The sequence below is a fragment of the Kitasatospora albolonga genome (assembly GCA_002082585.1).
GTDB lineage: Bacteria > Actinomycetota > Actinomycetes > Streptomycetales > Streptomycetaceae > Streptomyces > Streptomyces stephensoniae.
Window position 1 is genome coordinate 6,081,318 of record CP020563.1, and the last position, 56,131, is coordinate 6,137,448.

Genomic DNA, 56,131 nt, shown 5'->3' on the forward strand with positions numbered 1-56,131 from the left:
AGTGGTTCCCCTCGAACCCGTACGTGTCCAGGCCCGGCCCGGAGATCCTCCGGGTGAACCTGTCCGGGGACGGGTCGGCGGCGGAGGCGGAACTCTGGATCGCGGTGGAGCGGGCGGGCGGCGGGCCGGAAGCATAGGAGGTAAGTCGCAGGTTTACGGCCAGGGGGCATATGCGACGCCCTATTGGTCCAGACCTATTGCGCGGGGGTGCGCCGCTCGCTAGCTTTCTCTCGGCGGCGCGCGCCGATCGGATCGGCTCTACCCATTCATTGACGCTCAGTCATGTGCGTTGACTGGAAACGGAGTTACCGACATGCGCAGACGTATCACCGCACTCGGCATCACCGCTGTCGCGGCGGCCGCGATGGTCCTCGGCACGGCCTCCACCGCTTCCGCGACCGGCCCCGGCTTCTGGCTCCGCAGCCACCACGCCAGCTTGGCGGAGTGCCAGGCGGTCGGCAACGCGGGCGCCGACAACGCTCTCTGGAGCCGCGTCTTCATCTGTAACCCGTTCGCGGGCAACCCCAGCGTGTACGAGCTGTGGGTGCGGTACTAGGCCGTCGCCCCGCGCGGGTGAGGCCGTAGGTGAGAACCGCCCCGTTTCCGGCCCTTGGGCCGGGGGCGGGGCGGGTTCCGTACGGCTCAGAGGGCGGTGGCGGTGCTGCCGTGCACGAAGATAAGTGACCTCAACGCCCACCAGCCGGACGATCTATCTGCGCAACCATCCCCTCGTTCGCCACGGGGTTGCCGCGCTCGCGGCCACTCCAACGGCCAGAGCGGCAGCGGCGACCGTCCAGCTGAAGAGGTCCGTAGCCGAGTTGGACGTCCAGTCCCACCAGGTCTGCGGGTACCAGATCAGGAGAAGGGCAGACGCCAGAGGAAGGGGCCAGCCGAGCTGGGGCCCCAGCAGCCTTGCCGACAACAGCGCGAGACCGAACCAGATCACGATGGAGCGGACGAAAACGGCACCAGCTCCGACACCGACAGCCAGTGCCTCGACAGAGAAGGACAAGGCGCACACGGCGAGCGTCAGGCCGAAGCAGTACGCGAGCCGGTACCGGTGCATCGCCGTTGCGCCCATCTCCTCGTGCTTCGACATCGCGCCATCGAGTGCCGCAGTGAGGAAGACGCCGGACAGCAGCGGTAGTTCGCGTCGGAACGGGATACCTGTCGTAACTCCTTCGCTGCCGATCGAGGGCACCGCGATAGGGGTACCGCCGAAGAGGGCTGACAGGGCGACGACCGCCGTCGTAGCCGCCAGGATGGCCAAAGCCCGATGGACTCTCGCATAGCGGATGAGGCCGGAATCAAGCATCAGGGTTTGCACCAGACGGGATCGAGAACATGGTCGCGCTCTTGAGCCAACCATGTTCGCTGCTCGGCCTCCGACGTTCGCGAAGCCTGAGTGGCCGCGCCCTGAGCGGCCTCCACCCCCTGCATATGAAGTCCTTCGTCGGCGGTGGACGGGTCCTGGCCCATGGAGCGGTACTCAAGCCAGAGGCGTATGTTGTCCATGGCCTGCCAGGCCCGCTTTTCCTCATAGGGGGGTCTGCAGTGCCCCAGCGACTCCTTGAACACCCCGTCGGCCATGGCGATCGCCGCAGTGCGGACATGCCCCTCGGTGATGTCGAAGCCCCGGTCACCCATGTCGCTCCGCTGCAGTCCGTACTCATGGAACGTGTCCGGTGACTTCAGCCAGGGCTGCGGCCTGTCCAGTCGTTGCGCCATACGGGCCAGATCCGGTAGGTACTTTCGGTGCTCGGGCCAGACGCATACCTGTGGGGAGCCCTTGTCGGCCCGCTCGCACAGTGGTTGCACCGCCGTTACGGGGCGGTCGACACGGAGTTCGCCGGCACTCGGCACCGCAGCCAGTGCGATCAGGGAAAGGGCGGCCGACCCGCCGGCGATGCCGCGCATGTGCCAGGACGTTCCCCACCGCGGCATCTGGCGTTCGGCGCTCCGGCGCAACGGCGGTGCCGTCACCGCCAGAACCGCGAGCGCGAGTGCGAACAGCAGCCGCACGGCGACCGGAAGCGGACGTAGGTGCTGGTCCGGAGGGCCTGCCAGGACGTTGAGCTTGAAAGGCAGTGCCAGCATGCTGATGAAACACCCCAGTGCGCACACGACGGGGGTGAACGCCGCGGAAGGCCACCACCGGCCCGCCAGATGCCCCACGGACGCGAAGACGACCAGAGTCGCGGCACCGAGCAGGAGGTAGGAGGGCCAGAGAAAACCAGGGCCCGCCTCGCTGAAGGAAACAATCGCTGCAGTCAGGCAACCGACCGCGTACGCGAGAAACCCGAGGGTGAGGGTTGCGGCCAGTCGTGCGGACTCGATCTGCCAGACCGGCCGGGCAGCGGCAAGAACGGTCTCGGGCATTCCTGAGCGGGAGGAGCGTCCGGCCTGCCAGGCAGAGACACCGGCCAGAACGGGCCCGAGGAACAGTGTGACGACCTGGGCCGCCACGCTCGCCTCGGGCCAGACACCGATCCAGTGGCGGGACCGGCCGAAAAGGACCGTCAGGTCGACGGCGATCATGATGGGGAATGCCGTCAGAAGCGGCGAGCGGCGCAGTTCGATGCCGTACGCGTTCATCGCGCATCCCCCGCGTTGGACCACTGGTCGCCGAGTACGGTCATGTAGCCACGTTCCAGGGGATTGTCACCAGGAGCCGTAGGCGAAGCCAGTTCCGCCAACTGCTGAGGTGTGCCGCGGTAGCGTATTCGGCCATCGTCCAGAACGAGAACCGTGTCGCAGGCGGCGCCGACATCTTCCACGAGGTGCGTACTGAGGACGACGGCTGTTCCCGCGCGAGCGAGAGAGCGGATGAGCTCGCGAAAGTCGAGACGCTGCGCAGGGTCGAGACCGACGGTCGGCTCGTCCAGCAGAAGCAGGGAGGGAGAGCCGACGACAGCCGCGGCGATACCGGCCCGGCGGAGCATCCCGCCGGACAGCGACTTCATACGTTCCTGGGCTCGGTCGGCCAGACCGACAGCCGCCAGAGCTTCCCGGGTGAGGGAGTCGACCTTTTTGGAAGGGACCTCGCGCAACCAGGCGCAGTAACTGACGAAGTCTTTTATCGAGAATGCCGGATAATAGCCGAAGTCCTGCGGGAGGTAGCCGATACGGCGGCGAGCCCGCCGTGCTTGCCGCTCATTACTGACCGGCCCGCCGAACAATTCCAAGTGTCCACTCCGGGGCGGCGTAATGGTGGCCAGAGTGCGAAAAAGAGTGGTCTTTCCTGCACCGTTAGGCCCCAGTAGACCGGTGACCTCGGGTTGGATGGAAAGATCGAGATCCTGGATGATGCTTCGGCCGCCATACCCTTGAGTGAGGGATGTCAATCGAGCAATAGGGGGCGTTATCATGAGTGGATTTCCCTGAAAGCGGGAGCGAGCCCCGGTGACGGCGGGCCCGCTATGTCGGCGAAGCCGGATCAATATGTAACTCTGTTTGTGCGAAGATTAGCATGGGGTTTCCGGGCTGCTGGGGCCAGTTCCTCCCCGACCTCTTCGGTGATTTGTGAGTGGACAGCAAAAGGAGACTCGATGCACCCCTTTCGTCCTGTATGAAGCGGTGCGATTCGGTCAAAATCCCTACCGGGAAGCAAGAATGTGACATTCCTTTTTCATGTCTGCGGTGTGACGTCTTGGATGGTGTCGCTGACGTGTTCACTGTGGCTGCGGTGACGGGCCGGCGCTCGCCAGATCTTCAGGCGGGCAATACCGGGCTCGATCCGGATGCGTCGTGAGGGCTGCGCTTTGTGCTGCGCTTGTGCATGTTCTCGTACCAGTCGGGGGGCGCCGACCGCGCGCCCGGCCCTGGTGGTCGGCGTCGGTGAGAATCTCCAGGGCGGGGCCCTCGGTCAGGAGCCTGAGCAGTCCCAACTGGCAGGCGTGGGCAAAGGTGCGCAGTCTGGACGTGAGTCTGGCCCGGTGCCGTACCCACCGCAACGGGCCCAGTCCGGCGGCCAGGATCAGTAAGCGGGGCCGGACGCAAGGTGGAGGTGCCGGATCGGTCGACGCTCCGTCACGTCGACGTGTCGCACGTGACATGGGACAGCGCAAGAAGGTGTGGCGCTCGGCGTTCTGGAGCCGCCCGCGTCTGCTGTGCCGGTCCCGTGTGCATGAGAACCGCCCCGTTTCCGGCCGGGAGGCCGGGGGCGGGGCGGGTTCCGTGAGGTATCAGAGGGCGGCGGTGGTGCTGCCGTGCACGAAGGCGCTCCAGGCGGCGGGCTCGACGGTGAGGATGGGGCCGTCGGTCACCTTGGAGTCGCGGATGTGGACGGCGGCGGGGTGGGCGGCGACCTCTACGCAGTTGCCGCCCTGGTCGCTGCTGTAGCTGGACTTGAACCAGTTGTAGGTGACTTCGATGCAGGCGCCACCGTCGCCGTTGCTGTGACTGGACTTGAACCAGTGGAGGGCGGTGGAACGGGAGACGGGGTGGGCTGCGCGGTTCATGTCTCTCCAAGCAGGGCTGCGATCAGTGCGTCCAGTAGCCGGGCGCTTTCCTCGGCGGTCAGCGCCTGCGATCGCAGCATCCCACATTTCTGCATGAGAGCGCTGACGTCGGCCGGATCGTCATACAGCTCCGCTCGAAGGTGCATCTCGACGTACGCGAGCTGATCGTGATCGGGGGTCTCCAGCAGGACCAGCGGACCTGCGAGCCCTGCGTGCTTCGGGGTCTTCCGCGGCATGATCTGGATGCTGACGAAGGGTAGATCCATGCAGCGTCGCAGGTGGAGAAGCTGCTTGAGCATGACCTCGGGATCGCCCAACTCGGCGTACAGGATGCTCTCCTCCAGGATGAAGTGGAGGATGGGGCGAGGTTTGCGCTCCAGGACCTTCTGCCGATCGAGTCGGGTCGCCACTCGCCTCTCGATCTCTTCCTCTTCGAGGGGTGGGTAGTGGCTGGAGAAGACCAGCCGCGCGTATGCCTCGGTCTGCAGTAGCCCCGGAATGAGCTGGGACTCGTACGAGAACAGGCTCACCGCGTCCTGCTCGTACTGCACGAAGTCCTTGACCAGAGCCTGATACCGCTCCTTCTTCGGGATCTTCGCCACCGCGACCTGCAACGCCCCCTTGGTGTCCAGTAGTTCGTCGATCTTGATGGCCAAGTCCAGCTGGAGTGCCCGTCGGCCTTGCTCGACGGAGGCGATCGTGTCCTCGCCGACCCCCAACTCTTCGGCCAGGGCGGCCTGTGTCAGTCCGGCAGCCTTGCGGAAGTGACGCAACTGCGCCCCGACCAAGTGCCACGAAGTAACTCGCCTGATGCCGCTCTGCTTTCCCGGTTGCATGAGATGGCTCTCCCCCGTTTGGTGCCGCTGTCTACCCGTCAGAACCCGTACAAAAGCTTTTGTACGGCCTTCCGCCCTGCATCAGCGTAGTGACGTTGTGTGAGCGTGGAAGCATGAACGAGACAACTCAACTCCCTTATTTCCGACAGGCTTTCTACTGCCGTGAGCGCAGGTCGGTCCCCGTCGTACGCAAGTTCGCCCGCAAGACGCTGATCGACTGGGAGTGCGAAAAGCGGGCCGACGATGTGCTGCTCTGCGTAACCGAACTGGCGACCAACGCTCTCCGGCACGGCGTGCCCCCGGGGCGCGGCTTCCAGGTGCACATCTACCTGGAGCGGCTGGAGAGCATTCTCCGCGTCGAGCTGCACGACAGCGGTGACGGTCAGGTCTGCCAGTCGCCCACGCACCCGGGTGCCGAGGACGAGGGAGGCCGGGGGCTGCTGCTGGTCGAGGCGCTGGCGGACAAGTGGGGGGTGATGGAGCGGAACCCCGGCAAGGTCGTGTGGTGCGAGTTCACCATCGGGTGACTTTGCCGGTTCGGCAAGCATGTTTGTCGTTCGGGTCGTCCTGCGCGCACTATCGCCACCAACCGGAGGTGATCCGCATGACGAGCAGGACGGACGTGAGCGACATGGACATGAAGCAGCGGCAGCGGTACGACGTGGTGGTCGTGGGCGGCGGGGCGGCCGGCCTGAGCGGGGCGCTGACCCTGGCACGGGCCCGGCGCTCGGTGCTGGTGATCGACGCGGGGGAGCCCCGTAACGCCCCCGCGTCCCAGGTGCACAACTACCTGGGCCGGGAGTCCACCCCGCCCGGGGAACTGCTGGAGATCGGCCGGGGCGAGGTGACCGGGTACGGCGGCGAGATCGTCCGGGGCCGGGTGGCCTCGGCCGAGCGGCTGCCGGGGGAGGGGCGGGGCTTCCGGGTGGTGACGGAGGACGGGACCGCCGTGGAGGCGCGCAGGCTCCTGGTGACGACGGGGCTCGTGGACGAGCTGCCGCCCGTACCGGGGCTGGCGGAGCGCTGGGGGCGTGAGGTGCTGCACTGCCCGTACTGCCACGGGCGCGAGGTGGCGGACCGCCCGATCGGGGTGCTGTCCGTCGGCCCCCTCGCCGTACATCAGGCGCTGATGTGGCGGCAGTGGAGCGACGACGTCACCCTCTTCCGCCACACGGGCCCGGAGCCGACGGACGAGGAGTACGAGCAGCTCGCCGCGCGGGGCGTGGCCGTGGTGGACGGCGAGGTCGAAGGGCTGGAGGTCGAGGACGACCGGATGACCGGTGTACGTCTGGCGGGCGGCCGGGTGGTTCCGCGCGAGGCTCTCGTGATCCAGGCCCGGTTCACCGCGCGGTCGGCCGTCCTCGAATCCCTGGGGCTGGTGCCGGTTCCGCAGGAGATGGGCGGCGAGGTGATCGGTACGTACGTGCCCACCGACCCGGTCGGCGCGACGGAGGTCCCCGGAGTCTGGGCGGCGGGCAACGTCACCCGCCTCACCGAACAGGTCATCGGCGCCGCCGCGGCGGGCCTGATGGCGGGGGCCGCGATCAATGGCGACCTGATCGCGGAGGACACCCGTAACGCGGTGGAGGCCCGGCGGCGCGGCTGAGGGCCTGGGAGGCCCGGTGCTACGAGAACACGGCCGAGAAGAGGTCCCGCGCCCACCCGAAGAACGTATGGATCAGCACCGCCAGCAGGAGGAAGATCCCGACGATCACCGCGGTGACCCAGGAGCAGCCGCCCCCGCTCTCCGCCTCGGGCTCGTCCCGCCCGCCCAGCCCCGCATCGAACAGATCCATGGTTCGTCCCACCCCATCGCGCACACGCACATACCCGTCACCGGAGCCCCCGGCTCCGTGTGCTCCGTGTGCTCCGTGGGGTGAACTCTCGCACGGGTCGGGCCCGGCGGAAGAGGCGCTGTCGTACTCAGGGCGGGGGAGGGAAGGTACTCAGGCGGCGAGGTACTCAGGCGGCGGAGTCGAACCCCGTCTCGTCCACCTCGGTCGTCGGGAGCGGCCCGCCCGCCTCGTCGACCTTGTCGGACGACAGCAGCCACGCGCCGTCGGCTCCCCGGGTGAAGGTCATGGTGCGGGGGAGCGAGGACTCCTCGCACTCCGGCGAACCGTCCTCGATCTCCTGCGGGGTGAACGCGAAGTACAGGCGGGCGTGATCCGTGAGCCGGAGCGTGGCCGTCCGGTCGGTGACGTCCACGGAGGTGACCTCGATGTCGACCCGCGCCTTTGTGTAGCCGATGTCGAGGCCCTCGTACCGCAGGCCCTTCTCCGCGAGCGCGGCGAGCTCGCTCCGGGCACGGGTCGCCATGGCCGGGGTGGTCCGGAGGCGCCCGCTCGCCGCTTCCACGGTCGGACGGGCGGCCGTCAGCATGTCGGCCCGCTGCTGGAGGTAGCCCTCGGCGATCCGGGTGAGTTCGGCGGTGTCGGCGCTGCTTGCCTTGTGGGTGCTTGCCGTCGGCAGCAGGTACATGAGGGCGAGCACGGCCGAGGCCGCCGAGATCGCGACCGCGGCCGAGACGGTGGCGATGATCCGTCTGCGTCGTGGAATGGGCATGATCCCGATCCCCTCTGATCGTGAGCCGACCGGCCTGACCTGTGTGTTCTTGCCCGGGTGTTCTCGTATGCCTGTGCGTTCTCGTAGGTCAGGACTTCCCTGGCGGGCGCGCCGTTCCCATCAGGCGATTCAAGGCGATTTTCGGATACGGGAATGGCTGATTCCTGTCCGGCGGCCCGAAAATTCCTGCCGGGGGGATCTTCGGGCCTGCCAGAATCCGGCGCATGACAGTTCGATACCCGCGCCCTCTGCGTCCTGGTGACCGGATCGGCGTCACCTCTCCGTCGAGCGGAGTCCCGAAGGAGCTTCAGGGGCGCCTCGAGGTGGCGATCCGCGAGGTGGAGTCCCGGGGGTACGAGGTGGTGGTCGGTCGTTGCATGAGCGGCGACGACGGGCATGTCAGCGCCCCGGCAGCCGACCGCGCCGCCGAGCTCATGGCGATGCTCACCGACCCCCGTATCAGGGCCGTGGTGCCGCCCTGGGGCGGGGAGACGGCGATCGACCTGCTGCCCCTGCTCGACTGGGACCGGCTGCGGGCGGCCGAGCCGACCTGGCTGGTCGGGTTCTCCGACCTGTCGACCGTCATGACACCGCTCACCCTCCTCACGGGAACGGCCACCGTGCACGGCAACAATCTGATGGACACGCCCTACCGGGTGCCCGAGGGGCTGCTGTCGTGGCTCGACATCGTCTCCGCGCCTGCGGGGCACCGGTTCACGCAGACCCCTCCCGGCCGCTACCGGGCCACGGGCTTCGACGACTACCGCACCCACCCCGACGTACGGGAGTTCACGCTCGACACGCCCGGCAGATGGACCCGGCTGGACGGGGGTGGCGACGGGAACGGGGGCGGGGACGTGGAGGCCGAGGGGCGCCTGATCGGGGGCTGTATCGAGATGCTCTGCAACCTCGCGGGGACGCCCTACCTCGACGCCTCCGCCTTTGCCCGGGCCGCGTCCCCACAAGGACTCCTCGTCTATGTCGAAGCGGGCGGCGACGACGCCTTCGCCATCTGCCGGAACCTGCACGGGATGCGGCTGGCCGGTTTCTTCGACACGGCGAACGCGATCCTCGTCGGCCGGACCTCGGCCCCCGGCACCGACTCGCTCACCCAGCACGGAGCCGTGCTCGACGCGCTGGGCTCCCTGGGCGTGCCGATCCTCGCCGATGTGGAGTGCGGGCACGTTCCGCCGTACCTGCCGATCGTCAACGGGGCGTACGGCAGGGTCGTCCACACCTCGGACCGGAGCGAGTTGACCCAGACGCTGGACTGAGGTCGGCCTACGGGCAGGGGTACGGGAGGTGTTCCCGTACCCCTGCCCGTAGCCCTACCCCTGCCCGTACGCCGGTCTCAGCTGCGCGGGTCGCGCCACATGCCCCACAGCTTCGGCCCGCCGTCGCCCGGGAGCTGGAGCTCCTCGCGCACGGTGAAGCCGAAGTGTTCGTAGACGGGGAGGTTGGACGCCTTGGAGGACTCCAGGTAGACGGGCTGTCCCGCCGCGTCGGCCTTCGCCAGGCCCGAGCGGAGCAGCCGGGCCCCGTGCCCCTGGCCCTGGGCGGCGGGGTCGGCGCCGATCAACGACAGGGACCAGTGCGGCTCCTGGGGGGTGTGGCGGGCGGCCGTCTCCACGGCGTCGCGGAAGAGACCCGCCCGGTCGCCGAGGATGTTCTGCAGCTCCTGGATGGTCTCCGCGTCGGGAACGGCCTTGTCCTGGGCCTCCGGCGCCACCCAGAACGCGGCTGCCGCCCCGGTGCGCTCGCACACGCCGTGGTGGACGTACTGCCGGGTGAAGATCGTGGTGAAGTAGCGGCCCAACGACGCCTGGCGGGAGGCGTCTTCGGGGAAGAACCAGCGCATCATCGGGTCGTCGTCGAAGGCGAGGGCCAGGATGCGGCTGATGTCCGGAGCGTCATCGACCGTGGTGGTGCGCGGTGTGTTCGACAGCGGTGTGCTGGACAGCGGTGTGTTCGGCGGCGTGTTCGATATCGGCATAAAGGCCATTCTGCACCCGATGATCTTGGGTGGTGGGGGCGGGGTCCCGGTTCCTTCCGCCCCCCTCGGGGCAGGGCGCGCCGCGCGTCAGGCGGTCTCGGAGCTCCCCGCTCCCACCGGTTCAACACCCTTGCCGCGCAGGGCGATCGCTGCCCAGACGGCCGCCGCCACCAGCACGCCCGCCACCATGGCGGCGAGCACCGGTGCCTCCGGCCGCCAGCCCAGGGAGAGCCGGGTGCCCACGACGGTGAGGACGACGGTGATCGTGCCGGGGGAGTAGACCGGCACCCGGGCCGCCGCGGTGCGCAGGACGGCCGCCGCCGCCAGACCCGTCACGGCCCAGACGCCCAGGTAGGGCCAGGGTGAACCGGGGGCGGCGGCGAGCAGCCCGTAGTCGTCGGGGCCGAGCCGGAACAAGGAACCGGCCCAGCCCAGGCCCACCCCGAGCGCGGTGACGCCCACCACCCAGAGGGTGTGCCGCCACCACGGGCCGGGGCGCACGGCCTCTTCTTCGTCGCCGGGGTCGCTTGAAGGGGAGGGTTCGAGGAAGTCCATCACGCCGGGAAAGACGCGCGGAGGCGGCCGGACGTTGCGTCGGATGATCCCTCACATGATCGGGAACCAGGGCGCGGAAGGGTCGGGCGTCAGGGGTCGGGGGTCAGGTGACCAGGTGGAAGCCCGCGCCGACCCCGCCGTTGGCGTCCAGTTCGCCGATGATGTCCAGGATGGACGAACTGTGCTGCGCGCCCCACGCGTTGCCGACCAAGGTCGAGCCGACGACCACGGGGGCCCCGGAGTCGCCGCCGTTGGTCCAGATGAGATGGGTGAACCAGATCCCGCTGGTGCCGAGCTTGATACCGCAGGTGAGGCCGGTCCGGTGGCCCTGCTTGCACATCCGGGTGCCGTTGGCGGGCGGGGCGCCGATGCTCGTGATGGTCGTGCCGTTCACCGTGTTGGTGGGCACGACCACGCTCTCGTCCAGCTTGATGACGGCGTAGTCCAGGCCCTTGGGTCCCGAGTTGAGGAGGTTGTTCGGGGTGCTGACGTGGGTCACCTCACCGATGACACCCGTCTTCAGGTCGGGCCTGCTGTCCGGGATCGGGGCCGGGGCGAAGGCCGTGCCCGGCGGGGACTCGTCACGGTAGACCTTCTCCCCGACCAGTTTCCGCCCCTGCTCGTCGATGAAACAGTGCGCGTTGGTCAGGGCCACCAGGTTTCCCCCGGCGTCGCGACCGACCGCAGTGAGGCTGCATATGTACAGGCCCGTGGGCTGCTCCGGCGTCGGGGTCAGCCGGAACACGATGCCGGTACCGCCCCCGACGGCGGTGCGGGTCTCGGCGGTACGGGCACCGGTGAGGTGCGAATCGGCGGGCCGGGCGCCGGTGAGGTGGGAATCGGCGGTGCGGGAATCCGCGGTACGGGAATCCGCGCTGCGGGTCTCGGCGCCTGCGGACGGAGCCGCGGCCAGGGACATCGCGGTGAGGAGGGCCGCGAGACCGGCGGCACGTAACACTCTGAACATGGGCTCACCCTTTTGCTGGGCCGGTGCGGACAGGGGCGGAGCACGGCAGGGCCGTGACGCCGGTCGGCCACCGGACGGATGTGGGATACAGGTACTTTCCGGTTTGTATCACGCGTCCCGGGCCGCCCGAGGGGGTTCCGATGCGGTTGGCGCATAACCGCGCGTCGAGAGGGTTCCTCCGGCCACGGGACAGGTCCCTGCCCCGGCCCCGTACACCGCTGGGGGCGTGCCCGGCCCCGTCCGGCGTAACGCGTACCGACCAATGGCGGACCGCCCCATGTGTGAGCTCCCGCTACGGGGATACGTGGAAGGTGCCGGGTGCCACAGGGGCGGCCGGTACGTCGGCAACGTCATCGGCAACGTAAGGGGAGCACCTCGTGGGCATCATCGCCTGGATTCTCATCGGCCTGTTCGCGGGTCTCATCGCCAAGGCGCTCACCCCGGGCAAGGACCCGGGGGGCTGCCTCGTCACGATCGTGATCGGCATCGTGGGCGGGCTGCTCGGTGGCTGGCTCGGCAAGGTGATCTTCGGCGTCGACTCGATCGACGGTTTCTTCAGCCTGTCGACGTGGATCGCCGCCATCGCCGGTTCGGTGATCATCCTGCTCATCTACCGCGTGGTCGCGGGGCAGCGGTCCCGCTGACACCGGCCGCGGGGGCGGCGGAGAAGGTGTTTCCCGGACGGCGGCCCGAGGCCCGGCCGTCCGGGAGGCCCGAGCCGATTCCTCGACGGGTCGATTCGTCCGCGTTTGCCTACATTGGCAGAGGGCTGGCAGGGCAGCCGTAGGGGGAGCCGTCGCCATCGCCGACGTACCTACGGAGATCGCCGACACACCTGTGGAGGCCGACGCGCCTGCGGAAGCCGATACGCCCGCGGAAGACCCACAAGAGGAAACGCGGAAGACCGACAAGAGGAAACGACGACATGACCGACACCTCGCGCAAGCCGACCACCTCCGACTCCGGCGCCCCGGTGGAGAGCGACGAGCATTCGCTCACCGTCGGCCCGGGCGGGCCGATCCTGCTCCAGGACTCCTACCTGATCGAGCAGATGGCCCAGTTCAACCGCGAACGCATCCCCGAACGGCAGCCGCACGCCAAGGGCAGCGGGGCGTTCGGGAAGTTCGAGGTGACCCAGGACGTCTCCGCGTACACGAAGGCCGCGCTCTTCCAGCCCGGCACCACGACCGACCTGGTCGTCCGGTTCTCGACCGTGGCCGGGGAGCGGGGCAGCCCGGACACCTGGCGGGACCCGCGCGGCTTCGCGGTGAAGTTCTACACCAGCGAAGGCAACTACGACATGGTGGGCAACAACACCCCCGTGTTCTTCGTGAAGGACCCGATGAAGTTCCAGCACTTCATCCGGTCCCAGAAACGCCGGGCGGACAACAACCTCCGCGACCACGACATGCAGTGGGACTTCTGGACCCTCTCGCCGGAGTCGGCCCACCAGGTCACCTGGCTGATGGGCGACCGGGGCATCCCGCGCACCTGGCGCCACATGAACGGCTACACCTCGCACACGTACATGTGGATCAACGCCGAGGGCCGGCGGTTCTGGGTGAAGTACCACTTCAAGACCGACCAGGGCATCGAGACGTTCACCCAGCACGAGGCCGACCAGATGGCCGCCGCCGACACGGATTACCACACGCGTGATCTGTTCGAGCACATCCGCGACGGCGACTTCCCGAGCTGGACGCTGAAGGTCCAGGTCATGCCGTACGAGGACGCCAAGGACTACCGGTTCAACCCGTTCGACCTGACCAAGGTGTGGCCGCACGGCGACTACCCGCTGATCGAGGTCGGCCGGATGACGCTGGACCGCAACCCCACGGACAACCACGCCGAGATCGAGCAGGCGGCCTTCCAGCCGAACAACCTGGTCCCCGGCATCGGCCCGAGCCCGGACCGCATGCTGCTGGCGCGGCTCTTCTCCTACGCCGACGCCCACCGCCACCGCATCGGCGGCAACTACCAGCAGCTCCCCGTCAACGCCCCCGTCGCCCCGCTGCACACGTACTCCAAGGACGGGGCGATGGCGTACCGCAAGACCACCGACCCGGTCTACGCCCCGAACTCCAAGGGCGGCCCGGCGGCGGACACGGAGCGCTACGGCACCCCGCCGAGCTGGTACGCCGACGGGGACATCACCCGGGCGGCCTACGTCGACCACGCCGAGGACGACGACTGGGGCCAGGCGGGCACGATGGTCCGCGAGGTCCTGGACGACGCGGCCCGCGACCGCCTGGTGGACAACGTGGTCGGCCACCTCCTCAACGGCGTCACCGAACCGGTCCTCCAGCGGGCGTTCACGTACTGGTCGAACATCGACAGCACCCTGGGCAAGCGCATCGAGCAGGGCGTCCGCGCGAAGGCCGACGAGAAGGACCCGAAGGCGGCGGAGCAGGGCAACCCGGCGCGCTCGTCGATGCAGCGGAAGGCTTAGGCGAGCAGCCCGTCGGAACGGGAGCGCGACTGGCCCCCGCCCCGTCACCCGGGGTGGGGGCCAGTCGTGTGCCGGACAGTCAGCCCGCCGCCCCCTCCCAGCCCTCCGGCGCCCACACCCCCGACCGCCGCAGCGCGTTCGAGCAGTGGCGGAAGATCTCGTCGATCTCGACGACCAGGGCGAGCTTCGGGCGCCGGTCCTTCACGGTCATCGCGTCGAAGAACGGGGCGTCCGTCAGGATGCGGGCGCGGCCGTTGACGCGGAGGACGTCCATCGCGCCGGGTATCAGGTAGAGCAGGCCCACGTGCGGGTTGGACAGGATGTTGTGGAAGCTGTCGGCGCGGCGGTTGCCCAGGCGGTCGGGGAGGGCCAGGGTGCCGGGGTCCAGGACGTGGGTGAAGCCGGGGGCGTCGCCGCGCGGGGAGACATCGCAGTTGCCGGACGCGTCGGAGGTGGAGAGGGCGCAGAACGGGGAGCGGGCCAGCAGGGCAAGGTCCTCGTCGGTGAGCCGGTCGTGGACCTTGTCGATGACGACGGGGTGCGGGGTGCCCAGGATCTCGCGCAGCTCCTCCGCCGAGCCCAGGGGGACGGCCCCGGCCAGCGGGCCGGAGGCGGGGGTGGGGGTGGGGGCGGCGGCGTACGGCGAGGGACCGGCGGCGTACGGCATGGGGTCGGCGGCGTACGACAAGGAAAGGGCTCCGTACTCGTGGGGGTGCGGCGGCGCGGGGCCGGGCGGGCGCTGTTAGGGTGACCTTACTTTGGGGCCCCTTCTGCTCTCCGGCCGGGGTGGACCGGTTGCGGACGGTCGCGTTCCGGGGCCGCCCGGGCTGTGGTGCGGGGGCCTTTCGTCCGGATCGGGGCGCCCCGCCCCGAACGCGCCGACGAGCAGCCGATGAACAAGGGTGAGACAACAGTGCACAACCGCATTCCGGCCGCCGCCGCCCCGGTGGCGGGTCCGTGAGCGGCTCCACCGTCCTGGACGCGCGGGGCACGGCGGACGAGAAGAAGAAGGCGCAGCCCAGGCGCAGCAGGCCCGTCCTCGCCCTCGGGCTCGTGGCGGCGCTCGGGGTGCTCCTGCTCGCCGTGGTCGCGAGCCTCGCCATCGGCTCCGGGGACGTGCCGTTCCGCGATGTGCTGCCCGGCGTCTTCGACCCCGACCTCACCGTCAAGGGCCAGCTGATCATCCAGGAGGTCCGCATCCCGCGGACCGTCGCCGGGCTCCTCGCCGGAGTCGCGCTCGGGCTCGCCGGGACCGTCATGCAGGGCGTCGCCCGTAACCCCCTCGCCGACCCCCAGCTCCTCGGCATCAACGCGGGCGCGTCCGTCGCCGTCGTCTGCTCGATCACGCTGTTCGGCTTCACCGTCGCCACCCAGTTCATCTGGTTCGGCTTCCTCGGCGCGCTGCTTGCTGCTCTTCTTGTCTACGGGGTCGGCTCGCTGGGGCGGGAGGGGGCGACGCCCGTGAAGCTGGCCCTCGCGGGCGCCGCGACCGCCGCCGTCCTCACCTCCATCACCAGCGCGATCCTGCTCCAGGACCGGGGGAGCTACGACCAGTTCCGGTTCTGGCAGCTCGGGGCGCTGACCGCCCGCTCCTCCGAGGTGCTCTGGCAGGTCTCCCCGTTCATCCTCGTCGGGACCGTCCTCGCCCTGGCCCTCGGGCCGCAGCTCAACGCCCTCTCCCTCGGCGACGACCTCGCCCGCGGCCTCGGCCAGCGGGTCGGAGCCGCCCGGATGATCTCCGCCCTCGCCGTCGTGGTGCTCTGCGGCGCCGCCACTGTCGTCGCCGGACCCATCGGCTTCGTCGGCCTGGCCGTCCCGCACGCCGCCCGCCTCATCACCGGGCCCGACTACCGCTGGGTGCTCCCGTACAGCATGGTCCTCGCCCCGATCATGCTGCTCGTCGCCGACATCATCGGCCGCGTGATCGCCCCGCCCGGCGAGGTGCAGGTCGGCGTGATCACCGCCGCCGTCGGCTGTATCCCCTTCATCTGGCTGGTCCGGCGCAGGAAGCTGGTGGAACTGTGAGCGGGCCCACCGCCGTGTCCGTGGAGAAGGACCGGCTCGCCGACGCCGTACGGCAGGTCTCCGCCGTACGCGGACGGGGGCGCCGACGGTCCGTCACCGTCGCCGCCGCCCTCTCCGTCGCCGTCGTCGCCGTGTTCGGCCTCTCGCTCAGCGTCGGCGACATGGTCATGCCGATCGGGAAGGTCGTCGACACCCTCCTCGGAGGCGGCGACGGCGGCTCGCAGTTCGTCGTCCTGGAGCTCCGGCTGCCCCGCGCCCTCCTCGCGATCCTCGTCGGCACCGCGTTCGGCCTCTCCGGCGGCGTCTTCCAGACCGTGCTGCGCAACCCCCTCGCCAGCCCCGACCTCATCGGCATCAGCGCCGGAGCCAGCGCCGTCGCCGTCACCGGCGCCCTCCTCTTCCAGATCAGCGGGCTCGCCCTCTCCGCGAGCGCCCTGGCCGGGGCGGTGGCCGCCGGAGCCGCCATCTACCTGCTCGCCTGGCGGCAGGGCGTCGCCGGACAGCGCCTGGTCCTGGTGGGGATCGGTGTCGGCATGGGGCTCCACAGCGTGGTCTGGTACGTCATGGCCCGCTCCGACGTCGCCGACGCGCAGGAGGCGTACCGCTGGCTGGCGGGCAGCCTCAACGGGCGCTCCTGGGGCCAGTTCTGGCCGATCCTCGGCGCGCTCGCCCTCCTCGTCCCGCTCACCGCCCTCGCCGCGCACGCCCTGCGCCCCCTCCAGCTCGGGGACGACGCCGCCGCCGGACTCGGTACGAAGGTGGAGCCGAGCCGGCTCGCCCTGCTCGGCTGCGCCACCGCGCTGGCCGGGGTCGCCACGGCGGCGGCCGGGCCCGTCGCGTTCGTCGCCTTCGTCGCCGCCCCGATCGCCCGCCGCCTGGTGCCGGGCCGGGGCGCCGCCCTGCCCCACGCGGCCCTGACCGGCGCCTTGCTGGTCCTCGTCGCCGACTTCGCGGCCCAGCACATGTTGCCCTCCGTCCAGCTGCCGGTGGGCGTGGTCACCAGCATCATCGGCGCCCCCTACCTGCTCTTCCTCCTGGCCCGCGCCAACCGCGTGGGCAGCGGGGGCTGAGATGACGCTCCATCGAGACAGTTCGGTTCATCCAGATCCAGACACAGACACAGACACAGACGACGACAACGAAAGGCGTGGCCCGGTCGTGGCTCAGCACACTCTTCAAGCCCGGGACGTCCGCCTCGGCTACGGCGAGCGGGAGATCGTCTCCGGCCTGAGCGTGACCGTCCCGCCCGGCCGGATCACCGTCATCGTCGGCCCCAACGCCTGCGGCAAGTCCACCCTGCTGCGGGCGATGGCCCGGCTGCTCGCGCCCTCCGCCGGGGCGGTGCTCCTGGACGGCCGGTCCATCCAGGAGATGCCGACCAAGGAGGTCGCCTCCGTACTCGGCATCCTGCCCCAGAGCCCCACCGCCCCGGAGGGCATCACCGTCTCCGATCTGGTCGGCCGGGGCCGCTACCCGCACCAGGGCTGGTTCCGCCGCTGGGGCTCCGAGGACGACGAGGCGGTCGCGCAGGCGCTGCTCTCCACCGACGTCCTGGAGCTGGCCGACCGGTCGGTGGACGAGCTCTCGGGCGGCCAGCGCCAGCGGGTGTGGATCGCGATGGCGCTGGCGCAGCGTACGGACATCCTGCTGCTGGACGAGCCGACGACGTTCCTGGACGCCAGCCACCAGCTCGACGTCCTGGACCTGCTCACCGACCTCAACCGGGAGCGCGGCGTCACCATGGTGGCCGTCCTGCACGACCTGAACCTGGCCTGCCGGTACGCGGACCACATGATCGCCATGAAGGGCGGGCGGATCGTGGCGGAGGGGCGACCGGCCGACATCGTGACCGAGGAACTCGTCGGCGAGGTCTTCGGGATGCGCTGCTCGGTGATCGAGGACCCGGCGTCGGCCACCCCGATGGTGGTGCCGCTGGGCCGCCACCATGTGAAGGGGCCCGCGGAATGCCGTACGGAGGGGGTCGGCGGGCCCGATGTGTCCCGTACGGAGGAGGGGCCCGGCGCCAAGGGGATCTGACGGGCCTCACGCGGAGGGGCCCGGCGCTCCGGTCCGGTGGCCTGAAACGCGTACGTTCCCGGAAGGGCCAGCCCGATGGCACCGTTGTCATTAGGTGAGGCTAACCTCATGGGTATGAACGCTTCCGTTTCCCGGCGCCCGCGCCGCACCCCCGTCCTGATGGCCGGTGCCGTCGCCGCCCTGCTCGTCGGCGTCTCCGCCTGCGGTTCGTCGGACGATTCCTCCTCCGGCACGTCCGGCTCCGCGTCCCCCGCCGCCTCCGAAGGCGCCTTCCCCGCCAAGGTCGCGACGAAGTTCGGCGAGGTCACCGTCGACAAGCAGCCCAAGCGCATCGTCGCGCTCGGCTGGGGCGACGCCGAGACGGTGCTCGCGCTCGGCGGCCAGCCGGTCGGCGCGAGCGACTGGCTGCCCTTCGGCGGCGAGGGCGTCGGCCCCTGGGCCAAGGGCATGTACGACAAGGCCCCCGAGCTGATCGGCACGATGGAGCCGGAGTTCGAGAAGATCGCCTCCCTCCAGCCGGACCTGATCCTGGACACCAAGTCCAGCGGCGACCAAACCCGTTACGACACCCTGAAGAAGATCGCCCCGACCGTGGGCGTGCCCAAGGGCGGCGACCAGTACACGATCTCGTGGGAGCAGCAGACCACGATGATCGCCGCCGCCATGGGCGTGCCCGAGAAGGGCAAGGAGCTGATCGAGGAGACCTCGAAGAAGTTCGAGGCCGCCGCAAAGGCGCACCCCGAGTTCAAGGACGCCACGATCGTGCTCGGCTCGCGCACCTCCGAGGGCTACGGCGCGTACGTCGGCGGCACGGGCCGCGTCAACTTCGTGGAGCGCCTCGGCTTCAAGAACAGCCCGGCCGTCGAGGCCAAGGCCAGTGGGGGCTTCTCGATCCCCATCTCCAAGGAGAACCTCGAACTCCTCGACGCCGACCTCACGGTGATGACCCCGATCGGCATCCCCGCCACGGACATCAGCAACGACCCGCTGTACAAGGCGGTCCCCTCGGTCAAGGCCGGGAACGCCCTGATCTTCGAGGACCAGGACATCGCGCAGGCGTTCGCCACGGACTCCGTGCTCTCCGTCCCGTACGCCCTGGAGAAGGTCGTCCCGCTCTTCGCGGAGAAGGTCAAGAAGTAGCTCCCGTACGCGTACGCACGCCGACGCGCCCCGCACCCGTGACATCCGGGTGCGGGGCGCGTTGCTTGGAGGCCGATCTGAAGGGGGGCGCCGGGCCGGGGGCCGGTCCGGCCGGGTCACGCCTGCGGGGCGGCTGCCTTGATCGCGGAGATGTCGAAGTTCAGCTTGACCTTGTCGCTGACCATGACCCCGCCGGTCTCCAGCGCCGCGTTCCAGGTCAGGCCCCAGTCGGAGCGCAGGATGTCCGCGCTGCCCTCGAAGCCGACGCGCTCGTTGCCGTACACATCGGTGGCGGAGCCGTTGAACTCCAGGTCGATGGAGAGCGGGCGCGTGACGTCCTTGATGGTCAGGTCGCCCGTGATCCGGTACGCCTCGCCGCCCAGCTGCTCGGCGCTGGTCGAGCGGAACGTCATCAGGGGAAACTTCTCGGCGTCGAAGAAGTCACCGCTGACCAGGTGGCCGTCGCGGTCCGCGATGCCCGTGTCGATGCTGGCGATCTTCACGTCGATGGCGGCGGAGGAGTTCGCCGGGTCGGTGCCGTCCAGGGTCAGGGTGCCCTCGTGCTCGCCGAAGGAGCCGCGCACATTGGTGACCATGGCGTGCCGCACGGTGAAGCCGATGCTGCTGTGGGCCGGGTCGATGGTGTAGGTGCCGGTCAGGGCGGCCAGCGCCGGGTCCACCGCGGGGGCCTCGGTGACGGTGGTCGGGGCGGCGGTCGACTTGCGGGTGAACAGAGCCATGGCTCCTCCTCGGGATGCGCTGCGGGGGACGGGGGTCGAGCACTGCCGAAGGGGTTGTTTAACCTTCAACGAGATTGACTGTAGCTCCATCTTGTTCAAGTTTCAACCTTTGATGGGCTCGGCTCCCCGGCGCCCCCGCCGAGGAGTCAGCCGATCGGGTCCACCGTCGGCCCCTCCCGCTCCAGCAGGTCCCGGGCGAACCGCTCCCACTGTGCGTACCGGTCCGGATGTGCGGACCGCTGCACCGCCTGGCACGCGGCGCCCGGGTCCATCGACTCCCAGTCCTTGATCTGGAGCAGCCCCGGATTGCTGGTCGGCGACGGCAGCCCGTAGAAGGATTTCGACGCCGTCGGGACATGGGTGATCTGCTGCGGAGTGCCCCAGCCCATGCTCGGGCGCTGCTGGAAGACGCCGAGCGAGTCGTGGTCCACCGGGGTCGTGTAGTTGACGAACTTCGACTCCTGCATGGCCGTCATCAGGGCGATCACCTGCCCCTGCGCCGGAAGCTCCGCCCCCTTCCCGACGCCGATGACCGTACGCGCGTGCGCGAGCTGTTCCGGGCCGAGGTCGGAGGGGTCGGCGAACACCGTGCGCAGTTCGCTGTCCGGGGCCACCTTGAGCAGGTGGGCCGTCGCCGTGTCCACGAGGCCGGTGGGGGCGAGTCCGTAACTCTGCTGGAAGGCGCGCAGGCCCTGGGCGGCGGTCGGTGGCGGCGGCGCGGGTTCGGTGGCGTGGGCGGTGAGGGGGGCCGTCAGCAGGAGTACGGCGGTGAGCACCGCGAGCGCGCGGCGGCGGAGCCCGGTCTTCCGGGTGTGCGTCTTTCGCATACGGCACGGTTCCGGGACGCCGAAACGAAAGTCAAGGATGCCGCGAATAGTATGAATTGATGGTGTGTTGCCCGAACAGGGAAACGCCCCTGCCGGCCGGGTCCGGCAGGGGCGCCTCACCGGGCGGGCGCGGGAGCCGTCAGGACCCCACGCTCACCGTGAAGCGGCGCGGGTTCCCGTCGTGCGCCGCGCCCGAGACGTCCGGCTCGCCGTCCGGGCGGACGTCGTCGTACGGGAACGCGTAGCCGATCGGGCTGTTGGCGTGGACCACCCGGGACCAGTGGTTGGTCACCTCGGTCCTGTAGTAGTCCGCCACCGTCGTGCCGTTCGGCTGGCTCGGGTGGCTCAGCATGATCGAGCGGTTGAAGCCCGCCGCCAGCCGGGCCAGGATCGCCTTCTTCTCGTCGGCGTCGCCCGGGTTGTTGGTGAACGGCCCGTGGTTGCAGGTGAAGATGTCCTTCGTCTCCGGCTTGGTGAACGTGTGGCCGCCCTCAAAGGTCAGCGTGTCCCCGCTCACCCGGCCCGCCAGTGTGCCCCGGCCGCCCTGGAGGTCGATCCGCAGGTCCTCGGAGCGGTACTTCTCCCAGACCTCGTCGATCTGCGCCTCGAACAGGCCCCGGAACGGCATCTCGGCCGGCCGGTCGAAGTACGGGGCCATGATGTTCTGCGGCGAGACCACCCGCAGCACCTTGCCGTCGTCGCCCCGGGTGATCAGCCGGTCCCAGGGCTGCCCGTCGGCCGCCGCCTGGGCGGTGAGGTCCGCCGCGATCCGGTCCACCGCGTCCTCGGGGTGCGCGGGCACGACATGGGTGCCGTCCCCCTCCAGCGTGATGCCGATCGGGAGGGCGGTGATCAGGTCCACGTAGCTGATGTTGGAGTACAGCTGCTGGGTGTTGAAGGTGAACTCGGCGAACGCCCAGGTCCGCCCGTAGTTCGGGTCCGTCGGCGTGGCGAAGGCGGGCTCCACCAGGGACGGGCCCGGGTTGAGGTAGAAGTCCAGCTTGTCGTCGCGGACGAAGTAGACCCGCGCCCCGTACATCTGCGGCAGCGTCAGCACCACCGGCGCCGCGCCCGCCGCGTTGAGCGGGATCGCGCAGTCCACCGGGAGCGGGGTCTCCGGCGCGCCCGGGGACTCGGGGCGGTAGACCTCGCCGTTCGGCCGGAGCAGCGCCCAGCCGTCGGTGGCCAGCTCACGGCCGGTGACGTACGCGTACACCTGGCCCGGCAGCGACTTGTTCTCCAGGGCCAGTTCGCAGGTCGCGGGGGCCGCGGAGGCGCGCGGGCTCAGGGCGGTGCCCCAGGCGGGGTACGTCAGGGCGGTGGCCGTGGCGGCGGCGCCGGTCAGGAACATTCTGCGCGAAATCACGAGGGAACTCCCGGGTGTGTGGGGGCCGCAGACCGGTCGTGGGGGTGTGGTGGGGGAGGGGGCCGGACAGTGGGGGTGTCTGCGGGGGTGCGCACCACTCTCGCCAGGGGTGGGACGGGCGTCAATACTTGTGACTGAGAGCGCTCTCAAAAATTCCAGGTCTTCACAACTCGACGCCCGGAAGCGGTACTTGCCGGAACCGGACGGGCGCGAACCGTGACCGTACGGGGGTGGCTCCGGTCGTACGGAGACGGTTCCGGCCGTACGGACGCGGCTCTGGTCAAGAGGTGAACGGGCGGGGCCCGGGAGCCGCCCCCGGCCCACTTGGACTTACGGAGCACGGTTGTTGGACGGAGACGGCCCCCGGGACCGGCATGCGTTGACGGTGTCCCGACACGGCGACTACTCAGGGCCCATGTCGCCAAGATTCCCCTCCGTCGGCCCGGTCGCCGTCGCCTCAGCCGCCGTCCTGGCGCTCGTGGGGACCGCCCTCCCCGCCGCAGCCGCCGACCCGTCCCCCGTACCGCGGGCCGGGAAGTCCGCACCACCGGCCGGGGAGTCCGCCGGGGCCATCGGCTCCGGCCCCCTCACCGTCGCCGTGGCCGACGACTTCCCGCGCGTCCTGTCGTACACCGACCGGGGCAGCGGCGAGCGGCTCCTCGGCAGTACGCGGCCGGTCACCGCCATCACCCTCAACGGCACCGCCCACCCGGTGAAGCTCAAAGGCGCCCCGAAGGTCTCCGCCTCCGCCGCCCGCTACACCCTCGCCTTCGACGGCCTCCCCGGCGTCGAGCTCGACGCCTCGCTCACGGTCTCCGGCCGCACCACCACCTTCAAGGTGACCGCCGTCCGGGACACCGCCGCCTTCCGGGTCGGGACCATCGACATCCCCGGGCACGACCTGATCTCCGTCGGCTCCACCGAGCCCGGCGCCGCCACCGCGTTCACCACCCTGGACCCGGACTCCACCCGTACCGCCGACGTCTTCGCGAAGGTCACGGGGGCCACGAAGCCGGACCCCGCACCCCTCGGCGCCACCTACGCCCTCCTCAACACCTCCTCCCTGGCCGCCGCCGTCGAGTCCAACTCCTCCTACGACAAGCCCTCAGGCCCCACGGGCGGCGACGACGCCCGCTTCTGGCGCCAGGCCCGCACCGAGGTGGACGGCAGCGTCCGGGTCGGCGTGAGCTCGGGCCAGTGGACCTACCGGGGCGAGGGCGCGCCGAAGCCCGAGAGCGGCGGGAACCTGCCCTGGACCAAGGTCGTCATCACCCCGGACGCCAACGGGGACAAGGCCGTCGACTGGCAGGACGGGGCCATCGCCTTCCGCTCCATCGGCATCACCGCCCCAGGCAGCGAGGAGACCGCCGACCGGGTCATCACCCACATCCCGTTCAACTTCGCCAGCCAGGCCACCCACCCCTTCCTGCGCACCCTGGACGACGTCAAGCGGATCGCGCGGGCCACCGACGGCCTCGGCCAGCTCGCCGTCCTCAAGGGGTACGGCTCCGAGGGCCACGACTCCGCCCACCCGGACTACGGCGGCAACCACAACAAGCGCGCGGGCGGCCTCAAGGACCTCAACACCCTCCTCAAGCAGGGCAGGAAGTGGGGCGCCACCTTCGGCGTCCACGTCAACGCCACCGAGTCCTACCCGGAGGCCAAAGCCTTCAGCGAGCAGCTCGTGGACAAGGCGAAGCCCGGCTGGAACTGGCTCAACCAGAGCTACTACATCGACCAGCGCCGCGACCTCAACAGCGGCGACCTCGCCAAGCGCTTCCAGCAGCTGCGGAACGAGACCGACCGCAACCTGGCCTTCCTCTACATCGACGTCTACTACACCCACGGCTGGATCGCCGACAAGACGATCCAGACCGTGCAGAAGCAGGGCTGGACGGTCGGCACCGAGTGGTCCGACAAGTTCGAACGGGCCTCGCTCTGGTCCCACTGGGCCAACGACCTCAACTACGGCGGGGCCACCAACAAGGGGCTCAACTCGCAGATCATCCGGTTCATCCGCAACGGCGAGAAGGACATCTGGAACAACCATCCCGTCCTCGGCCAGAGTGTCCTGGAAGAGTTCGAGGGGTGGACCGGCGAGACCGACTGGAACGCCTTCACCGCCGCCGTCTGGCAGAAGAACCTCCCCGCCAAGTACCTCCAGCAGCAGCGGATCACCCGCTGGGACGGAAACGACATCACCTTCACCGGAGGCGTGTGCGGCACGGTCGAGGACGGGAAGCGGACCTTCTACCAGCAGGGCCGCAAGGTGCTCAGCGGGACGGACTACCTGCTGCCCTGGGACGGCGGGAAGAAGCTGTACCACTACAGCGAGACCGGGGGCACCAGCACCTGGGAGGTGCCGGGGAAGGGCCCGTACACGGTCTACGAACTGACCGACAACGGCCGCGAGGAGGCCGCCACCGTACGCCCGGTGAACGGGAGGATCACGCTCACCGCCACCGCCGGACAGCCGTACGTCCTCTACCCGGACCGCGCGCCGAAGCAAGCCTCCGCCGACTGGGGCCAGGGCACGCACCTCCAGGACCCCGGCTTCAACGACCGTACGCTGAAGGGCTGGACGAAGACCGGCACCGCCGTACGGCACACCGACGAGCAGGGCCGCAACAGCGCCGCCCTCTCCGGCACCCCCACCGTCGCGCTCTCCCAGACCGTCACCGGACTCCGGCCCGGCAAGCGCTACACCGCCTCCGCCCTCATCGAGGTCGAGCCCGGACAGTCCCGTCGTACGGTGCTGAGCGCGGGCGGACGGTCGGTCACCGTCGAGCGGTCCACGGCCGAGGACTTCGTCGCCGCCTCCGACTGGCACGGCACCCGCTTCCAGCGCGCCAAGGTGAACTTCACCGCCCCGGCGAACGGCCGCACCACCCTGCGCATCGAGGCGGCGGCGGGCTCCGGGGCGATAGTCCGGGCCGATGACGTACGGATCGTGGAGAACGCCCCCGCGACCCGGCCCGGCACGGTGGTGTACGAGGACTTCGAGGCGGTCGACCAGGGGTGGGGCCCCTTCCTCAAGGGCGACGCGGGCGGCTCCACCGACCCCCGCACCCATATCTCCCAGCTGAACGCCCCGTACACCCAGTCCGGCTGGAACGGAAAGCTCGTCGACGACGTGCTCGGCGGCAAGGAGTCCCTGAAGTCCCACGAGGAGAACACCGGGCTCGTCTACCGCACGGCCCCCTGGACCGTGCCCATGAAGGACGGCCACCGGTACAAGGTGGAGTTCGCCTACCAGTCCAGCCACGCCGGGGCCTACGCCTGGGTCGACGGCTACGACCGGGTCGCGGGCGACACGGCCACCTCCACCGAGACCCGGGCCACCCCCATCGGGCAGCAGCGCACCACCGGCCGCTTCAGCCAGACCCTCACCGCCGGGTGCGGCGACACCTGGACCGGGCTGCGGAAGCGGGCCGGAGCACCCCAGGGCGCGGACTTCGTGCTCGACTCCTTCACCGTGACCGACCTCGGGCCCGCCCCCGCCGGGGAGGAAGCCTCCTGCGGGACGCTCACGGTGGCCGCCGACGCCGAGACCCTGGAGCCGGGCGCCCCGAACACCGTGAAGGCGGTCTTCGGCAACGACGAGGCGAGCGCCGCCACGGGCGTGAAGCTGGCGCTGACGGTCCCCGAGGGCTGGCGGGCCGAGGCCGCCGGACCGGTCGCCTTCGACTCCGTGGCCCCCGGCGCCGAGGTCACCGGCAGCTGGCGGGTCACCCCGCCGCTCGACGCCCCGTACGAGACGTACCAGCTCGGCGCCCAGGCCACGTACGCCGTGGAAGGCGCCCCGCGCACGCTCGGCGCACGGGCCTCCGTACGGACCCTGCCGCCCCCGCCCACCGAGGACCGCTGGGCCAGTGACCTCGACTGGACGGAGGCCCGGAACGGCTGGGGGCCCGTCGAGCGGGACCAGTCCAACGGGGAGACCGGAAGCGGCGACGGCACCCCGCTGCGGATCGGCGGGGTCACCTACGCCAAGGGGCTCGGCACCCACGCCCCGGCGATGATCCGCTACTACCTGGGCGGGACGTGCACCTCCTTCACCGCCGAGGCCGGGGTCGACGACGTCCAGACCACGCGCGGCAGCGTGCGGTTCTCCGTCACCGCCGACGGTACGGAGAAGGTCAAGTCGCCGGTGCTGGGCGCTGCCGATCCGGCCTGGCAGCTCACCGCCGACATCACCGGAGCGAAGTACGTCGAACTCGTCGTCGACGACGGCGGCGACGGCAACGGCAACGACCACGCCGACTGGGGCAACGCCCGCTTCCACTGCGGGGGTTGAAACACCGGACGAACAGTGCCCGGGGCGCGGTGCACATCAGGGGAACGGTGCTGCGCCATACTGAGGGGGTCTTCGGGCCCCCTCAGCGCCCTGTGTCCCACAGCACATCGCCTCTTTGTAGGGTTCTCACAGCGCGGAGCCGCGTTCCGCTGGTGGATCGCCTGCCCGGAGGTGCGGTTCTGTTCACACCCACCACGAAACCGGGCAGGAGACTGTACGGAGTCGACGGCACGATTTCTGGGTCGGGGTTCGTAGGGTCGATGCATGACCGTTGTGGACGAAACCCAGGGTGAGCAGCCGAGCGACACGCGTGGCCGGGTGGCCGAACTGCTGGCCCTGCGCGAGCAGGCCCGGCGCGGCCCCAGCGAGCGCGCGACCCAGGCGCAGCACGCCAAGGGCAAGCTGACCGCCCGCGAGCGCATCGAGCTGCTGCTCGACCCGGGCTCGTTCAAGGAGGTCGAGCAGCTCCGCCGCCACCGGGCGACCGGGTTCGGCCTGGAGGCCAAGAAGCCGTACACCGACGGTGTCATCACCGGCTGGGGCACGGTCGAGGGCCGCACGGTCTTCGTCTACGCGCACGACTTCCGGATCTTCGGCGGGGCGCTGGGCGAGGCCCACGCCACGAAGATCCACAAGATCATGGACATGGCCATCTCGGCGGGTGCGCCGCTGGTGTCGCTGAACGACGGCGCGGGCGCCCGTATCCAGGAGGGCGTCTCGGCGCTCGCTGGGTACGGCGGCATCTTCCAGCGCAACACGCGGGCCTCGGGTGTCATCCCGCAGATCAGCGTGATGCTCGGCCCGTGCGCGGGCGGCGCCGCCTACAGCCCGGCGCTGACCGACTTCGTCTTCATGGTCCGTGAGACCTCGCAGATGTTCATCACCGGACCGGACGTCGTCAAGGCGGTCACCGGTGAGGAGATCACGCAGAACGGCCTCGGCGGCGCGGACGTGCACGCCGAGACCTCCGGCGTCGCTCACTTCGCGTACGACGACGAGGAGACCTGCATCGCCGAGGTCCGCTACCTCATCGGGATGCTGCCCTCCAACAACCGCGAGAACCCGCCGACCGTCCCGAGCGACGACCCGGCCGACCGGCGCGGCGAGGTCCTTCTCGACCTGGTCCCGGCCGACGGCAACCGTCCGTACGACATGCACCAGGTCATCGAGGAGCTCGTCGACGACGGCGACTACCTGGAGATCCACGAGCGCTGGGCCCGCAACATCATCTGCGCGCTGGCCCGCCTGGACGGCCAGGTCGTCGGCATCGTCGCCAACCAGCCGCAGGCGCTGGCGGGGGTGCTGGACATCGAGGCGTCCGAGAAGGCCGCCCGGTTCGTCCAGATGTGCGATGCCTTCAACATCCCGATCATCACCCTTCTGGACGTCCCCGGCTTCCTGCCCGGCGTCGACCAGGAGCACGGTGGGATCATCCGGCACGGCGCCAAGCTCCTGTACGCCTACTGCAACGCCACCGTGCCCCGGATCAGCCTGATCCTGCGCAAGGCATACGGAGGCGCCTACATCGTCATGGACAGCCAGTCCATCGGGGCCGACCTCACCTACGCCTGGCCCACCAACGAGATCGCGGTCATGGGCGCCGAGGGTGCCGCCAACGTCATCTTCCGCCGCCAGATCGCCGACGCCGAGGACCCCGAGGCCATGCGCGCCCGCATGGTGAAGGAGTACAAGGCCGAGCTGATGCACCCGTACTACGCGGCCGAGCGCGGCCTGGTCGACGATGTCATCGACCCCACCGAGACCCGCGAGGTGCTCATCGCCTCGCTCGCCATGCTCCGCACCAAGCACGCCGACCTGCCGTCCCGCAAGCACGGCAACCCCCCGCAGTAGTCGCCCTCCGCGGCGGCGCGATCCGCCGCACGGTCCACGACACCCTGCCGAGAAGACGGAGACACCCCACCATGAGCCTGACGTCCGCCGAGTCCGTCCTGCGCGTCGAGAAGGGTCACGCCGACCCCGAGGAGCTGGCGGCCATCACCGCCGTCCTGATGGCCCGCGCCGCCACCCAGCCGTCCGCCCCCGCCCGCCGGGGCCGCGACACCGCGGGCTGGCGCCGCCTGGAGCGCACGCCGGGCTTCCGTGCCCCGCACAGCTGGCAGGGCTGAGCCCCGTACGGCATTACGGGAAGGGCCCCGCACTCCTCAGGAGTGCGGGGCCCTTTCGCGTGTACGTGCCCTTACCGCAGGCGCGCCATCAGGGCGTGCTCGACCAGCGTGATGAGCGCGCTCTTGGCGTCCGCGCGGTGGCGGGCGTCCGTCGTCAGGATCGGGGTGTCCGGCCCGATCTGGAGTGCCTCACGCACCTCGTCGGGGGTGTAGGGCTGGTGTCCGTCGAAGCCGTTGAGGGCGATGACGAAGGGGAGGCCGCTGTTCTCGAAGTAGTCGACGGCGGGGAAGCAGTCGGCGAGGCGGCGGGTGTCGACGAGGACGACGGCGCCGATGGCGCCGCGGACCAGGTCGTCCCACATGAACCAGAAGCGGTCCTGGCCCGGGGTACCGAAGAGGTACAGGATCAGGTCCTGGTCCAGGGTGATGCGGCCGAAGTCCATGGCCACCGTCGTGGTGGTCTTGTCCCCGGTGTGGGTCAGATCGTCGATGCCCGCCGAGGCGGACGTCATCACGGCTTCGGTGCGCAGCGGGTTGATCTCCGAGACGGCACCGACAAACGTGGTCTTACCCACGCCGAAGCCCCCTGCCACCACGATCTTCGCCGAGGTAGTGGAGCGGGCCGCTCCGCCGCTAGAGCTTGCGAAGTCCACTGAGCACCCTTTCGAGCAGTGTCACATCTGGCTGGCCGCCGGCGGCCTCGTCGCCGCCGGGCTGATGGATAGCGACGAGTCCGGCCTCGGCCAGGTCGGCGACGAGGATCCGGGCAACGCCGAGGGGGATCGAGAGAAGGGCCGAGACCTCGGCGACCGACTTGATCTCGATGCAGAGCCGGCAGATCCGCTGGTGCTCGGGCAACTGCCCTTGCAGTCGGGACGGATCGGCCGTGGTGCTGACCAGCGCCTCGATGGCGAGCTGGTACCGCGGCCGGGTCCGGCCGCCGGTCATGGCGTACGGACGGACCAGCGGATTGTGCGCGGCGGGTTTGGCGGGCTCGGGAGCCCGCCGCTGCTGCTGCGCCTGCTGGACCCGGGGCTGCTGCGGCTGTTGGTGCTGTTGCTGGGGCCATGCCGACCCCTGTTGCTGCGGGGGCCACTCGGACCCCTGCGGACCATGCCCGCCCTGGTGCTGCTGAGGCTGCTGGTATGGCTGATAAGGGTGCCCGGGGCCCTGGCCGCCGGATGCGGCGGGGAAGCCGAAACGGTTGTCACCGTGCTCACCCGGAACCCTCTGCTCACCCTCGTATGGGTGTCCGCCTGTGGGTGCTGCCACGTTTCCTCCTCCGACTGCCGGTCGCCGATCCCAGTGGGGCCGCGCCACCGCACCTTATGGCGCGGTGGCGAGAAACGCACTGTCTCTCTCCTAGTTGAGAAGACTTCCCTGAAGTTCGGCGCGGAGGTCCGGGGTCAGGACACTGCCCGCGCGGTCGACCAGAAGGGCCATTTCGTACCCGACCAGACCGATGTCGGCGTCCGGGTGGGCGAGGACGGCGAGGGACGAGCCGTCGGAGATGGACATGATGAAGAGGAATCCCCTCTCCATCTCCACAACGGTCTGGTTGACCGCCCCGCCCTCGAAGATCCGGGAGGCGCCCGCGGTCAGCGACGTCAGACCGGAGGCCACGGCCGCCAGCTGGTCGGCGCGGTCGCGCGGGAAACCTTCGGACATCGCCAGCAGGAGTCCGTCGGCGGAGACCACCACCGTGTGCGACACCCCGGGGGTGTTGTCCACGAAGTTGGTGATCAACCAGTTCAGATTCTGCGCCGCCTGGCTCATCGGGCTCACACTAACGCTCCTGGTTGTAGGTGGTACTGGTGTCCGACCCCGCGCTGCGTCCCCGGAGGACACCCCGCCGCAGGTTGCTCAACCTGCCGCGGACGTCCTCGGGGGCGCGGGAGACCTGTGGGCCGCCCTGCTGGGTCTGCTCCGCCGTGCCTTCGACCAGGTTGGCCTTGGGCACGCGCCGGGGGAGTCCGGAGGGGGTGATTCCGCCCGCCTTCGGCTCACGGAGCTTCTCGGCCCGCTCCCAGCGCTCGTCGTTCGTCGAGCGCCAGTCGTCGGAGCCGTCCCCGTCCGTCTGCGGGACCTGCTGCGGTTCCCGCCGCGGCAGGCGCTGCGGGGCCGGAGCGGGCCGTTCGTTGCCGCCGCCCGGCTGCCAGTGCTGCGCACCACCGCGGCGCGGAAGACCGGCCTCGGTCAGCTCGTGGCCGACGTTCGGGGCGGTGGCTCCCGGACGGTCGAAGCCTACGCGCTCCTGCGCCGGGGCGGGAGCGCTCGGAACGGAATCGGCCTCGGGCTGCGGAACCGGCTCAAAACCGTTCTGGTTACCGCTCTGAACAGGCCAGTCGTCCTGGTGGGACGGGTCGGCCGGAGCAGCGTACCGCTCGGTGGTGTACGCGTCCTGGAGGTTCTCCGGAGCGGCATATGCCGCTTCCGCGTAGTTCCCCTGAGGCTGCGGTTCCGCCCCGTTCTGCTGCTGGGGGTAGCCGTCCTCGGTGCCGTACTGCTGCTGCTCGTAGGAGCCGGCGTACGGGTCCTGGGCCTGCTGGTCGGTGTCCTGGCCGTACGGGGCCTGCCCGTAGGACTCCGGGGCGTAACCCTGCTGCTGCCCGGCGTACTGGTCCTGGCCGCTGTACGGCTCCTGCGCGTACGGCTCCTGGCCGTACCCCTGCTGCTGCTCCTGGGCGCCGCCGGGGCCCGTCTGGGCCTCCAGGGCCGCCCTGCGCTCCTCGCGCATCAGCGAACGGTTGACCGGGTCCAGCTGGTTGGGGTCCGCCTGGACCTCGTAGCGCGAGTCGTCGAAGCCGAGCTCCGCCGCCGTACGCATCCGGTTCTGCTGCGGCGCCGGTTCGAAGGTCTGCTGCTGCTCGGGGATGATCGAGGAGACGGTGAAGTCGTCCGGACCGTCCATGCCGTCGCCGCCGCCACCGTGGGTGATGGGGTCCGGGAGCATGACCAGCGAGGTGGTCCCGGCCTGCTCGCCCGAGGGGCGGAGCTGGACCCGGATGCCGTGCCGGTCGGCGAGCCGCCCGACCACGAACAGGCCCATGCGCTGGGAGACGGCGGCGTCCACGGTCGGCGGGTTGGCCAGCTTGTGGTTGATGTCGGCGAAGTCCTCGGCGGTGAGGCCGATCCCCTTGTCGTGGATCTCGACCATGACGCGGCCGTCGGGCAGCCGGGTCGCGGTGACCCGGACCTTGGTCTGCGGCGAGGAGAACGTGGTGGCGTTCTCCAGCAGCTCGGCCAGCAGGTGCACGAGGTCGGTGACGGCCCGGCCGTGGATCTCGGCCTCGGGGATGCCGGACAGCTCGATGCGCTCGTACGACTCCACCTCGGAGGAGGCGGCGCGCAGGACGTCGACCAGCGGCACCGGCTGGTCCCAGCGGCGGCCGGGCTCCTCGCCCGCGAGGATGAGGAGGTTCTCGCCGTTACGGCGCATACGGGTCGCCAGGTGGTCCAGCTTGAAGAGGCTCTCCAGCTGGTCTGGGTCGGCCTCGTTGTTCTCCAGGTCGGTGATCAGGGTCAGCTGGCCCTCGATCAGCGACTGGTTGCGGCGCGAGAGGTTGGTGAAGATCGCGTTGACGTTGCCCCGCAGCATGGCCTGCTCGGCGGCGAGCCGGACGGCCTCGCGGTGCACCTGGTCGAAGGCGCGGGCGACCTCGCCGATCTCGTCCTGCGTGGTGATCGGGATCGGCTGCACCCGGGTGTCGACCCGGCCCGGTTCGGTACGGGAGAGCTGGTCGACGAGCGTGGGCAGCCGCTGCTCGGCGATGGAGAACGCGGCGGTACGCAGCCGGCGCATCGAGTGGCTCATCTGGCGGGCCATGAGCCCGGCCAGGACGAAGGCGGCCAGCAGCGCGATGACGACGATCAGGCCGTTGACGATGGCGTCGGACTTGGCGTCGGAGGAGATCTTCGCGGCCTCGTTCACAGCCTTGTCGACGAGATCCTTCTCGACGGTCGCGTACCCCTCGAACTTCGCGGTGGCGGCGGCCATCCAGGTCTCGGGGGTGATGCCCTTCTTCGCCAGCTCCTCGGGGGTCTGCCCCTGGCCGATCTCCTGGACCATGCCGTCGAAGACCGAACCGTCGATGCTCGGCGGCGCCACGAAGTCCTGGCCCGCGGCCTCGGCCTGCTCCCGGGCGGCCTTGAGCTTCCGGGCGCCCTCGGCGGCCTTGCCGCTCATGACCTGCTTGAGGCGGTCCACATCGGCCTGGGTGCCACCGGCGTTGAACTCGGCGAGGGCGATCTGCTCCAGGTAGTTGTACGAGCCGAAAGCCTTGACCTGCTCGCTGTAGACCTCGGGCTTCTTGCTCGGGCGCACCAGCAGGTGCATGCCGATCGAGCGCTGAAGCGATTCTGCAGCCTTGGACAGCTCGATCGCGTAGACGGTACGGCCGTAGCTGGTGACGTTGCCGGTGCCGAGGCCGAGCTCGTTGGCGAACTGCATCAGCGAGTGCTGGACCTGGGTGTAGCCCTCTTCGGTCTTCACCGGGTCCAGCGCCTGCGAATAGGCGGCCTTGCGGAGCTCGGGGAGCGTGGGCTCCTCGGCCTTGAAGAGCTTGAGGCGGCGCTCCAGGCCCGGCTTGGCGGGCATGTCCTTCACCGCGGTGTCGAAGGCGGCGCGCGCCTCGTCCGTGGTGGCCCGGGACTCCTCGACGATGTCGGCGTCCCGGTCGCCGGAGAGCAGCGGCTGGGCGGTGAGGTCACGCTCGTTGAGGAGCGCCTGCCCGTAGTCCGAGGCGGCGCGCACGACGCGCGCGATCTTCTCGGCCTCCTGCGCCTCGCTCCAGGTGTCGATGGAGCCCTTCACCTGGAAGCCGCCCATGATCAGGCCGATGACGACCGGGATCAGGAGGATCGCGTTCAGCCGGGTGGCCACCCGCCAGTTGCGCGGGGAGAACCGGCTGGTGCTGCCACCGGCCGGCTCCGGCTCGGGCGCTCGTGCAGGCGGCGCCGCGGCATGGGACGGCGGGGTGAAGTTGCCCCGCTCGGGCTGCGCCGCGGAGCCCTCGTTGCTTCGCCTCACTCGACCAACAACCTCTCGGCGTCGGCACCTACGTTGTGCCGGATTATTCGTTCAGGGCCGTACTACTCGGGAGTTCGTCGCATTGCAGCACGGGGACGGGCTCGGTTCCAAACACTTGGAATTGATCATTCCGAGTGGCCCACGCCTCAGATAAAACGGGCATAAAGAGCGAGCCCCGTCAAAAGGCGGGGCTCAAGTGAGCGCAGCGGCACCGGATGGATGCGTCGGGTGGTGGCGCGAGGGCAATTCTCTGTCGAAATGTTATGAACACGGGGGCGGATCGTGTCAAACGACACAGGCCGCCCCCGCGTGACTACAGCAACTTCCGTACGACGAAAACGACTTACGGCTACGTGCCGGGACTACTTCAGTCGTGCCATCAGGGCGTGCTCCACCAGGGTGATCAGACCGCTCTTGGCATCCGCACGGTGCCGGGCGTCCGTCGTGATGATGGGTGCGTCGGGCCCGATCTGGAGCGCTTCGCGTACCTCGTCGGGGGTGTAGGGCTGGTGTCCGTCGAAGCCGTTGAGGGCGATGACGAAGGGGAGGCCGCTGTTCTCGAAGTAGTCGACGGCGGGGAAGCAGTCGGCGAGGCGGCGGGTGTCGACGAGGACGACGGCGCCGATGGCGCCGCGGACCAGGTCGTCCCACATGAACCAGAAGCGGTCCTGGCCCGGGGTACCGAAGAGGTACAGGATCAGGTCCTGGTCGAGCGTGATGCGGCCGAAGTCCATGGCGACGGTGGTCGTCGTCTTGTCCCCGGTGTGGGTCAGATCGTCGATGCCCGCGGACGCGGACGTCATGACGGCCTCGGTGCGCAGCGGGTTGATCTCCGAAACGGCTCCGACGAACGTGGTCTTGCCCACGCCGAAGCCGCCCGCCACCACGATCTTCGCCGAGGTGGTGGCGCGGCCCGTACCGCCGCTAGAGCTTGCGAAGTCCACTGAGCACCCTTTCGAGCAGTGTCACATCCGGCGCGCCGCCGGCCTCTCCGTTGCCCGGCTGGTGGATGGCCACCATGCCGGCTTCCGCCAGGTCCGCCACGAGGATGCGGGCGACGCCGAGCGGCATCGACAGCAGTGCGGAGACCTCGGCCACCGACTTGACCTCACGGCACAGGTGGCAGATCCGCTGGTGCTCGGGGAGCAGGGTCCCCAGATGCGCCGGGTCCGCGGTGGTGCTGACCAGTGCCTCTATCGCGAGCTGGTAGCGCGGCCGGGTCCGGCCGCCGGTCATGGCGTAAGGACGAACCAGCGGCTGGTCGCCTCCCTCGTCGTACGACGCGTGGTGCAGTGCGCCGTACGGATCGGGTGAGGCGGGTGGCGGGGTCATGAATCCTCCGGGCGTGACAGCAGGTTCTCGGCTTGCCGTCTGAAGGGGCCGGTGGGGGGTCTCTGGCGGCCGGACGGGTGAGGGTTGTGGGCGTTACCTGGGGGGATTGTGTCGCGAATCCGCTGCATGGCCGCCTAGTGGAGCAGACTGCCCTGGAGCTCGGCGCGGAGGTCGGGCGTGAGGACGGTGCCCGCACGGTCGACCAGGAGGGCCATTTCGTACCCGACCAGACCGATGTCGGCGTCCGGGTGGGCAAGGACGGCGAGTGAAGATCCGTCGGAGATGGACATCAGGAAGAGGAACCCGCGCTCCATCTCCACGACGGTCTGGCTGACGGCGCCGCCCTCGAAGATCCGGGAGGCGCCCGCGGTCAGCGACGTCAGACCGGAGGCCACGGCCGCCAGCTGGTCGGCGCGGTCGCGCGGGAAACCTTCGGACATCGCCAGCAGCAGGCCATCCGCGGAGACCACCACCGTGTGCGACACCCCTGGGGTGTTGTCCACGAAGTTGGTGATCAGCCAGTTCAGATTCTGCGCGGCCTGACTCATGGGGCTCAACTAACGCTCCTGCTGGTGAGTGGGGCCGAGATGGATACTGCCGGTCGACGGGCCGTTGTTGGCCTGCCGTCCCTGCTGGATGCCCCGGCGGAGATTGGTCAGACGACCGCGTACGTCATCGGGCGCACGCGAAACCTGAGGTCCGGACTGGTGATTCTGCTGCTGAGCGGTCCCCGGAACCAAATTGGCGCGGGGAACGCGGCGGGGCAGCCCGGATGTGGTGACCCCGCCGGCGGCCGGCTTCTTGACCCGCTCGGCCTGTCGTACGAGCTCGTCGTTGGGCGAGGCACGCCAGGAGCTGGTGACCGGGGCGTCGGCCGCACCGTGCTGCGGCGCGGGCGGAACGGGCACCCCGACGGGCTCCGGAGCGGCCGGGGCCTGCGGCTCGGCCGCCTGCTGACCGCCCTGGCCCGGACCGTGGAACCAGTTGGTCTCCAGGGTGTCGTACAGCGGCGTACGGCCGTCCCCGGGACCGGCCGGAGGCAGGGCCTCCGGCTGCTGGGGCAGCGCGGGGCGGCGCGGAGCCTCGCCCGCCGGGGGCACCGGCGGACGGCGGTCGCCGAAGCCGTTCTCGTCCCGGCCGCGCTGACGCGGCGCGGGGAGGCCCTGGCCCTGGCTCTGCTGGTACGGGACGCCGAAGTCCGGCCGCGCGAACTGCGTGGTGCTCGCCGCGTCCTGGCCCTGCTGCTGGTACGGGCCCTGGGGGGCCTGCGGCGCCGAGAAGTCCGGGCGGGCGAACTGGGAGGTCGCGGCGGGGTCCTGCTGGTCACCCAGGGGCCGCTGGTTCTGGTTCCCGTGGGCACCGAACGCCGGGTCCTGGCCGCCGCCCGGCCGGGCGAACTGCCCGGTCGCGTCGTGCTCCTCGTGGCCGCGCGGGGCGTCGATGCCCCAGTTGGTGGTCTGCGGGCGCTGCTGTGGGGAGCCGCCGGGCAGCTCGGCCCGGGGTCCGCCGGTCGGCGGCAGCTGACGGCCGGGGCCGCCGGGCTGCTGGAAACCGCCCTGGTCGCCGGGGCCGTTCTGCTGCTGCCGGGCCTGCTGGGGCTGCGGGGCACCGGGGCCCTGCTGTCCCTGCTGGTTCGGCGGTGCGAACTGGCCCGTACGGCCGTTCTGCCCGGGGGAGGGCGGAGCGCCGTGGCCGAACAGGTTGGGCTGACCCGCGTCCGTACGGCCGGGGGCCTCGCCCTGGCCGCCGCGGGCGCCGAGCCGGGCACCGTTGCCGAAGGCGCCGGAGAGGCTGCCGCCCTGGCGCTGCGGCTCCTGGCCCGGGAAGCCCTGGCTCTGGTTGCCGTTGCCCTGGGGGCCGTTGTTCTGCTGGCCCTGCGGCCGGCCCGCGTTGTCCCGTGCGGGCAGGGCGGCGCGCGGACCGGAGCCCGCACCGACCTGGCCGCGCTGGGCGCCGGGGCCGGAGCCGAGGCTCTTGGCGCCGGGGCCGCCCGGACCGCCGATCCCCGGACGCTGGCCGCCGTTGCCCGCGCCGCCGTTCCCGTTCCCGGCGAGCAGGCCGCCGGGGGCGCCGCCGCCCTGCTGGCCGGGGCCCTGCTTGGACGGGGGCTGCTTGCCGCCGTGGGCGACGTCGACGGGGAGCATGACGAGCGCGGTCGTGCCGCCGGAGTCGGAGGGGCGCAGCTGGATGCGGATGCCGTGACGCAGCGACAGCCGGCCGACCACGAACAGACCCATGCGGCGGGAGACCGAGACGTCCACGGTGGGCGGCTGCGCGAGCCGCTCGTTGATCGCCGCGAGGTCTTCGGGGGAGAGGCCGATACCGGTGTCGTGGATCTCGACCAGCACCCGGCCGTCGGGCAGGGCGTGACCGGTGACCTTGACCTTCGTCTGCGGCGAGGAGAACGACGTGGCGTTCTCCAGCAGCTCGGCGAGCAGGTGCACGAGGTCGTTGACGACCCGGCCCGCGACCTCGGTGGCGGGCACCGCGGAGAGTTCGATGCGCTCGTACTGCTCCACCTCGGAGGCGGCGGCACGGAGCACGTCGACCAGCGGTACGGGGCGGGTCCACCGGCGGCCCGGCTCCTCGCCCGCGAGGACGAGGAGGTTCTCGCCGTTACGGCGCATACGGGTCGCGAGGTGGTCGAGCTTGAAGAGCGAGGAGAGCTGGTCCGGGTCGGCCTCGCGCGACTCCAGTTCGGAGATGAGCGAGAGCTGACGCTGGATGAGGCCCTGGGAGCGGCGCGAGAGGTTGGTGAACATCGCGTTGACGTTGCCCCGGAGGAGGGCCTGCTCGGCGGCGAGGCGGACGGCCTCGCGGTGCACGTCGTCGAAGGCCGCGGCCACCTGGCCGATCTCGTCCCGGGAGTGCACACCGACCGACTCGACGGAGGTGTCGACGTCCTGCGGGTCGGTCTCGGAGAGCTGCTTGACGAGCTCGGGCAGCCGGTCCTGGGCGACCCGGGTGGCGGTGTCCTGGAGGCGGCGCAGCGAGCGGATCATCGAGCGGGCCACCACGAAGGCGCCGACCAGCGAGACACCGAGCACCAGGAAGATGACCGCACCGTTGAGGATCGCGTCGCGCTGCGAAGCCTCGCGCAGCTCGCGGGCCTTGGCCTCCATGTCGCTCAGGAGGGTGGTCTCGATCGTCTTCATCGCGTCGATCTTGGTGGAGCTCTGGTCGTACCAGTCCATGTACGAGCGCACCCGGGCCCCGTCGATCCCGTTCGGGGTGTCGAGGATGTGCTTGGCGTACATGTTCGCCGCGTTGATCTCGGGGTTGTTGCCGTTGTCCAGCGGAGCCATCAGGTCCACCGCGCTCTCGCCGGTCGATCCGTAGATCGACTTGAACGAGCTGATGGCCCGGGTCTCCTTGTCGAGCGCGTTGGAGCCGAACTGCTTGTCGTTCTCGTTGAGGTGCGGTTCCTTGACCGAACCACCGGGCAGCGCGGCGGCGATGATCGCCCGCTGGATCGAGGCGTACTCCTTGGCGGAGGAGAACGCCGCCAGGGCTCGGGTCCGCTTGATCATGTCCGGGTTGCTGGTCGCCTGGGCCATGTCCTGGGACAGGCTGAGCAGCGAGGTGATCAGCTGGCTGTACTGGTCGATGGTGTTGAGGGACGGCGCGTCCTTCTCGTACGCCGACTTGCGGATCGACCGGATGTCGCCGAGCTGCGAGGCGATCTGGGCGACGCTCGCGTGGATGCTCTCCAGCGCGTCGTCGCCCTCGAAGTCGCCGATGTCGTTGGTCGCGTCCAGGAACGCGTCCTTGGCCCGGTCGGTCTTCTCGCGGGGCTGGGAGACCTTGTAGTCGGTCGCCTTGGACCCGTTGGAGAGCGGACCGGCGGACTGGTCGCGCTCGACCTGGAGCGCCTGGGCGAGCGAGGTCGCCTGCTTGGTCATCTGGGTCAGCAGCTGCATGTGCTCCAGCTGCTGCATGTCGGTCATGGACTCGTTGATCCGCAGACCGCCGAGGCTGGTGGCCACGACCACGGGGAGGGCCAGCAGCGAGACCAGTCGCGTACTGATGCGCCAGTTACGGAGCGCTATTCGCGAGCCCGTGTCGACCGGGCCGCGGGAGGCGGGAGACGTGCTCGGCTCGGCTCCGCCGCTCGGCGCGGAGCCTTGGCCCTGCGTACGGTCGCTGTTGTCGCCGGCGGCGGCCGGCCCGGGGTTCTGGGCGTGCTGGGGCGAGGAACCGCGGTCGGTCCCGCCGCGCGGCTCCTGTTCCGCCGGAGCGCTGCCATCCCTCTTGAAACGTCCCTGCACTAGCGTCGCAACCTCTGGACCAGGCGTTCCGCCCGTGAACAGGCAGAACGGTGTCGGCGTCGTGGGGCGCTGGACGCGCCCCATGGTGGTCGTTGAGTGACCGGCGTACTTCCCCCTCCCGCCGCCGCCCGGCGCTGCGTTGCGCCCCGGTGCGCCGGTCTGAAACCCGCGGCGGTGCGTGGAATTCCAGCACAGTGCAGGATCTCCAACAAGGCCCATGTACCGGGCTGTGACCTGCGTGACACGTTGTGATGAATGAGTAACCAGCAGTGGAGAGTGATCGTGGGTAAAACGGACTATCGGGGATGAGTCGCTCAGGGGTGCAGGGTGTCCCAGTCGAGATGATCAGGAGCGGAATGGTGGATTCAGTGGTGCAATGTCCGTTTCCTGCACCGTGATCCACTGCCCGTAATGGGCTAATTGTCCATTACTTCGTGAGCAAACTCACACGATGATCGTCGCCTCATCCGCCGATCGGCGGGGAATCGGATGTTTAGCCTGACGCTTTACAGGGATGGCGAATCCGACAAGCAGGCGTCACCGAGGTGGCGCCCCTACCGACAGGGTCCTGACGGCAGATGAAGACGACGACTGTGTTCCGCAACATTGCCAACCCCCGGCGCACCACGCTGGCGCACCTCAAGGACGCCGGAGCGCTGCAGACGCCCTTCCTGCCGGAGCACGCCGCCGACCTGCCCACCGTGACGGCCAACCCGCGCCGCACCATCCTCATGGAGGCCCCGGTCGCGGCCGCGACCGCCCCGTAGCCCTCCCCGGGGAATGCGCGAGGCTGCACCCCCTCACGGCGCCAGCGCCTCGCCCGGCCCGGATCGCCCCGTCACGCCGCCCAGCACGCACGCTCGCGGCGTTGGCCAAACGCCCTGGTAGCTCCGCTACAAGGGCCTTCGGCCGCCTTGCGATCGCACGCACTGGACGACGCTCCTTTTGGGGCGATCCGCGCCGGGCGAGGCGCTAGCCTGGAGCGTCAGTCTTCAGCCAGCCAGCAAGTGAGGGGCGACAGCATCCCGTGCGCATCGCCAGGTTCTCCATCGACGGCAATGTCGCCTTCGGCGCCGTCGAGGGACAGGGCACCGTGGAATCCGGTGACCTCGTCCTCGACATCATCAAGGGCATCCCGTACGCCGACTTCGAGCTCTCGGGCACCAAGGTCCCGCTGAACAAGGTCCGGCTGCTGCCCCCGGTGCTCCCCAACAAGGTCGTGGCCATCGGCCGCAACTACGCGGAGCACGCCGCCGAGCTCGGCCACGAGGTCCCCGAAGCGCCGATCACCTTCTTCAAGCCCACCACCTCGGTGATCGGCTCCGGCGACGCGATCGAGTACCCCTCCTTCTCCAGCGAGCTGCACCACGAGGCCGAGCTGGCCGTGGTCATCGGCCGCATGTGCCGCGAGGTCCCGCGCGAGCGTGTCAAGGACGTCATCCTCGGCTACACCTGCGCCAACGACGTCACCGCCCGCGATGTGCAGCGGCGCGAGAAGCAGTGGGCCCGCGCCAAGGGCTTCGACACCTCCTGCCCGCTGGGCCCCTGGGTGGAGACCGACGTGGACCCCCACGACCTCACCATCCAGGCGACGGTCAACGGCGAGCAGCGGCAGCTCGGCCGCACCAGCGACATGGTCCGCTCCATCGAGGACCTGATCGTCCACATCACGGAGGCCATGACCCTCCTCCCGGGCGATGTGATCCTCACCGGAACCCCCGCAGGGGTCGGACCCCTGCACGTCGGCGACGAGGTCGCCGTCACCATCGAAGGCATCGGCACTCTCACCAACAAGGTGATCAAGCGTGGCTAACGCACCTGTACGCGTCCGTTTCTGTCCCTCCCCGACCGGCAACCCCCATGTGGGCCTGGTCCGCACGGCCCTGTTCAACTGGGCCTTCGCCCGGCACCACCAGGGCACCCTGGTCTTCCGGATCGAGGACACCGACGCCGCGCGCGACTCCGAGGAGTCCTACGAGCAGCTGCTCGACTCCATGCGCTGGCTCGGCCTGGACTGGGACGAGGGCCCCGAGACCGGCGGCCCGCACGCCCCCTACCGCCAGTCGCAGCGGATGGACCTGTACAAGGACGTCGCGGAGAAGCTGCTCGCCGCCGGGTACGCGTACGCCTGCTACTGCACCACCGAGGAGCTGGACACCCGCCGCGACGCCGCCCGCGCCGCCGGGAAGCCGTCCGGTTACGACGGCCACTGCCGCGACCTCACCGCCGAGCAGAAGGCGGCGTACGAGGCCGAGGGCCGCAGCTCGATCGTCCGCTTCCGGATGCCCGACGAGGCCATCACCTTCACCGACCTGGTCCGCGGCGACATCACCGTCCAGCCGGAGAACGTCCCCGACTACGGCATCGTCCGCGCCAACGGGGCCCCGCTCTACACGCTGGTCAACCCGGTCGACGACGCCCTGATGGAGATCACCCACGTCCTGCGCGGCGAGGACCTGCTCTCCTCCACCCCGCGCCAGATCGCCCTGTACCGGGCGCTCATCGAGCTGGGCATCGCCAAGGACATCCCCGCCTTCGGCCACCTGCCGTACGTCATGGGCGAGGGCAACAAGAAGCTCTCCAAGCGCGACCCGCAGGCATCCCTCAACCTCTACCGGGAGCGCGGCTTCCTCCCCGAGGGGCTGCTGAACTACCTCTCGCTGCTCGGCTGGTCGATCGCCGAGGACCGCGACATCTTCTCGGTGGACGAGCTGATCGCGGCGTTCGACATCAAGGACGTCAACGCCAACCCGGCCCGCTTCGACCTCAAGAAGGCCGAGCACATCAACGCCGAGCACATCCGCATGCTCGACGAGAAGGCGTTCGCCGAGGCGTGCGGCCCCTGGCTGAAGGCCCCCTTCGCGCCCTGGGCCCCGGAAGCGTTCGACGCGGAGAAGTGGACGCGGATCGCCCCGTACGCCCAGACCCGGGTCACGGTGCTCTCCGACATCACCGACAACGTCGACTTCCTCTTCCTGGACGAGCCGGTGGAGGACGAGGCGTCCTGGGCCAAGGCCATGAAGGGCGACCCGGTGCCCCTCCTCACCACCGCCCGCGCCCACCTGGGGGCGGCGGACTGGAACGAGCCGGAGTCCCTGAAGAACGCCGTGCTCACCGCCGGTGAGGCGTACGGCCTCAAGCTCGGCAAGGCCCAGGCCCCGGTCCGGGTCGCCGTCACCGGCCGCACCGTCGGGCTGCCGCTCTTCGAGTCCCTGGAGATCCTGGGCCGCGAGAAGAGCCTGGCCCGCATCGACGCGGCGCTGGCCAGGCTGACCGCGTAACACGACCAGCACGCCCGAGGAGGGCCGCGGCCGACCGGCCGCGGCCCTCCTCGGCTTTATACGGACCCCACGGCCGCCGGCATCCGGCTACCGTGACGTACATGCCGATCCGAGCCGTGCTCTGGGACATCGACGACACGATCTTCGACTACGCGGGTGCCGACGACACCGGGATGCGCCTCCACCTGGAAGGCGTGGGAGTGCCGGAGGTGTACGCGTCGGCCGACGAGGCCCTCGCCGCCTGGAAGGCGATCACCGTCCGGCACTGGGCGCGCTTCGCCGCCGGGGAGACGGACTTCCCCGGGCAGCGCCGGGACCGGGTGCGGGAGTTCCTCTCGCGGGTCATGGAGGACGGAGAGGCCGACGAGTGGCTCGCCGGGCACCTGTCCCACTTCGAGGCCGCCTGGGCGCTCTTCCCGGACGTGCTGCCGGTCCTCGACCGGCTGGTGCCCGACTACCGCCACGCGATCCTGTCCAACTCCAGCACCGGCCACCAGCACCGCAAGCTCACCGCCCTCGGCGTCCGGGACCGGTTCGAGGCGATGGTCTGCGCGGTGGAGCTGGGCATCTCCAAGCCCGAGCCCGGCGCCTTCCACGCGGCCTGCGAAGCGCTGGCGCTGGAGCCGCACGAGGTGGCGTACGTGGGCGACGAGCCCGACATCGACGCGAGCGGGGCCGTGGCCGCCGGGCTGAGGGGGATCTGGCTGGACCGGCGGGGGAGGGGCGGACGCCCGGACCTCGTGACGATCACCGGCCTCGACCAGCTCCCCGGCCTGCTGGCGGGCGATACCCGTTTTGGAGCGCCGGACACCTTCGGGTAATGTTCTTTCTGCGCCGCCCGAGCGGGACGGAAGATCCGAACGGGAAGCGCAGACAGAAGTGAAACCCCCTCCAGGGGTTGCATTTCAGTGGGCTATGGTGTAATTGGCAACACTACGGTTTCTGGTACCGTCATTCTAGGTTCGAGTCCTGGTAGCCCAGCGCAGTACAAGCAAGACCAGCAGTATCCAGCAGGACAAGCCCCCGTTGTGTAGCGGCCTAGCACGCTGCCCTCTCACGGCAGTAGCGCCGGTTCGAATCCGGTCGGGGGTACAGATCCTTCCCGCGAGAACACCTGGGTCGCACCCACGTTTTCGATGCAGGATCGCTAGGGCCCCCGTTGTGTAGCGGCCTAGCACGCTGCCCTCTCACGGCAGTAGCGCCGGTTCGAATCCGGTCGGGGGTACTTGTCCCACCATGGGCTATGGTGTAATTGGCAACACTACGGTTTCTGGTACCGTCATTCTAGGTTCGAGTCCTGGTAGCCCAGCGCACGTCAGCAGTAACCACGCCCCCGTTGTGTAGCGGCCTAGCACGCTGCCCTCTCACGGCAGTAGCGCCGGTTCGAATCCGGTCGGGGGTACAACAGAGCGGTACGGGAAGGCCCTTCACCTCGGTGAAGGGCCTTCTTCCGTTCCCGCCCCCCTCAGAGCCCGTACCGCCGGGCGCTCTCCTCGCTCTGGGCCAGCCGCCGCAGGGACATCAGCAGCGGCTCGTACAGCACCGCCGAGGCGACGGCCTTCTCCACCTGCTCGGCCTCGGAGGCGTACGTCTCCATCTCGTCCAGATCGTGCACCGCCGCCTGCTCCATGATCCGGGCCTGCCGGGTCAAGTAGCCGATGTCACACGGATATCCGAGCCGGACCAGTGTGGCCACCGAGGCGACCAGGGAGCGGTACACCGGGGAGAGCTCCCCGAGCTCCAGCACGGTCGACCACCCCAACTCCGTGAGCAGCGCCGCCACCTGGGCCCGTGCGGTCGCCGTCTCCGGGGCCTCCTCGTCCGGCGCGGGCCCGTGCGGCAGGGCCCACAGGGCCGCCCCCAGCCGGATCGTGCGGCCGAGCGACTCGTCGTCCACGTGCGCCAGCACCTCACGGGCCGTCGCCACCGGCAGCCGCCCGACCTGGATCAGCGCCCGCACCAGCCGCAGCCGCCGCAGATGCCCCTCGTCGTACTCCGCCTGCGTCGCGCTGATCCGGCGGCCCGCCGGCAGCAGCCCCTCGCGCAGGTAGTACTTGATCGTCGCCGTCGGCACACCGCTCCGCTCGCTCAGCTCCGCCAGTCGCAATCTCCGCGCCTTTCCTTGCGCCGCCCCTTGGATGGTGCCACTATCCAACCATTGGATAGTGGCACTCTCCAACGAATGGAGGCACACCGTGTTCGCGAAACCGATACCCGGCCGGATGACGGCGGGAGCCGAGGGCGAGGTCGTCGTCCTGCTGATCGGGATGCGCATCAACCACTTCCGGGGCATCCACCACTGGCTGCCCGTCCTCGCCGCGATGCCGCGCATGCTGCGGGAGTTGACCAGGGACCCGAGCCGCGGACTGCTCGGCTACACCCTGCTGACCGGCTCGCCGCGCACGTACTACGTCGTCCAGTACTGGGAGTCGCGGGAGAAGCTGTACGCGTACGCCTCCGCGCCCGACATGTTCCACCGCCGGGCCTGGGCGATCATCAACCGCAAGGAGAAGAAGTCCCGGCAGCACGTGGGGCTCTGGCACGAGAGCTACATCGTGCCCGAGGGCGGCTATGAGTCGATCTACGCCGACATGCCGCCCTACGGTCTGGCCGCGGCGACCGAGGTGCTGCCGGTCCGGGCGCGGGGCCGCAGGGCGGTGGACCGTCTCGCCCACCGGTCGTCCGGGGAAGCCGTGTAGTCGAGGTCGTCCGGGGAAGAAAAAGGGCCGCCACGGCGCTGGGGCGGCCTTCCGGAGGGGATCTGTGTACGGGAGGGGCAGGGGCGGGTGCGCGGGCTGCCCGGTGGGGCGTGCCCGGCAGGGGTGTCCGTCGGCGCGGGCGGGCTGAGCGTGCCCCCGGGCGCGTGACGGGACGGGTGTCAGCCCGAGCGGCGCAGGGCCTCGCTCAGCCGGGCCGCCGAGTCGATGACCGCCTGGGCGTGCATCCGGCCCGGGTGGCGGGTGAGCCGCTCGATCGGTCCGGAGACCGAGACGGCGGCGACCACCCGGTTCGACGGGCCGCGCACCGGGGCGGAGACCGAGGCGACGCCCGGCTCCCGCTCGCCGATCGACTGGGCCCAGCCCCGCCGCCGTACGCCGGAGAGCGCCGTCGCCGTGAACCTGGCCCCCTGGAGGCCCCGGTGCAGGCGCTCCGGCTCCTCCCAGGCCATCAGGATCTGGGCCGACGATCCCGCCTTCATGGTGAGCGTGGAGCCGACCGGCACCGTGTCCCGGAGTCCGGACAGCCGCTCCGCCGCCGCCACGCAGATGCGCATGTCGCCCTGCCGGCGGTAGAGCTGGGCGCTCTCGCCGGTGATGTCGCGCAGGTGGGTGAGTACGGGTCCGGCCGTGGCCAGCAGGCGGTCCTCGCCCGCCGCGGCTGCCAGTTCCGACAGCCGGGGGCCGAGAATGAACCGGCCCTGCATGTCCCTCGCCACCATCCGGTGGTGTTCCAGTGCCACGGCCAGACGGTGGGCCGTGGGCCGTGCGAGCCCTGTCGCCGCGACCAGCCCGGCGAGGGTGGCCGGACCGGACTCCAGAGCGCTCAGTACCAGAGCTGCCTTGTCGAGAACGCCGACGCCGCTAGAGTTGTCCATACGACGATACTCCCGTCTCACTCTGTGAAACGCAAGTTCAATTTTCAGCGGAAGTTGCGAACCTGTAGAGGCGGCCCCACAACGGCCCGCGGCCACCGCCCCGCACGAGGATTCCGGACGGCGGCGCACCGAATCTCTAGTTGGGCCGGCGAAGGCGCCGGCCGGAGGGAAAGCGATGGGTAGGACACTCGCGGAAAAGGTCTGGGACGACCATGTCGTCCGGCGCGCGGAGGGCGAGCCCGACCTTCTCTTCATCGATCTGCACCTGCTCCACGAGGTGACCAGCCCGCAGGCGTTCGACGGTCTGCGCCAGGCGGGGCGCCCGGTGCGACGGCTCGACCTCACCATCGCCACCGAGGACCACAACACCCCGACCCTCGACATCGACAAGCCGATCGCCGACCCGGTCTCCCGCGCCCAGCTGGAGACCCTGCGCAAGAACTGCGCGGAGTTCGGCGTCCGGCTGCACCCGCTCGGCGATGTCGAGCAGGGCGTCGTGCACGTGGTCGGCCCCCAGCTGGGCCTGACCCAGCCCGGCACCACCGTGGTCTGCGGCGACTCCCACACCTCCACGCACGGGGCGTTCGGCGCGCTGGCGTTCGGCATCGGCACCAGCCAGGTGGAGCACGTCCTGGCCACCCAGACGCTGCCGCTGGCCCGGCCGAGGACCATGGCCATCACCGTCGAGGGCGAACTGCCCGAGGACGTCACGGCCAAGGACCTGATCCTGGCGATCATCACCCGGATCGGCACCGGCGGCGGCCAGGGCTACATCCTCGAATACCGCGGCTCCGCCATCGAGAAGCTCTCGATGGAGGCCCGGATGACCATCTGCAACATGTCGATCGAGGCCGGTGCCCGCGCGGGCATGATCGCCCCGGACGAGACCACCTTCGCCTATCTGGAGGGCCGCGACGCCGCCCCCAAGGGCGCGGAGTGGGACGCCGCCGTGGCGTACTGGAAGACCCTGCGCTCCGACGACGACGCGGTGTTCGACGCCGAGGTCGTCATCGACGCCACCGAACTGGCCCCGTTCGTCACCTGGGGCACCAACCCGGGCCAGGGCGCGCCGCTCTCCGCGAACGTCCCCGACCCTGCTTCGTACGAGGACGCCTCGGAGCGCAACGCCGCCGAAAAGGCCCTGGAGTACATGGGGTTGACCGCCGGGCAGCCGCTGCGCGAGATCAGCGTGGACACCGTCTTCGTAGGTTCGTGCACCAACGGCCGCATCGAGGACCTGCGCAACGCCGCCTCGATCCTGGAGGGCCGCAAAGTCGCCGACGGCGTGCGGATGCTGGTCGTCCCCGGCTCGGTCCGGGTCGCCCTCCAGGCCGTCTCCGAGGGCCTGGACAAGGTCTTCACCGGGGCCGGCGCCGAATGGCGGCACGCGGGTTGCTCGATGTGCCTCGGTATGAACCCCGACCAGCTGGCCCCCGGCGAGCGCTCCGCCTCCACCTCGAACCGCAACTTCGAGGGACGGCAGGGCAAGGGCGGCCGGACCCACCTGGTCTCGCCCCAGGTCGCCGCCGCCACCGCCGTACTGGGCCATCTGGCCTCGCCCGCCGACCTGTCCGACACCCGTACCCCCGCCGGAGTCGCATAGCCATGGAAGCCTTCACCGCACACACCGGCCGGGCCGTCCCGCTGCGCCGCAGCAACGTCGACACCGACCAGATCATCCCCGCCCACTGGCTGAAGAAGGTCACCCGCGACGGGTTCGAGGACGGCCTCTTCGAAGCCTGGCGCAAAGACCCCGACTTCGTCCTCAACCGCCCCGAGCGGCAGGGCGCCTCGGTCCTGGTGGCCGGTCCCGACTTCGGTACGGGCTCCTCCCGCGAACACGCCGTCTGGGCGCTCCAGAACTACGGCTTCAAGGCCGTCGTCTCCGCCCGCTTCGCCGACATCTTCCGTGGCAACTCGCTGAAGAACGGCCTGCTGACCGTGGTCCTGGAGCAGCAGGTCGTCGACGCCCTGTGGGAGCTGAGCGAGGCCGACCCGACCGCCGAGATCACCGTCGACCTGGAGGCCCGCCAGGTCCGCGCCGAAGGCATCACGGCCGACTTCGAGCTGGACGAGAACGCCCGCTGGCGGCTGCTCAACGGCCTCGACGACATCAGCCTCACCCTTCAGAACGAAGCGGACATCGCGGCTTACGAGGCGGCCAGGCCGACCCACAAACCGCGTACAATTGACGCCTGAGCAGCGCTTTTCCATGACTGCGCCCCCTGCCTCCCGGCAGGGGGCGCAGTCGCTTGTTGAGCCCCCCTCGGGCGACAACTCGCCCCAGATGGCACAATCGGTGCATGGAACGCGACAGCCAACTCAAGCTTTACGGCCAAGTCGCCGACCGATTGAAGGAAGCGCACGCGAAGGTGCGTGCACTGCAAGTCCCGGAGGGCGTACGGATGGCGCTGTCCCGGAAGCTGCTGGTCGTCACGGCCGCGGCGAAGCACGATCTCCCGGACGCGGCAAGGCGTCTGGACCGGTTGATGAAGGACCTCGATGAGGGCCGATTCCCCGAAGGTGACTGACACGTGGAACTGCGCATCGGTCGACTTCGTTGCGGCACTAGGGTGATTAGCCCGTTTCGTGTTTGATTTGCGGTATATATCTGCCTAACGTGCGAAAAAGCTTGAACACTTTCGTTCTGGCAATGTCTCCGAAGGGGAAGACGTGAACAAGGCGCAGCTCGTAGAAGCGATTGCCGACAAGGTCGGCGGCCGTCAGCAGGCCGCGGACGCTGTCGACGCGGTACTCGACGCGATCGTCCGTGCCGTGGTCGCCGGGGACCGTGTCTCGGTCACCGGCTTCGGCTCGTTCGAGAAGGTCGACCGCCCCGCCCGGTACGCCCGCAACCCGCAGACGGGTGAGCGCGTCCGGGTCAAGAAGACCTCGGTGCCCCGCTTCCGCGCGGGTCAGGGGTTCAAGGACCTGGTGAGCGGCTCCAAGAAGCTCCCCAAGAACGACGTGGCCGTGAAGAAGGCCCCCAAGGGCAGCCTGTCGGGCGGATCTTCCGCCGCCCGTACGACGGTCAAGGCCGCCGCCGCCAAGAAGTCGGCCGCCAAGAAGGCCACGGCGAAGAAGACCACCGCCAAGAAGACCGTGGCACCGGCGAAGAAGACCACCGCCACCGCCAAGAAGGCCACCGCCAAGAAGGCGACCGCCACGGCGAAGAAGGCCACCCCGGCCGCGAAGAAGGCGACCGCGACGGCCAAGAAGGCCACCGCCACGGCCAAGAAGACCGCGCCCGCCAAGAAGGCCACGGCGAAGAAGGCGCCCGCGAAGAAGACCACCGCGCGCACCACCACGGCCAAGAAGGCCACCGCACGCAAGAAGTGACCGGGTAACCGATCGCTTCCAGAAACGCGCCGGGCCGGGCTCCCCTCCGGGGGAGCCCGGCCCGCGGGCTGTCCGGAACCCGTTCGGCCCAGTGAGGCCGCCCGGGACGCCTTCCAGGACGCCTTCCGGAACGCGGGGCGTCTCCTAGAACGTCTGCAACGTCACCAGGGTGATCCGCAGACCGGCCCCCGTGCCCTCGCCCTCGATCCGCACCCGCTGCCCCGGACGCAGCAGCAGCAGGCCGCCCGCGTCGAAGGCCGGGGCGTCGAACTCCACCGGGGTGCCGTCGTCCAGCAGCACGCTGCCGGTACGGGTCTCGGGGTCGTACGTGTACGAGGTCGCCTGCATGGGCGGCAGCCTATCGGCCCGGGGCGCGGCAGAGCGCCGAGCAGACCCGCCCGGTGTGCGGGCCCGTCCCGAGGGCCAGGGCCACCGTGAGGTCCTCGCCCGTATCCACGTCCCGGCGCACCGAGTCGACACCGGGCAGCGCTATTTCCACCGCCCCCGAAGCCAGATGCCGGGCGGCCGACCGCCCGCCGAAAGCCGGGCGCAATTCCGTACCCCCGCCGCAGGACAGAAATGTCGTCCCGATTCCCGCCGCGTCCCGGAGAAATGCGCGAGGAAAAGCGGAGGCAAAATCGAGCACCCGAGCCAATTCCGCGGGGCGCAGCGCCGGCAGATCCGCGTTCAGAGCGGCCACCGGGGCGCCGGGCGCGAGGGCCCGCACCGAGCGGGCCCCGTACGCCAGCGCCGCGTTGAGCCCGGCCGCCGGGACGTCCGCCACGATCCGCGCGCCGAGCGCCGAAAGGGCCGCCCCCGCCGCCGCGTCGTCCGTGACGACCACCACATCCCGCACCCGGGCACAGGAGAGCGCCGCGGCCACCGTGTCCTGGGCGAAGGCCAGGGCGAGGCGGGGCCGCGCGGGCTCGCCCGCCGCCCGGCCCAGGCGGCTCTTGGCCCGTGCGAGCGGTTTGAGCGGAACGACCAGGGACCAGGACGCCGCCGGATCGGTGTTCGTGGCGATCTCCCCCTCCGTACGCAGGAGGACTTATTCTCGCCTGCCGGTACGACAACCCGGAGGACCGGGCCCGAAAGTGAGGCGTACGGTGTTCTCGACAGAGGAGGGGCCTGGGGCGAGACTTGACCGTCAGTAGCCGACAACAGGTCGAGTTCCGATGAGGTCCTTAGAGGAAGGTGTCCGAGTGTCCCGCCGCAGAATCGGCTTCTGGTACCGCCTGGCGGCGGTTATCGCCAAGCCGCCATTGGTGGTTCTGTTCAAGCGCGACTGGCGGGGGATGGAGCACATTCCGGCCGACGGCGGATTCATCAGTGCCGTCAACCACAACTCCTATCTGGACCCGCTCTCCTACGGCCACTTCCAGTACAACACCGGACGCGTGCCCCGGTTCCTGGCGAAGGCGGGCCTCTTCCGCACCCCCTTCGTCGGGATGATGCTGCGCGGCACCGGCCAGATCCCCGTCTACCGCGAGACGACCAACGCCCTGGACGCCTTCCGGGCCGCCGTCGAGGCCATCGAGCGCGGCGAGTGCGTCGCCTTCTACCCCGAGGGCACCCTCACCCGCGACCCGCGGATGTGGCCGATGGCGGGCAAGACCGGCGCCGCCCGCGTCGCGCTGATGACCAGGGCCCCGGTCATCCCCGTCGCCCAGTGGGGCGCCAACCAGGTGATGCCGCCGTACGCCAAGGAGAACAAGCTCCGGCTGTTCCCCCGCAAGACCCTCCAGGTGCAGGCCGGACCGCCCGTCGACCTCAGCCGTTTCTACGACGTCGAGCCGACGCCCGAGGTGCTGCGCCAGGCCACCGAGGTCATCATGGCCGCGATCACCCGGCAGCTGGAGGACGTACGCGGGGAGAAGGCCCCCGCCGAGCTCTACGATCACCGCAAAGCCCGCGCTGAACAACGGCGCAGGGCGCAGGGAAAGGGAACCACGTGACGCACCCCGTAAAAGCAGCCGTCTTCGGAACCGGCTCATGGGGTACGGCGTTCGCCGTGATCCTCGCCGACGCGGGCTGCGAGGTCACCCTGTGGGGCCGCCGCGCCGAGGTCGCCGAGGCCGTCAACACCACGCACACCAACCCGGACTACCTGCCGGGCATCGAGCTCCCCGGCACCATCCGCGCCACCACCGACCCCGCCGAGGCGCTGCGCGGGGCCGAGTTCGCCTTCCTGGTCGTACCGTCCCAGACCCTGCGCGCCAACCTCGCCGACTGGGCCCCCCACCTGGAGCCGGACACCGTCCTGGTCTCCCTGATGAAGGGCGTCGAGCTGGGCACCGCCGAGCTGATGAGCGAGGTGATCGCGGACGTCACCAAGGTCTCCGCCGACCGCATCGCCGTCGTCTCCGGCCCCAACCTCGCCAAGGAGATCGCCGAGCGCCGCCCCGCCGCCGCCGTCGTCGCCTGCGCCGACGAGTCCGTCGCCCAGCGCCTCCAGGCCGCCTGCCACACCCCGTACTTCCGGCCCTACACCAACACCGACGTGGTGGGCTGCGAGCTCGGCGGCGCCGTGAAGAACGTCATCGGCCTCGCCGTCGGCATCGCGGACGGCATGGGCCTCGGCGACAACACCAAGGGCTCCCTCATCACCCGGGGCCTGGCCGAGACCACCCGCCTGGGCGTGGCCATGGGCGCCGACCCGCTGACGTTCTCCGGACTCGCGGGCCTGGGCGACCTGGTGGCCACCTGCTCCTCGCCGCTCTCGCGCAACCACACCTTCGGCACCAACCTCGGCCGGGGCATGACGCTCCAGGAGACGATCGCCGTCACCAAGCAGACCGCCGAGGGCGTCAAGTCCTGCCAGTCGGTCCTGGACCTGGCCCGTCGGCACGGGGTCGACATGCCCATCACGGAGACGGTCGTCTCGATCGTCCACGAGGGCAAGTCCCCGGTCGTCGCGGTGAAGGAGCTGATGTCGCGGAGCGCCAAGGCCGAGCGGCGCTGACTCCTCCTTTACCAGCAGGTACGCTCATCGCGATATGAGCAGCGAGAACCTCCCCCAGAGCCCTGAGCGCGCCGAGAGCCCTGAGCAGCAGCGCCGTAAGCCGCGTGTGGCCGTCGTGTTCGGCGGCCGCAGCTCCGAACACGGCATCTCGGTCGTCACGGCCGGCGCCGTCATGAAGGCCATCGACCGGACGAAGTACGACGTCCTGCCGATCGGCATCACGACGGACGGCCGCTGGGCGCTCACCGCCGACGAGCCCGAACGCATGGCCATCATCGACCGCAAGGTCCCCGACGTGGACCGGCTCGCCGAGTCCACCGAGGGCAGCGTGGTGCTCTCCGTGGACCCGGGCAGCCGCGAGGTCGTCTACAGCGAACCCGGCTCGGTGCCCAAGGCGCTCGGCGAGGTCGACGTGGTCTTCCCCGTGCTGCACGGCCCGTACGGGGAGGACGGCACCCTCCAGGGGCTGCTGGAGCTCTCCGGCGTGCCCTACGTCGGCGCGGGCGTCCTCGCCTCGGCCGTCGGCCAGGACAAGGAGTACATGAAGCGCGTCTTCCTCTCCTTCGGGCTGCCGGTCGGACCGTACGAGGTCGTCCGCCCCCGCGAGTGGGACCGCGACCCCGCCGCCGTACGCAAGCGGATCGTGGACTTCGCCAGTGAGCACGGCTGGCCGCTCTTCGTGAAGCCCGCCCGGGGCGGCTCCTCCATGGGCATCACCAAGGTCGACGGCCTCGAAGGGCTCGACGCGGCGATCGAGGAGGCCCGCCGCCACGACCCCAAGTTCCTCGTGGAGTCGCTGCTGCGCGGGCGCGAGATCGAGTGCGGCGTGCTGGAGTTCGAGGACGGGCCGCGCGCCAGCGTGCCCGCCGAGATCCCCCCGGTCACCGCGCACGAGTTCTACGACTTCGAGGCGAAGTACATCGACTCCGCCACCGGTCTGGTGCCCGCCCCGCTCACCGAGGAGCAGACCGCCGAGGTCCAGCGGCTCGCCGTCGCCGCCTTCGACGCCACCTCCTGCGAGGGGCTGGTGCGCGCCGACTTCTTCCTCACCGAGGACGGCACCTTCGTCATCAACGAGATCAACACCCTGCCGGGGTTCACCCCGATCTCCATGTATCCGCGCATGTGGCAGGAGAGCGGTGTGAGCTACCAGGAGCTGGTCGACCGGCTGATCCAGGCCGCGTTGACCCGCTCCACCGGACTGCGCTGAGAGACCCGGAAGGCCGGGACGGCGGTGGCCGTCCCGGCCTTCCGGCGTGGGCCGGTGCTCTCCATGGACCGGGGGCGCCGCGGACGTGGACAGGGGGGCGCCGCGGGGCAGTACGATCGCCCCGTCAGCGCGCGGAGGATCACGGTGCCGGGGCGGGGAACCGCGGTCGAGGGCCGCGCGTCCCGCGCGGTCCCGGACGGGGGTCAGAGGTGGACGACCGGACAGGTCAGGGTGCGCGTGATGCCGTCCACCTGCTGCACTTTGGCGACCACCATGCGGCCGAGCGCGTCGACCGTGTCGGACTGGGCCCGCACGATCACGTCGTACGGACCGGTGACGTCCTCTGCCTGGATGACTCCCGGAATCCTGGAGATGGTCTCGGCGACGATCGACGCCTTGCCCACCTCGGTCTGAATAAGGATGTACGCCTGTACCACGGAACCTCCAGGGCGGCCACGAGGATCATGTGGGGGAAAGGGACGCCACGTTATCGCGTTGCCGAGGGTGACGGGGAGACCTACGGGACGTGTGACGTCCACAGCGTGGCGTGCGGAGTGCGGAAGTTGACGTATCCCTTGACGGTACCGACGGTCCTCCTGACGGTACCGACAGCAGTGACGGCTCGCGACCGGGGGCCCGGACGGGTGTCCGGGGCGATAAAGGAGAGGTGAGACTCGGTGAAGGGAACCGTGGGCGAGTTGGGGGAGTTCGGGCTCATCAGAGAGCTCACGTCCCGGCTCACCACCACACCGGCGGTACGGCTGGGGCCCGGCGACGACGCCGCGGTCGTGGCCGCTCCCGACCGCAGGGTCGTGGCCAGTACGGACATCCTGCTGGAAGGGCGGCACTTCCGCCGCGACTGGTCGACGGCGTACGACGTCGGCCGCAAGGCGGCGGCCCAGAACCTCGCCGACATCGCGGCCATGGGCGCCGTGCCCACCGCGCTGCTCCTCGGCCTCGTCGTCCCCGCCGACCTCCCGGTCACCTGGGCCGCCGAACTGATGGACGGGCTGCGGGACGAGTGCCAGGTGGCGGGCGCGGCCGTCGTCGGCGGCGATGTGGTCGGCGGTGACACCATCACCGTCTCCATCACGGCCCTCGGCGACCTGCGCAACCACGAGCCGGTCACCCGCGCCGGCGCACGCCCCGGCGATGTCGTCGCCGTCACCGGCTGGCTCGGCTGGTCCGCCGCCGGGTACGCCGTGCTCTCCCGGGGCTTCCGCTCGCCCCGCGCCTTCGTCGAGGCCCACCGCCGCCCGGAGCCCCCGTATCACGCGGGCCCCGCCGCCGCCGGGCTCGGCGCCACCGCCATGACCGACGTCAGCGACGGGCTCGTCGCGGACCTCGGGCACATCGCGGAGGCCAGCAAGGTCCGTATCGACCTGCGCTCCGGCCTCATCGACATCCCCTCGCAGATGTCCGACATCGGCCAGGCCGTCGGCGTCGACCCGCTCCAGTGGGTGCTGACCGGGGGAGAGGACCACGCCATCGTGGCCACCTTCCCGCCGGACGCCAAGCTCCCCGCCCGCTGGAAGGTGATCGGCGAGGTCCTCAACCCCTCCGCGCTGCCCCAGGTCACCGTGGACGGCGCCCCCTGGACCAGCACGGGCGGCTGGGACCACTTCGGCGCCATCGAGGACACCTACTAGGGCGGCGCGGCCGGTCGGTCGCAGGGCTCACGCGTGGCCCTTTGGCGCACACGTGATCCCTTGGCGCACGCGTGCGCGTACTAGATTGCTGCGCATGCCCATACGTACCGCTGTACCGCCCCGCGTGCTCACCGTCGCCGGTTCCGACTCCGGCGGCGGTGCGGGGATTCAGGCCGACCTGAAGACCATGCTCGCCCTCGGTGTGCACGGCATGAGCGTGCTCACCGCCGTCACCGCACAGAACTCCCTCGGCGTCCAGGGCGCGTGGGAGCTTCCGGTGGACGCCGTACGCGCCCAGTACCGCAGCGTCGTCGACGACATCGGCGTCCAGGCGGTGAAGACCGGGATGCTCGCCTCGGCCGCGCTCGTGGAGACCGTCGCGGAACTCCTCGCCGGGACGGACGCCCCCGTGGTCGTCGACCCGGTCGGGGTCTCCAAGCACGGCGACGCGCTGCTCGCCGCCGAGGCGCTCGACTCCGTACGGACGAAGCTCCTGCCCGTCGCCACCGTGGCCACCCCGAACCTCGACGAGGTGGCCCAGCTCACCGGGGTCACGGTCACCGACGAGGGCGGGATGCGCCGGGCCGCCGAGGAGATCCTCGCGTTCGGGCCGCGCTGGGCGCTGATCAAGGGCGGCCACCTGCCGGGCGAGGCGGTGGACCTGCTCACCGACGGGAGCGCGGAGCACTGGCTGCGCGCCCCCCGGTACGACAACCGGCACACCCACGGCACCGGCTGCACCCTCGCCTCCGCCGTCGCCTCCGGGCTCGCGCTCGGTCAGGACGTGCCGACGGCGGTGGAGGGCGCGAAGGCGTACGTCACCGGCGCCATCCGCGCCGGATTCGCGCTCGGCGGCGGCATCGGCCCGGTCGACCACGGCTGGCGGACCCGGTCGGCCGGGTGATCGCCCTCCCGGCCGGCCGGCCGGGCACCGCCGGGTGAGCACAGCAAAAAGCCGGTCCACCGAGGTGGACCGGCTTTTCGGGCAACCGGAAGGCTGCGCTACGACGGAGACGTCAGCGCGCGACCTTGCCGGCCTTGATGCACGAGGTGCAGACGTTGAGCCGCTTCGGCGTCCGACCG

Annotated in this window: 53 protein-coding genes, 5 tRNA genes and 3 pseudogenes (2 of these 61 only partly in view); 33 read left to right on the plus strand and 28 right to left on the minus strand. The window is 70.2% G+C overall.

Going from position 1 to position 56,131, the window contains the following annotated elements:
• Nucleotides 1-137, plus strand: partial view of an AraC family transcriptional regulator gene (locus tag B7C62_26925; protein ID ARF75486.1) — the 3' portion only. Its footprint begins 745 nt before the window's first position; only the last 137 of its 882 coding nucleotides appear in the window; its start codon lies off the left edge, out of view; the stop codon is at nt 135-137.
• A 176-nt stretch (nt 138-313) separates the two neighbouring features.
• Nucleotides 314-556, plus strand: coding sequence for a hypothetical protein (locus tag B7C62_26930; GenBank protein ARF75487.1), 243 nt, complete (start codon nt 314-316; stop codon nt 554-556).
• A 153-nt stretch (nt 557-709) separates the two neighbouring features.
• On the opposite strand, the gene B7C62_26935 is transcribed toward B7C62_26930, so the two are convergent.
• From B7C62_26935 to B7C62_26960, 6 genes and pseudogenes are all read right to left on the minus strand, one after another.
• Complete coding sequence (locus tag B7C62_26935; protein ARF77390.1) at nt 710-1,315, minus strand: hypothetical protein; 606 nt, start codon at nt 1,313-1,315, stop codon at nt 710-712.
• Nucleotides 1,315-2,595 (minus strand): ABC transporter permease, encoded by a 1,281-nt coding sequence (locus tag B7C62_26940; protein ID ARF75488.1) that lies wholly within the window; start codon nt 2,593-2,595, stop codon nt 1,315-1,317. Before B7C62_26940 ends, B7C62_26935 begins: the two co-directional genes overlap by 1 nt.
• Complete coding sequence (locus B7C62_26945) at nt 2,592-3,344, minus strand: multidrug ABC transporter ATP-binding protein (GenBank protein ID ARF77391.1); 753 nt, start codon at nt 3,342-3,344, stop codon at nt 2,592-2,594. The genes B7C62_26940 and B7C62_26945 overlap by 4 nt, the downstream gene beginning before the upstream one ends.
• Nucleotides 3,345-3,628: 284 nt before the next feature.
• Nucleotides 3,629-3,851 (minus strand): annotated as a pseudogene (locus tag B7C62_26950) (hypothetical protein).
• A gap of 333 nt (nt 3,852-4,184) precedes the next feature.
• Nucleotides 4,185-4,460, minus strand: a complete 276-nt coding sequence (locus B7C62_26955; GenBank protein ID ARF75489.1) for a DUF397 domain-containing protein — start codon at nt 4,458-4,460, stop codon at nt 4,185-4,187.
• Nucleotides 4,457-5,296 carry a transcriptional regulator gene (locus tag B7C62_26960; protein ARF75490.1) on the minus strand — a complete coding sequence of 280 codons (840 nt, stop codon included), beginning with the start codon at nt 5,294-5,296 and terminating at the stop codon, nt 4,457-4,459. The genes B7C62_26955 and B7C62_26960 overlap by 4 nt, the downstream gene beginning before the upstream one ends.
• Nucleotides 5,297-5,409: 113 nt before the next feature.
• Here B7C62_26960 and B7C62_26965 point away from each other — a divergent pair, with 113 nt between their 5' ends.
• Nucleotides 5,410-5,823 (plus strand): ATP-binding protein, encoded by a 414-nt coding sequence (locus B7C62_26965; GenBank protein ARF75491.1) that lies wholly within the window; start codon nt 5,410-5,412, stop codon nt 5,821-5,823.
• Between the two features lie 77 nt (nt 5,824-5,900).
• The gene (locus B7C62_26970) at nt 5,901-6,902 is read left to right on the plus strand and encodes a thioredoxin reductase (GenBank protein ID ARF75492.1); all 1,002 of its coding nucleotides are present in this window, start codon (nt 5,901-5,903) and stop codon (nt 6,900-6,902) included.
• A 356-nt stretch (nt 6,903-7,258) separates the two neighbouring features.
• Here B7C62_26970 and B7C62_26975 read toward each other — a convergent pair whose 3' ends face one another.
• The gene (locus tag B7C62_26975; GenBank protein ID ARF75493.1) at nt 7,259-7,861 is read right to left on the minus strand and encodes a hypothetical protein; all 603 of its coding nucleotides are present in this window, start codon (nt 7,859-7,861) and stop codon (nt 7,259-7,261) included.
• Between the two features lie 224 nt (nt 7,862-8,085).
• Between B7C62_26975 and B7C62_26980 the strand changes: the two genes are divergently transcribed.
• A complete protein-coding gene (locus B7C62_26980) occupies nt 8,086-9,135 on the plus strand; it encodes an LD-carboxypeptidase (protein ID ARF75494.1) in 1,050 nt (349 codons plus the stop codon).
• A 77-nt stretch (nt 9,136-9,212) separates the two neighbouring features.
• Here B7C62_26980 and B7C62_26985 read toward each other — a convergent pair whose 3' ends face one another.
• From B7C62_26985 to B7C62_26995, 3 genes and pseudogenes are all read right to left on the minus strand, one after another.
• Nucleotides 9,213-9,806: a GNAT family N-acetyltransferase gene (locus tag B7C62_26985; protein ID ARF77392.1), complete on the minus strand. Its 594-nt coding sequence runs from the start codon at nt 9,804-9,806 to the stop codon at nt 9,213-9,215.
• 135 nt (nt 9,807-9,941) lie between these two features.
• A complete protein-coding gene (locus B7C62_26990; GenBank protein ID ARF75495.1) occupies nt 9,942-10,409 on the minus strand; it encodes a hypothetical protein in 468 nt (155 codons plus the stop codon).
• 103 nt (nt 10,410-10,512) lie between these two features.
• Nucleotides 10,513-11,202, minus strand: a pseudogene (locus B7C62_26995) (peptidase S1).
• A gap of 551 nt (nt 11,203-11,753) precedes the next feature.
• Here B7C62_26995 and B7C62_27000 point away from each other — a divergent pair.
• Nucleotides 11,754-12,020 (plus strand): hypothetical protein, encoded by a 267-nt coding sequence (locus B7C62_27000; GenBank protein ARF75496.1) that lies wholly within the window; start codon nt 11,754-11,756, stop codon nt 12,018-12,020.
• 281 nt (nt 12,021-12,301) lie between these two features.
• Nucleotides 12,302-13,825 carry a catalase gene (locus B7C62_27005; GenBank protein ARF75497.1) on the plus strand — a complete coding sequence of 508 codons (1,524 nt, stop codon included), beginning with the start codon at nt 12,302-12,304 and terminating at the stop codon, nt 13,823-13,825.
• 79 nt (nt 13,826-13,904) lie between these two features.
• Here B7C62_27005 and B7C62_27010 read toward each other — a convergent pair whose 3' ends face one another.
• Nucleotides 13,905-14,492 (minus strand): hypothetical protein, encoded by a 588-nt coding sequence (locus tag B7C62_27010; GenBank protein ARF77393.1) that lies wholly within the window; start codon nt 14,490-14,492, stop codon nt 13,905-13,907.
• Nucleotides 14,493-14,782: 290 nt separating this feature from the next.
• On the opposite strand from B7C62_27010, the gene B7C62_27015 reads away from it, so the two are divergent.
• The 4 genes and pseudogenes from B7C62_27015 to B7C62_27030 all read left to right on the plus strand — a co-directional run bounded on the left by B7C62_27015 (nt 14,783) and on the right by B7C62_27030 (nt 19,027).
• The gene (locus tag B7C62_27015; protein ARF75498.1) at nt 14,783-15,850 is read left to right on the plus strand and encodes an iron ABC transporter permease; all 1,068 of its coding nucleotides are present in this window, start codon (nt 14,783-14,785) and stop codon (nt 15,848-15,850) included.
• Entirely contained in the window at nt 15,847-16,920 is a 1,074-nt protein-coding gene (locus B7C62_27020) for an iron ABC transporter (GenBank protein ID ARF75499.1), read from the plus strand. Before B7C62_27015 ends, B7C62_27020 begins: the two co-directional genes overlap by 4 nt.
• A 1-nt stretch (nt 16,921) precedes the next feature.
• A pseudogene (locus B7C62_27025) lies at nt 16,922-17,812 on the plus strand (iron dicitrate ABC transporter ATP-binding protein).
• A gap of 183 nt (nt 17,813-17,995) precedes the next feature.
• Nucleotides 17,996-19,027: an ABC transporter substrate-binding protein gene (locus B7C62_27030; GenBank protein ID ARF75500.1), complete on the plus strand. Its 1,032-nt coding sequence runs from the start codon at nt 17,996-17,998 to the stop codon at nt 19,025-19,027.
• Nucleotides 19,028-19,143: 116 nt separating this feature from the next.
• On the opposite strand, the gene B7C62_27035 is transcribed toward B7C62_27030, so the two are convergent.
• The 3 genes from B7C62_27035 to B7C62_27045 all read right to left on the minus strand — a co-directional run bounded on the left by B7C62_27035 (nt 19,144) and on the right by B7C62_27045 (nt 21,945).
• Nucleotides 19,144-19,767: a polyisoprenoid-binding protein gene (locus tag B7C62_27035; protein ID ARF75501.1), complete on the minus strand. Its 624-nt coding sequence runs from the start codon at nt 19,765-19,767 to the stop codon at nt 19,144-19,146.
• A 146-nt stretch (nt 19,768-19,913) separates the two neighbouring features.
• A complete protein-coding gene (locus B7C62_27040) occupies nt 19,914-20,594 on the minus strand; it encodes a peptidoglycan-binding protein (protein ID ARF75502.1) in 681 nt (226 codons plus the stop codon).
• 139 nt (nt 20,595-20,733) lie between these two features.
• Complete coding sequence (locus B7C62_27045) at nt 20,734-21,945, minus strand: sugar hydrolase (GenBank protein ARF75503.1); 1,212 nt, start codon at nt 21,943-21,945, stop codon at nt 20,734-20,736.
• Nucleotides 21,946-22,375: 430 nt separating this feature from the next.
• Here B7C62_27045 and B7C62_27050 point away from each other — a divergent pair, with 430 nt between their 5' ends.
• The 3 genes from B7C62_27050 to B7C62_27060 all read left to right on the plus strand — a co-directional run bounded on the left by B7C62_27050 (nt 22,376) and on the right by B7C62_27060 (nt 28,383).
• Nucleotides 22,376-26,257 (plus strand): hypothetical protein, encoded by a 3,882-nt coding sequence (locus B7C62_27050; GenBank protein ID ARF75504.1) that lies wholly within the window; start codon nt 22,376-22,378, stop codon nt 26,255-26,257.
• Between the two features lie 264 nt (nt 26,258-26,521).
• The gene (locus tag B7C62_27055) at nt 26,522-28,108 is read left to right on the plus strand and encodes a methylmalonyl-CoA carboxyltransferase (protein ID ARF75505.1); all 1,587 of its coding nucleotides are present in this window, start codon (nt 26,522-26,524) and stop codon (nt 28,106-28,108) included.
• 71 nt (nt 28,109-28,179) lie between these two features.
• Nucleotides 28,180-28,383 (plus strand): hypothetical protein, encoded by a 204-nt coding sequence (locus B7C62_27060; GenBank protein ID ARF75506.1) that lies wholly within the window; start codon nt 28,180-28,182, stop codon nt 28,381-28,383.
• A 71-nt stretch (nt 28,384-28,454) separates the two neighbouring features.
• Here B7C62_27060 and B7C62_27065 read toward each other — a convergent pair whose 3' ends face one another.
• From B7C62_27065 to B7C62_27100, 8 genes are all read right to left on the minus strand, one after another.
• Nucleotides 28,455-29,036, minus strand: a complete 582-nt coding sequence (locus B7C62_27065) for an ATP-binding protein (protein ID ARF75507.1) — start codon at nt 29,034-29,036, stop codon at nt 28,455-28,457.
• Nucleotides 29,017-29,655: a hypothetical protein gene (locus B7C62_27070; protein ARF75508.1), complete on the minus strand. Its 639-nt coding sequence runs from the start codon at nt 29,653-29,655 to the stop codon at nt 29,017-29,019. Before B7C62_27070 ends, B7C62_27065 begins: the two co-directional genes overlap by 20 nt.
• A 90-nt stretch (nt 29,656-29,745) precedes the next feature.
• Nucleotides 29,746-30,159 (minus strand): dynein regulation protein LC7, encoded by a 414-nt coding sequence (locus B7C62_27075; protein ARF77394.1) that lies wholly within the window; start codon nt 30,157-30,159, stop codon nt 29,746-29,748.
• A gap of 10 nt (nt 30,160-30,169) precedes the next feature.
• A complete protein-coding gene (locus B7C62_27080; GenBank protein ARF75509.1) occupies nt 30,170-33,412 on the minus strand; it encodes an ATPase in 3,243 nt (1,080 codons plus the stop codon).
• Nucleotides 33,413-33,774: 362 nt separating this feature from the next.
• Complete coding sequence (locus B7C62_27085; protein ID ARF75510.1) at nt 33,775-34,356, minus strand: ATP-binding protein; 582 nt, start codon at nt 34,354-34,356, stop codon at nt 33,775-33,777.
• On the minus strand, nt 34,337-34,744 hold the full coding sequence (locus B7C62_27090; GenBank protein ID ARF75511.1) for a hypothetical protein: 408 nt from the start codon (nt 34,742-34,744) through the stop codon (nt 34,337-34,339). Before B7C62_27090 ends, B7C62_27085 begins: the two co-directional genes overlap by 20 nt.
• Before the next feature lie 134 nt (nt 34,745-34,878).
• On the minus strand, nt 34,879-35,292 hold the full coding sequence (locus tag B7C62_27095; GenBank protein ID ARF75512.1) for a dynein regulation protein LC7: 414 nt from the start codon (nt 35,290-35,292) through the stop codon (nt 34,879-34,881).
• A 9-nt stretch (nt 35,293-35,301) separates the two neighbouring features.
• Entirely contained in the window at nt 35,302-39,012 is a 3,711-nt protein-coding gene (locus tag B7C62_27100) for a histidine kinase (GenBank protein ID ARF75513.1), read from the minus strand.
• A 578-nt stretch (nt 39,013-39,590) separates the two neighbouring features.
• Between B7C62_27100 and B7C62_27105 the strand changes: the two genes are divergently transcribed.
• The 9 genes from B7C62_27105 to B7C62_27145 all read left to right on the plus strand — a co-directional run bounded on the left by B7C62_27105 (nt 39,591) and on the right by B7C62_27145 (nt 43,698).
• A complete protein-coding gene (locus B7C62_27105; protein ID ARF75514.1) occupies nt 39,591-39,779 on the plus strand; it encodes a hypothetical protein in 189 nt (62 codons plus the stop codon).
• A gap of 260 nt (nt 39,780-40,039) precedes the next feature.
• Nucleotides 40,040-40,825 carry a 2-hydroxyhepta-2,4-diene-1,7-dioate isomerase gene (locus tag B7C62_27110; GenBank protein ARF75515.1) on the plus strand — a complete coding sequence of 262 codons (786 nt, stop codon included), beginning with the start codon at nt 40,040-40,042 and terminating at the stop codon, nt 40,823-40,825.
• Complete coding sequence (locus B7C62_27115; GenBank protein ID ARF75516.1) at nt 40,818-42,293, plus strand: glutamate--tRNA ligase; 1,476 nt, start codon at nt 40,818-40,820, stop codon at nt 42,291-42,293. The genes B7C62_27110 and B7C62_27115 overlap by 8 nt, the downstream gene beginning before the upstream one ends.
• Nucleotides 42,294-42,394: 101 nt before the next feature.
• Nucleotides 42,395-43,114, plus strand: coding sequence for a hydrolase (locus B7C62_27120; GenBank protein ARF77395.1), 720 nt, complete (start codon nt 42,395-42,397; stop codon nt 43,112-43,114).
• Nucleotides 43,115-43,202: 88 nt separating this feature from the next.
• Nucleotides 43,203-43,274 (plus strand) — tRNA-Gln (locus B7C62_27125).
• A 38-nt stretch (nt 43,275-43,312) separates the two neighbouring features.
• A tRNA-Glu gene (locus tag B7C62_27130) sits at nt 43,313-43,385 on the plus strand.
• 60 nt (nt 43,386-43,445) lie between these two features.
• Nucleotides 43,446-43,518, plus strand: a tRNA-Glu gene (locus tag B7C62_27135).
• Nucleotides 43,519-43,530: 12 nt separating this feature from the next.
• Nucleotides 43,531-43,602: transfer RNA gene (locus B7C62_27140), tRNA-Gln, on the plus strand.
• A 20-nt stretch (nt 43,603-43,622) separates the two neighbouring features.
• Nucleotides 43,623-43,698: transfer RNA gene (locus B7C62_27145), tRNA-Glu, on the plus strand.
• A 60-nt stretch (nt 43,699-43,758) separates the two neighbouring features.
• On the opposite strand, the gene B7C62_27150 is transcribed toward B7C62_27145, so the two are convergent.
• Nucleotides 43,759-44,400: a transcriptional regulator gene (locus tag B7C62_27150; GenBank protein ARF75517.1), complete on the minus strand. Its 642-nt coding sequence runs from the start codon at nt 44,398-44,400 to the stop codon at nt 43,759-43,761.
• An 88-nt stretch (nt 44,401-44,488) separates the two neighbouring features.
• Between B7C62_27150 and B7C62_27155 the strand changes: the two genes are divergently transcribed.
• Complete coding sequence (locus tag B7C62_27155) at nt 44,489-44,992, plus strand: hypothetical protein (protein ARF75518.1); 504 nt, start codon at nt 44,489-44,491, stop codon at nt 44,990-44,992.
• Nucleotides 44,993-45,171: 179 nt separating this feature from the next.
• Here B7C62_27155 and B7C62_27160 read toward each other — a convergent pair whose 3' ends face one another.
• Nucleotides 45,172-45,888: an IclR family transcriptional regulator gene (locus B7C62_27160; GenBank protein ARF75519.1), complete on the minus strand. Its 717-nt coding sequence runs from the start codon at nt 45,886-45,888 to the stop codon at nt 45,172-45,174.
• Nucleotides 45,889-46,063: 175 nt separating this feature from the next.
• Between B7C62_27160 and B7C62_27165 the strand changes: the two genes are divergently transcribed.
• The 4 genes from B7C62_27165 to B7C62_27180 all read left to right on the plus strand — a co-directional run bounded on the left by B7C62_27165 (nt 46,064) and on the right by B7C62_27180 (nt 49,227).
• Nucleotides 46,064-47,491, plus strand: coding sequence for a 3-isopropylmalate dehydratase large subunit (locus B7C62_27165; protein ARF75520.1), 1,428 nt, complete (start codon nt 46,064-46,066; stop codon nt 47,489-47,491).
• Between the two features lie 2 nt (nt 47,492-47,493).
• Complete coding sequence (locus B7C62_27170) at nt 47,494-48,087, plus strand: 3-isopropylmalate dehydratase small subunit (protein ARF75521.1); 594 nt, start codon at nt 47,494-47,496, stop codon at nt 48,085-48,087.
• Between the two features lie 104 nt (nt 48,088-48,191).
• Nucleotides 48,192-48,419, plus strand: coding sequence for a hypothetical protein (locus B7C62_27175; protein ID ARF75522.1), 228 nt, complete (start codon nt 48,192-48,194; stop codon nt 48,417-48,419).
• A gap of 142 nt (nt 48,420-48,561) precedes the next feature.
• Nucleotides 48,562-49,227 carry a DNA-binding protein gene (locus B7C62_27180; GenBank protein ID ARF75523.1) on the plus strand — a complete coding sequence of 222 codons (666 nt, stop codon included), beginning with the start codon at nt 48,562-48,564 and terminating at the stop codon, nt 49,225-49,227.
• Between the two features lie 144 nt (nt 49,228-49,371).
• Here the strand turns inward: B7C62_27180 and B7C62_27185 are convergent, their stop codons facing one another.
• Nucleotides 49,372-49,575: a hypothetical protein gene (locus B7C62_27185; GenBank protein ID ARF75524.1), complete on the minus strand. Its 204-nt coding sequence runs from the start codon at nt 49,573-49,575 to the stop codon at nt 49,372-49,374.
• A 10-nt stretch (nt 49,576-49,585) separates the two neighbouring features.
• The gene (locus B7C62_27190; GenBank protein ID ARF75525.1) at nt 49,586-50,269 is read right to left on the minus strand and encodes a 2-phospho-L-lactate guanylyltransferase; all 684 of its coding nucleotides are present in this window, start codon (nt 50,267-50,269) and stop codon (nt 49,586-49,588) included.
• Between the two features lie 160 nt (nt 50,270-50,429).
• Here B7C62_27190 and B7C62_27195 point away from each other — a divergent pair, with 160 nt between their 5' ends.
• The 3 genes from B7C62_27195 to B7C62_27205 are packed head-to-tail and all read left to right on the plus strand — an operon-like array spanning nt 50,430 to nt 53,399.
• Nucleotides 50,430-51,182 carry a 1-acyl-sn-glycerol-3-phosphate acyltransferase gene (locus tag B7C62_27195; GenBank protein ID ARF75526.1) on the plus strand — a complete coding sequence of 251 codons (753 nt, stop codon included), beginning with the start codon at nt 50,430-50,432 and terminating at the stop codon, nt 51,180-51,182.
• Nucleotides 51,179-52,189, plus strand: coding sequence for a glycerol-3-phosphate dehydrogenase (locus B7C62_27200; protein ID ARF75527.1), 1,011 nt, complete (start codon nt 51,179-51,181; stop codon nt 52,187-52,189). Before B7C62_27195 ends, B7C62_27200 begins: the two co-directional genes overlap by 4 nt.
• 34 nt (nt 52,190-52,223) lie before the next feature.
• Nucleotides 52,224-53,399 carry a D-alanine--D-alanine ligase A gene (locus B7C62_27205; GenBank protein ARF75528.1) on the plus strand — a complete coding sequence of 392 codons (1,176 nt, stop codon included), beginning with the start codon at nt 52,224-52,226 and terminating at the stop codon, nt 53,397-53,399.
• Between the two features lie 203 nt (nt 53,400-53,602).
• Here B7C62_27205 and B7C62_27210 read toward each other — a convergent pair whose 3' ends face one another.
• Nucleotides 53,603-53,836 (minus strand): AsnC family transcriptional regulator, encoded by a 234-nt coding sequence (locus B7C62_27210; protein ID ARF75529.1) that lies wholly within the window; start codon nt 53,834-53,836, stop codon nt 53,603-53,605.
• A gap of 240 nt (nt 53,837-54,076) precedes the next feature.
• Here B7C62_27210 and B7C62_27215 point away from each other — a divergent pair, with 240 nt between their 5' ends.
• Both B7C62_27215 and B7C62_27220 read left to right on the plus strand, forming a co-directional pair.
• Nucleotides 54,077-55,048: a thiamine-phosphate kinase gene (locus B7C62_27215; protein ARF75530.1), complete on the plus strand. Its 972-nt coding sequence runs from the start codon at nt 54,077-54,079 to the stop codon at nt 55,046-55,048.
• A 94-nt stretch (nt 55,049-55,142) separates the two neighbouring features.
• Nucleotides 55,143-55,952 carry a bifunctional hydroxymethylpyrimidine kinase/phosphomethylpyrimidine kinase gene (locus B7C62_27220; GenBank protein ARF75531.1) on the plus strand — a complete coding sequence of 270 codons (810 nt, stop codon included), beginning with the start codon at nt 55,143-55,145 and terminating at the stop codon, nt 55,950-55,952.
• A 112-nt stretch (nt 55,953-56,064) separates the two neighbouring features.
• Here B7C62_27220 and B7C62_27225 read toward each other — a convergent pair whose 3' ends face one another.
• Nucleotides 56,065-56,131: the 3' end of a 50S ribosomal protein L28 gene (locus B7C62_27225; GenBank protein ID ARF75532.1), read on the minus strand. The gene runs 119 nt beyond the window's last position; only the last 67 of its 186 coding nucleotides appear in the window; its start codon lies beyond the right edge, outside the window — the gene reads right to left on this strand; it ends in the stop codon at nt 56,065-56,067.

What these genes read in the sequence shown, in the direction of transcription:
- B7C62_26930 (ARF75487.1), top strand. Translation starts at nt 314, where the DNA reads ATGCGCAGACGTATCACCGCACTCGGCATCACCGCTGTCGCGGCGGCC.
- B7C62_26935 (ARF77390.1), bottom strand. Translation starts at nt 1,315, where the DNA reads ATGCTTGATTCCGGCCTCATCCGCTATGCGAGAGTCCATCGGGCTTTG.
- B7C62_26940 (ARF75488.1), bottom strand. Translation starts at nt 2,595, where the DNA reads ATGAACGCGTACGGCATCGAACTGCGCCGCTCGCCGCTTCTGACGGCA.
- B7C62_26955 (ARF75489.1), bottom strand. Translation starts at nt 4,460, where the DNA reads ATGAACCGCGCAGCCCACCCCGTCTCCCGTTCCACCGCCCTCCACTGG.
- B7C62_26960 (ARF75490.1), bottom strand. Translation starts at nt 5,296, where the DNA reads ATGCAACCGGGAAAGCAGAGCGGCATCAGGCGAGTTACTTCGTGGCAC.
- B7C62_26965 (ARF75491.1), top strand. Translation starts at nt 5,410, where the DNA reads ATGAACGAGACAACTCAACTCCCTTATTTCCGACAGGCTTTCTACTGC.
- B7C62_26970 (ARF75492.1), top strand. Translation starts at nt 5,901, where the DNA reads ATGACGAGCAGGACGGACGTGAGCGACATGGACATGAAGCAGCGGCAG.
- B7C62_26975 (ARF75493.1), bottom strand. Translation starts at nt 7,861, where the DNA reads ATGCCCATTCCACGACGCAGACGGATCATCGCCACCGTCTCGGCCGCG.
- B7C62_26980 (ARF75494.1), top strand. Translation starts at nt 8,086, where the DNA reads ATGACAGTTCGATACCCGCGCCCTCTGCGTCCTGGTGACCGGATCGGC.
- B7C62_26990 (ARF75495.1), bottom strand. Translation starts at nt 10,409, where the DNA reads ATGGACTTCCTCGAACCCTCCCCTTCAAGCGACCCCGGCGACGAAGAA.
- B7C62_27005 (ARF75497.1), top strand. Translation starts at nt 12,302, where the DNA reads ATGACCGACACCTCGCGCAAGCCGACCACCTCCGACTCCGGCGCCCCG.
- B7C62_27010 (ARF77393.1), bottom strand. Translation starts at nt 14,492, where the DNA reads ATGCCGTACGCCGCCGGTCCCTCGCCGTACGCCGCCGCCCCCACCCCC.
- B7C62_27030 (ARF75500.1), top strand. Translation starts at nt 17,996, where the DNA reads ATGGGTATGAACGCTTCCGTTTCCCGGCGCCCGCGCCGCACCCCCGTC.
- B7C62_27035 (ARF75501.1), bottom strand. Translation starts at nt 19,767, where the DNA reads ATGGCTCTGTTCACCCGCAAGTCGACCGCCGCCCCGACCACCGTCACC.
- B7C62_27040 (ARF75502.1), bottom strand. Translation starts at nt 20,594, where the DNA reads ATGCGAAAGACGCACACCCGGAAGACCGGGCTCCGCCGCCGCGCGCTC.
- B7C62_27045 (ARF75503.1), bottom strand. Translation starts at nt 21,945, where the DNA reads ATGTTCCTGACCGGCGCCGCCGCCACGGCCACCGCCCTGACGTACCCC.
- B7C62_27050 (ARF75504.1), top strand. Translation starts at nt 22,376, where the DNA reads ATGTCGCCAAGATTCCCCTCCGTCGGCCCGGTCGCCGTCGCCTCAGCC.
- B7C62_27055 (ARF75505.1), top strand. Translation starts at nt 26,522, where the DNA reads ATGACCGTTGTGGACGAAACCCAGGGTGAGCAGCCGAGCGACACGCGT.
- B7C62_27060 (ARF75506.1), top strand. Translation starts at nt 28,180, where the DNA reads ATGAGCCTGACGTCCGCCGAGTCCGTCCTGCGCGTCGAGAAGGGTCAC.
- B7C62_27075 (ARF77394.1), bottom strand. Translation starts at nt 30,159, where the DNA reads ATGAGCCAGGCGGCGCAGAATCTGAACTGGTTGATCACCAACTTCGTG.
- B7C62_27090 (ARF75511.1), bottom strand. Translation starts at nt 34,744, where the DNA reads ATGACCCCGCCACCCGCCTCACCCGATCCGTACGGCGCACTGCACCAC.
- B7C62_27095 (ARF75512.1), bottom strand. Translation starts at nt 35,292, where the DNA reads ATGAGTCAGGCCGCGCAGAATCTGAACTGGCTGATCACCAACTTCGTG.
- B7C62_27105 (ARF75514.1), top strand. Translation starts at nt 39,591, where the DNA reads ATGAAGACGACGACTGTGTTCCGCAACATTGCCAACCCCCGGCGCACC.
- B7C62_27120 (ARF77395.1), top strand. Translation starts at nt 42,395, where the DNA reads ATGCCGATCCGAGCCGTGCTCTGGGACATCGACGACACGATCTTCGAC.
- B7C62_27160 (ARF75519.1), bottom strand. Translation starts at nt 45,888, where the DNA reads ATGGACAACTCTAGCGGCGTCGGCGTTCTCGACAAGGCAGCTCTGGTA.
- B7C62_27165 (ARF75520.1), top strand. Translation starts at nt 46,064, where the DNA reads ATGGGTAGGACACTCGCGGAAAAGGTCTGGGACGACCATGTCGTCCGG.
- B7C62_27170 (ARF75521.1), top strand. Translation starts at nt 47,494, where the DNA reads ATGGAAGCCTTCACCGCACACACCGGCCGGGCCGTCCCGCTGCGCCGC.
- B7C62_27175 (ARF75522.1), top strand. Translation starts at nt 48,192, where the DNA reads ATGGAACGCGACAGCCAACTCAAGCTTTACGGCCAAGTCGCCGACCGA.
- B7C62_27185 (ARF75524.1), bottom strand. Translation starts at nt 49,575, where the DNA reads ATGCAGGCGACCTCGTACACGTACGACCCCGAGACCCGTACCGGCAGC.
- B7C62_27205 (ARF75528.1), top strand. Translation starts at nt 52,224, where the DNA reads ATGAGCAGCGAGAACCTCCCCCAGAGCCCTGAGCGCGCCGAGAGCCCT.
- B7C62_27220 (ARF75531.1), top strand. Translation starts at nt 55,143, where the DNA reads ATGCCCATACGTACCGCTGTACCGCCCCGCGTGCTCACCGTCGCCGGT.